The sequence below is a fragment of the Leifsonia sp. 10L418 genome, assembly GCF_056395445.1.
This window is the reverse complement of record NZ_JBFTJN010000003.1, coordinates 1-57,277: the sequence shown is the minus strand read 5'-3', so window position 1 is coordinate 57,277 and position 57,277 is coordinate 1. Positions and strand designations below refer to the sequence as shown.

Sequence of the window (57,277 nt, the reverse complement as noted above, 5' to 3'; positions counted from 1 at the left end):
CGGTGCTCATTTGCTCGTCCTTTCGGGGCGATTGTCGGCAGGGCGCGAACCGGTTGCGCGGGAGGCAATGGATCGCAGTGCGTTGATGTGCTGGCTGCTGTGTCCGAGTGGGTCGACTTCGCTGGAGAATTTCGCGATGGTGACTCCGGTGGTCGGGTCGAGCCAGAGGTACTGGCCGAAGATTCCGACGGCATAGAACGAGCCGTGGCCGTCTCCGGGAACCCACCACTGGTTTCGGTAGGTGCCCGGGCGGGGCTCCTCGTCGCTGAACGTGTCGAAGCCGCCGCCGCGGGAGGTCGTGCGGATCCACTCCTCGGGGATGATCTGACGCCCGTCGATCCGGCCGCCATCGAGGATGAGGCGGCCGAATCGGGCGAGGTCACGCAATCGCATGTTGATGCCCGCACAGGCATAGGGCGTGCCGTGGTTGTCGACGGTGATGAGCGCATCAGCTTCGGCGCCGAGGTGCTGCCAGAGTTTCGTCTCCAGAAGCCGCGCATAGGGGATGCCCGACGCCCGTTCGAGCACCCAGGCCAGCACATCCGTGGTCGCGGAGCAGTACTGGAATGCCGCTCCGTGCTCGCCGGAACCCCGTAGGCCTTCGAGAAACGCCCGCGTTCCGTCGGCGTCATCAGCGCGCCGCGGTCGCCAGCCGGCCGAGCGGTCGCCGGCCTGCACTTCGGTCGAGGGATCGGTGTAACTCATGTCGAAGTCAGGGGCGGCGGTCATGTCCAGAAGCTGGCGCACGGTGGCTCCACCGTAGGAGCCGCCGGCGAGCTCGGGGATGTATCTGATGGTCGGAGCGTCGACGTCGAGAAGGCCCTCGCCAACGAGGATTCCCGCGACCATGGCGCACACCGATTTTGAGATCGACATGACGATGTGGCGCGACTCCGGCGTGTTGTCGTCGAAGTATTTCTCGTAGAGAATCTCGTCGTCGTGGAGAACGATGATGGCATCGGTGTTGGTCAGCGCCAGAAACTCGTGCAGCGGTGCCTCGCGCTCGGTTGAGAGAGTCACGGTGCACGCCTCGGGGTTCTGCGGTGAATCCGAGGCGTGCAGGGGGCGGGGCGCGCGATCGCCTCTGGAGATCACATCCGTGGCTACGAGTTTGTCGACCTGGTGCAGTGAAAGACGATTATGTGGCGGCGTGAGCCACGTGTCGAGTGAGAGTAGGGACACAACGACTCCTTTGTCTGAGTAATGGGCTGTCTGAGTTATGGGCGCTTGAGCGTTTGGTCAATCGTTTCGGAGCGGCATTATTCTGTCCAATACCTATTGCTGGGCAATAGCTATGCCTCCATGGCATAATCCAGCTCATGGAGATCAGGCACCTGCGCTACTTCTTGTCCGTCGTCGAGCACGGCACGGTGACCTCGGCGGCCGAACACCTCCGCGTGGCGCAACCGGCGATTTCGAGGCAGCTCCAAGCCCTCGAGAAGGAGCTGGGCGTTGACCTGTTTGTTCGCACAGGCCCGCGGCTCTCGCTGACGCCGGCAGGGAGAGAGATGACGCACGTCGCATCTGACCTCGTGACGCGTGCAGACCGCGTCGAGATGCTCGCCAGGCAGATGGCTAAGGGAACGCTGTCCCGAATCTCTATTGCGGCCGCCGACACGACAATCACCGAGATCGTGGCGCCATTCGTCGCCTCCCTCGACGCCGGCGACGCATTCGTGACGGTGAGGCCCGTCGACCCCGACCGGGTTCACGACGCGGTCCGTGACACTTGCGATATTGGAATCTCGGCCTCACACCCGCCGAGCAGGGGCCTGGACTCGCTCGCGTTGACACGTGTTCCCTTGCGCGCCTACACGTCCCTGGCGCATCCCTGGGCGACACAGCGGGTCACCACGATCAGCGTGGCAGAGCTGTTGGAGGAAGACCTGGTGCTGCCGGCCCAGAATCATCCAACGCGCACCGTGCTTGACGACGCGGTCAACGCTGAAGGCCTGCGGTATGGCTCGTTTGAGCAGGTGCCGTCACCCCGCCTGGTGCAGGCACTTGCTGCCTCTGGTCGCGGCGTCGGTGTGGCAACCGACTTGCCGCGATTCGGCGCTTACCCGGTCTTCATCGCCAGTTCAGCCGGAGAACCGGTGTGTCTGCCGATCCACGCCTGTTGGGACCCTGAGCACTATGCGGTCGCCTCGATCATTGAGTTCGTTTCGCGACTGGCTGTGTTCGCCGACACGTATGTCAAAGACGCAGCCTGGCGCGCCTGAGTATCGCGCGAGCGGTTTGCCGCAGATGACAGGAAACGTCGGTGCGATTCCCGCGAACTCCGACACGACGCATCCAATCACCGCCGAGCTTGACTTGAAGTGCGCTCGAAGTTTTAGGGTTGCCCTATGCCCACTATTTCGAAGCAATTCTCCATTGCCGAAGTTGCTGAACGCACCGGATTGACCACGCACACCCTGCGCTGCTACGAGAGTGCGGGGCTCATGTTGAACGAGATCGAACGGGCGTCGTCGACGCATCGCCGCTACACCGAGCGCGACGTGGCCTGGGTCGTCTTTCTGACGCGCCTCCGATCGACTTCGATGCCGATCGCACAGATCAAGGAGTACGTCGAGCTTGCTCGCGCGGGCGACGGCACCAGCGCCGATCGGCTCGAACTCCTCTTGCGCCACCGCATCAGTGTCGTCGCGCAACTCGACGAGCTGCAACGCAGTCTCGCCGCGATCGACCACAAGATCTCCCTCTACTCAGAAAAGGTTGCACCCTCATGAAAATTATCGATCTCGGTACCACCGGCCTGCAGGTCTCCCGCCTCGGCCTCGGCTGCATGGGCATGTCGGCGTTCTACTCGGGAGCCGGAGCGGATGACGCAGAATCGGTGCGCACGATCCATCGTGCGATCGATCTCGGGGTCACCCTGTTCGACACCGCAGAGATGTACGGTCCGTACCTCAACGAAGAGCTTCTGGGCCGTGCCCTCGCCGGTCGTCGCCACGCTGCCGTGATTGCCACCAAGTTCGGCATCGTGCGAAAGCCGGATGGAAGCCGCGGCTACGACGGCACGCCGGCGAACGTGCGTTCCTCGGTCGAGGGCTCGCTCCGTCGGCTCGGCACCGATCACATCGATCTCTACTACCAACACCGGATGGATCCGGACGTGCCGATCGAAGAGACGGTCGGCGCGCTCAGTGAGCTCATCGCCGACGGCAAGATCAGCCACTACGGCCTCTCCGAAGCGGCGCCGGCGACGATCAGACGAGCACACGCCGTGCATCCGGTCACCGCGGTGCAGATGGAGTATTCCCTCTGGACACGCGACCCCGAAGCGGCGGTGCTTCCGGTGCTGCGCGAGCTCGGCATCGGCCTGGTGCCCTATTCGCCGTTGGGTCGCGGATTCTTGACCGGCACCATCCGTTCGCTCGACCAGCTCGATGAGAGTGACTTTCGTCGGTCGAATCCACGGTTCGAGGGCGAGAACTTGGCCGCGAACATTCGCATCGTCGAGCAGGTCGATGCGGTGGCGCATGAACTTGACGCGACGTCGGCCCAGGTGGCGCTGGCCTGGCTTCTCGCGCAAGGCGACGACATCGCGCCGATCCCCGGCACGAAACGGGTGTCCAGATTGGAGGAGAACGTGGGGGCGGATGCGCTCAAGTTGAGCGCAGACCAGCTTGCGCGGCTCTCGGCGATCGAGGCACCCGCCGGTGACCGCTATGCCGACATGACTCCGTTGAACCGCTAGTCCGTTGGTCGAGCTTGTCGAGACCCGACAGGGGGCTCGACAAGCTCGACCACCGATAACTAATTGCCGATGCCTCGCACCGGCGGGTTGTGGAACGTGGCACCGAACACGCGTTCGCTCGCGCCGACCCGGTCGAGGTACGGCGTCGCGCCGCCCATCTGGAACGGCCAGCCGGCACCGAGGATCATGCAGAGGTCGATGTCTTCCGCCGCGTGGACCACGTCGTCGTCGAGCATCCGCTTGATCTCGTCGGCGAGGCCGTCTTCGACGCGACGCAGAATCTCGTCGGCGGTCATCGGTGTCGTTCCACCGGCGACGATCTTGATCGCGCCCTTGTCGAAGCCCTTGATCTTGCCCTTCGCGTCGCGGTCCAGGATCTTGCCGTACTCGGCGAGCTTGTGCAGGTTCTCGCTCTCGAAGAACCGGTCGGGGAACGCGGCGTGGTGGGTGTCGAGCACATGAGCGCCGACCTTCAGCCCGACCAGTTCGAGCAGCTCGAACGGAGTCATCGGCAGGCCGAACGAGTCGAGTGCGTGATCGACAACCTCAAACGGTGTTCCCGTGTCGACAGCGTGCATCGCCTCGCCGAGCAGCTTGGCGAGCACGCGGTTGACGACGAAGCCGGGGGAGTCGCTGGTGATGACCGCGTTCTTGCGCAGTTTCGCCGCGATGACCATGGCCGTTGCCAACGTCACCTCGTTGGTCTGCGGGGCGTTCACGACCTCGATCAGCGGCATGACGGCCACCGGGTTGAAGAAGTGGAAGCCGACGAGGCGTTCCGGATGCGCAAGCTTCGCACCGATCTTTTCGACCGACAGCGATGAGGTGTTCGTCGCGAGGATGGCGTCGGGCGCGATGTGCTTCTCGATCTCGGCGAAGACATCCTGTTTCACGCCGAGCTCTTCGAAGACGGCCTCGATGACCCAGTCGCAGTTGGCGAAGTCTGACTTGTCGGTGGTGCCGGTCACGAGCGCCTGCAGGCGATTCGCCTCATCCGTCGAGATGCGTCCCTTGCTCTGGAGCGCGGCGATCTCATCGTGAATGTACGCGACGCCCTTGTCGACGCGTGCCTGATCGAGGTCGGTGATGATCACCGGAACCTGCAGGCGGCGCACGAAGAGCAGCGCGAACTGGCTGGCCATGAGTCCGGCGCCGATGACTCCGACCTGGGTGATCTTCTTCGCCAACGCCTTGTCCGGTGCGCCGGCCGGACGCTTGGCCCGCTTCTGCACGAGGTTGAAGGCGTAGATGCTGGCCTGCAACTGGTCGCCGCTGACGAGGGTGGCGAGGGCGTCGTCTTCGCGTTCGAACCCTTCGGCCTTCGTACCGTTCTTGGCAGCCTTCAGCAAATCAAGCGCCAGGTATGGCGACTTTGCGACCGTCCCGATGCGGCTCTCCAGCATTTTGCGGGCAATGCCGATCGCAGCATCCCACTTGACCAGGCGTTCCACCTTGCCGGGGGCGTTCGGGCGGGCCACCTTAGTGGTGCCGGCGATGACGCCGTCGGCCCAGGCAATCGACTTCTCCAAGAAGGTCGCCGACGGGAACATCATGTCGGCGATTCCGAGCGCCAAGGCGTCTTTGCCCTTGAGCGTGCGGTTGTTCTTCAACGGGTTCTCGATGACGACCTTGAGAGCGTTCTCGATGCCGATCAGGTTCGGCAGCAGGTAGGCGCCGCCCCAGCCGGGAATGAGCCCGAGGAAGACTTCGGGCAACGCGATCGCCGCGACGTTCTGGTCAACCGTGCGGTAGTCGGCGTTCAGGCCGATTTCGAGGCCGCCGCCGAGGGCGAGGCCGTTGATGAACACGAATGACGGAACGCCGAGCTCGGACTGCTTGCCCAGCGCGAAGTGGCCGAGCTGAGCCAGCTGCTTCGCGGTGGCGAAGCTGGGAATCTCGCTGACCTTGCTGAGATCGGCGCCGGCGGCCAGGATGAACGGCTTGCCGGTGACGGCGACACCGTGGATCTCGCCGCGGTCGGCGCGAGCCTTCAGCGCCTCCATCGTCGAGGCGAACTCGAGCAAGGTCAGTGGGCCGAGGGTGTTGGGACGGGTGTGGTCGCGCCCATTGTCGAGCGTGACGAGTGCCAACGTTCGTCCGCCGGAGAGCCCGATGTCGCGCACGAGCGAATGAGTGACGACCTCATCGGCCGACAACTCAACCAGGGGGGTGAAGTCGATGGTGGAGTAGTCGGTCATTCTCAGCGTGCCTTCCGGTTGAAGTGCGGGTTTTCCCAAATGACGGTGCCGCCCTGGCCGAGGCCGACGCACATGGCCGTCAGGCCGTAGCGCACCTCGGGGTGCTCGGCGAACTGCGCGGCGAGCTGGTTCATCAGCCGCACGCCCGACGCAGCCAACGGGTGGCCGATCGCGATGGCGCCGCCATATTCGTTGACACGGGAGTCGTCGTCGTCGATGCCGAAGTGGTCGAGGAAGGAGATGACCTGAACGGCGAATGCTTCGTTCAACTCGAAGAGGCCGATGTCAGTGATCGACAAGCCGGCCTTGCGCAACGCCTTTTCGGTCGAGGGAACGGGACCGAGGCCCATCACCTCCGGCTCGACGCCGGCGAAGGCGAAGCTGACCATCTTCATCTTGACGCTGAGGCCGAGCTCTGCGGCCGTGTCGGCGCTGGCGAGCAGGCACGCGGTGGCGCCGTCGTTCAACCCCGAGGCGTTACCGGCCGTGATCCGACCGTGCGGGCGGAACGGTGTCTTCAACGTGGCGAGGCCATCGAGGGTCGTTTCGGGCCGGGGTGCTTCGTCGCGTGTGGCCAAGCCCCAGCCGGTTTCGCTGCGGATGGCGACGGGCACGAGGTCGGGCTGGATCTTGCCCGCAGCGTAGGCGGCGGCGACCTTCTGCTGGCTGCGCAGCGCGAAGCGGTCGGAACGGTCTTTGGTGTACGCCGGGAACCGGTCGTGAATGCGCTCGGCGGTTGCGCCCATCATCAGTGCGTCTTCGCTGACGAGACGCTCAGAAAGAAAACGCGGGTTCGGGTCGACGCCCGATCCCATCGGGTGCCGGCCCATGTGCTCGACACCTCCGGCGATCGCCAGGTCGTAGGCGCCAAAGCCGATGCCGGAGCCCATCGTTGTGACAGCTGTCATCGCGCCGGCACACATCCGGTCGATGGCGAAGCCGGGAACCGACTTCGGCAATCCGGCGAGCAGAGCGGCGGTGCGGCCCAGGGTGAGTCCCTGATCTCCGGTCTGCGTGGTGGCGGCAATGGCGACCTCGTCGATGCGACCACCGGGAACCTGCGGGTTCCGTTCCATCAGGCCAATGATGGCCTTGACCACCAGATCATCGGCACGAGTGCCCCAGTACATGCCCTTTTCACCGGCGCGTCCGAACGGGGTACGAACCCCATCCACAAAGACGACTTCTGCTCTTTCGGCCACAATGCCTCCACTAATCAGTCAAACCAGGATTGATCCTAGGGACGCACCGGAACCGAACAGAATCCTTTGCTTCTTTCTACGAAGCGGGGGAGTCCGTGTCCGGTGTCGTTTGGCGCGCATCCACAAAGGCATCGGCAATCAGCTGTGCAGTTGCGTCAATCTGCCAGGGGCGGGCGCCGAGTTCAGCGAGTGCCGCGGCGATCGATGCGGCGTTCTCACCCGCCGGCGGAGACCAGCAGACGCGGCGCAGAAAATCGGGGGTCAGGATGTTCTCGGTCGGGATCGAGAGCGCCTCGGAGAGTTCGGTGATCGCCGCGCGTGCCGCCTTGTAGCGCAGGTCGGCCTCGGGATTGCGTTCGGCCCAGGCGCGGGGAGGAGGCAATGTGTCGCCGTTCACCCGTGTGTCGGGCAGGTCTGTGGTGGTCAGCCCGGTCGAAATTGCGGTCCACCAGCGGTCGATTTCGGTGCGGGTCGCGCGCCCGCTGAACTCGCGCAGGTTGGCCAACGCCTGCTTGTTTGAGGGAGCGACTCGCGCCGCGGCGACCAACGATGCGTCGGGAACGAGGCGTCCGGGGGCGACATCGAGGTGCTGTGCCAATGCGTCCCGTGACAGCCAGAGTTCGCGGGCGATGGCCAGATTGCGCTGGCCCCGCAGGGAATGAACCCCGGAAAGTTTGCGCCAGGGATCCACGCGGGCCGGCTTCGGCTCTTTGGCGAGGACAGCCTGGAACTCCTGCTCGGCAATCTCGGTCTTCTCGGACTCCGCGAGCAGCGGGACCATCTTGTCGCGGAGGTCAGGCAGCAGTTCGACATCGAGCGCGGCATAGACGAGCCACGCATCGGGCAACGGACGGGTCGACCAGTTCGCCGCGGAATGCTCCTTGGCCAGGTGGATGCCGAGCAGTTCCTCGACAACGGTGCCGAGGCCGACCCGGGGCAACCCGAGGAGGCGGGCAGCGAGTTCGGTGTCGAAAATCCGGGCCGGGTCGAGCCCGACTTCGCGCAGGCAGGCGAGGTCCTGGCTCGCCGCGTGAAGAATCCACACCGCGTCAGCCAAAGCGTCATTCAGTTCACGGAAATCACCGATTGCCGGCGGGTCGAAAAGAAACGTTCCGGCACCTCTCCGAAACACCTGGATCAGGTAGGCGCGCTGCGAATAGGTGAACCCCGATGCTCGTTCGGCGTCGATGCCGATCGGACCGGTGCCGCGTTCAAGCAGCGCGACCGCGTCGAGATACTCATCGCGGGTGCTGATCACATGGTGTTCTGAGGAGGATTCGGTCATGGTTTTAGCCTCGGGGAGCTCGTCGTACAGAGTGGATGCTGATGGCGTCGCCGGTGGGCGGAAGGCCCGCGAGCATGCAGAGCAGGTCGCCCCAGCCGGCGACATGGGCCGCGAGGTCCGAACTCAGCGGACTCCACGATGCGCGCAGTTCGATCTGGGCGCCGTCGCTCTGCTCGGCAAGTTCGCCGAAACCGGACGAGATGATTTTGGTGGCTGTGCCCGAGGCCGCGGTGTATGTGGCGCCGCGAGTTTCGAGAGCATCGACGAGCCAGGCCCAGGCGACACCCGCGAGAAAGGGGTCGAGTCCGATGTCGGTCTCGAGTGGAGCTTGAGCGAAGCAGACGACGCGGAATGCACCACCCCACTCCTCTGGCTCCTCAGGGTCGTACAGCAGAATGAAGCGACCGGTGCCGAGATCCGAATCGCTGCCGTGGCGTGACGGAGCGACGTCAGCGGCCAGTGCGATCGCGTAGGGAGCGAGATTGCCGGGCGCTGATATTTCGGTCATGACAAGCTCAGGCCGGCTCTGCGCACGGTGAATTGCATCTACCGCTCTGGCGAACTCTGGCGGAAGTGTCGACTTGTCCTCTGTTTGGGGCACGAGTGCAGACTAGAGTTTTTTCCGTGCGCTGTCTCAGAGGCACGCCGACCAGCTGGAGGTGCGTATGGCAGCAAAGCGGAATGGCCCGGGCCCGTTGCGGATTCTGGGTCTGGCCGCAGTTGCGGTCTCGGCACTCTCGGCGACCCTTGTGGTGGGCGGCGGGGTGTTGGCCGCGGTCATGGCTCGGGCTGTCGTGACACCCCCCAAGCGTCAGATTGACGACATCCGCGTACTCGCTTACGACCGGGCTGCCGGTACCGTCACGTTGCAGGCGACACCTGACTCCGTGCTGGTGGGCCTGTACGGTTTCTGGTTCTCCGGCGACGCAGGTCATGCTCGGCTCGGAGAGATTCTGTCGCGTGACGGCCAGACGGTGACGCGCGTGGTCGAAGCGGTCGACTTCGGTGATCTGGACCGTGCGACGGCGGGGCGCTGGAGCGGATGGTTCTATCTCGGGCCGTGGGCTCTCGGTGTCGACTATGAGAACGTTCTGATTCCCGCGGCAGTGGGACTCGCCCCGGCCTGGTTGATACCGGCAGAAGCAGATTCGGCTGGAGACAACTGGGTGATTCAAGTGCACGGTCGCGGCGTTCGCCGGCAGGAAACCCTGCGCGCCGTGCCGGCCTTTCGAGAGGCCGGGTACACCTCGCTTCTGGTCTCGTATCGCAACGACGGCGACGCCCCGGCCAGCGCCGACGGCAAGTACGGCTTGGGTGACACCGAGTGGGAAGACGTCGAGGCAGCACTGGAGTTCGCTCGCAATCGGGGTGCCAAGCGTGTGGTGCTGATGGGCTGGTCAATGGGGGGAGCAATTGCTCTGCAGACCCTCGCGCGAGCACGTCACCGGGAACTCATCGCCGGGATCGTGCTCGATTCGCCGGCCATTGACTGGGCAGATGTCGTCGCCTTCCAGGGGCGGCTGCTGAACCTCCCCGCTGTCGTCGCGCAGGGCGCGATGACCGTGATGGGACACCGGTGGGGGCGCGCGGTCACCGGACAAGCAGTACCGATTGCGTTCGCCCGCCTCGATGTCGTTGCACGGGCCGACGATCTCGACGTGCCGATCTTGCTCATGCACAGTGATGACGACGGCTACGTGCCGTCGACGGGGTCACGGGCACTGGCCGCAGCGCGCCCGGACATCGTCACTTTCGTGCCGTTCACCGAGGCGCGCCACACCAAGCTGTGGAACCACGACCCGACGCCGTGGAATGCAGCAATCACGTCGTGGCTCGCGCGCCTCGCACGCCAGAACTCATGAGCGAAGGCTAGAGGGCCGCGACGCGCTCCCGCAGCTGACGCTTGGCGCGAGCGAGAAGAGCGGTCATGCCACGGATGCGCAGCGGCGAGACCGCCTGCGTGAGACCGATCGTCAGTGGGTAGTCATCCGGAACGCTGAGCACCTCGTCGACGCTCAAGCCGTCGAGACCCTGCGCCAGGATCGACGCGAAGCCACGGGTCGTCGGCGATTCACGCGGGGCGGTGGCGTACAGGTGCACGCCGCCCTGCTCGTCGACCTCGACGAAGATGAAGACGGGAGACTGGCATTCGACGACGCGCTCGAAGAGATCGGGATGATCCTCATAGCGTGCAGGCAACGCCGGCAGCTCATTCGAGAACTCAAGCAGCAACAGCAAGCGGTCTTTTTGCTCGAGTTCGAGAAAGTCGTCTCGAATCTCGGCGAGCTGGGTGGGGAGCGCGGTCTCAGTCATCGTGTCAATTCTTTCATGCCCCCGCTACTGACAGGTCGGGTTAGCGCGGCGCCGGCGCGACGCCGGGCTCAGTACCGGTGACGATCGGTACGCGCACGGCGCTACCCCACTCGGTCCACGAACCGTCGTAGTTGCGCACGTTCTCAAAGCCGAGAAGGTGCGTGAGCACGAACCAGGTGTGGCTTGAGCGTTCGCCGATCCGGCAGTAGGCGATGACGGTGTCGCCGTCGGACAGCCCCGCTTCGTCACGGTAGATGGCGTCGAGTTCGCTGCGCGGCTTGAAAGTGGAATCGGTGTCGGCTGCCCGAGCCCACGGAACCGATGCCGCCGACGGAATATGTCCGCCGCGCAGGGCGCCCTCTTCGGGGTAGGCGGGCATCGTGGTGCGAAGTCCCGAATACTCCTCGGGAGAACGCACATCGATCAGCGGATTGCCGAAGTGGGCGAGCACGTCGTCCTTGTAGGCACGGATGGGCGCATCGTTGCGTTCGACCACCGGGTACTCCACCGGGGTGACCACTGTCGCATCCGTCGTCAGCTCGCGGCCTTCTGCGATCCACTTCTCACGTCCGCCGTCGAGAAGGCGCACGTCTTCGTGGCCGAACAGGGTGAAGATCCAGAGGGCGTATGCCGCCCACCAGTTGCTCTTGTCGCCGTAGATCACGACGGTGGAGTCGCGCGACACACCCTTGGAACCGAGCATCGCGGCGAAGGCCTCGCCGCCGATGAAGTCGCGCTCGACCGGGTCGTTGAGGTCGGTGTGCCAGTCGATCTTCACTGCTCCGGGAATGTGCCCCATCTCATAGAGCAGCACGTCTTCGTCGGATTCCACGACGACGAGGCCCGGCGAATTGAGGTGCGCCTGCAGCCACTCGGTGGAGACGAGACGTTCCGGGTGGGCGTAGGCGGCGAATTTTTCAGCCGGATCGAGTTCTACGGACATGGCGAACCTCCAGAAGCACGCCGTCACGGCGCAAAGTTTGGTGTGGGTGCGGATTAGGCTTGGTAGCCTGCCGACAGATCGAATCTACGCGGTGCGGGGGCCGCCTGCATCCGGTGTCATGCTTCGGCACGGATTCTCGACCAACGAAACACGGGTACGACACATGACCGCAGAGGCGGAACAGCACACTCACCGTCAGCCGAACCGGCTGGCCGACCGCTCTCCGGAGATCTCGGGTGCCGAAATTGTCGCCGAGTTGGTGCCGCCGCCGCAGTTCGAGAACGCGTCGTTCGACTCTTACCGTCCCGACGCGAACTACCCGTCGCAGGCGGGGGCCGTCGAACGCCTCCGTGAGTTCGCCGGAGTCTGGCGTGCCCAGCAGCGCCCCGGCGGATTCTTCTCGCGCAATCGCAAGCCGAAGACCGAGCTTCCCGGCATCTACCTCGACGGTGGGTTCGGCGTCGGCAAGACCCACCTGCTCGCATCACTCTGGCACGCGTCACCGGGACCGAAGTATTTCGGCACGTTCATCGAATACACCGCCCTGGTCGGCGCACTCGGCTACGCCGACACGGTCAAGCAGCTCACCGGAGCCAAGCTCATCTGCATCGACGAGTTCGAACTCGACGATCCGGGAGACACCATGATGATGACCCGGATGCTCGGCGAGCTCGTCGCCACGGGCACCCGCGTCGCAGCGACGTCGAACACCCCGCCGAACTCGCTCGGCGAGGGCCGATTCGCGGCCGTCGACTTTCTGCGTGAGATTCAGGCGATGTCGTCGAACTTCGAAACCCTGCGCATCGACGGACTCGACTATCGCCGCCGGGACACCTCCGGACTGGCCGTGGCGACGGCTCCCGAGCAGGCCGAACACCTGGTGGGCGCGCTGCTCACTCGCGGCTCGCGGGTCAGCGAAGACGACTTCGGCGCCCTGATCAAGCATCTCGGCACCGTGCACCCGTCGAAGTACATCAAGATGATCGCCGGCATCGACGTGATCGTGTTGGAGAACGTGTTTCTGCTCACCGATCAGACGGATGCGTTGCGCCTGGTCGCATTCATCGACCGGGTGTACGACGCGGAGATTCCGATCATCGCCAGCGGCCTGCCGTTGCATGACGTGTTCGACACCGAAATGCTCGGCGGCGGCTACCGCAAGAAGTACCTGCGCTCTCTCTCCCGCATGGTCGCGCTGACCACGGGGGAGCTGCCGCCCCACGCGGGCTAGCGCGATCGCTGTCCAACGCCCGTGCGCTCCAAGAGAGCGCATGGGCGTTGTGCTGTCCGAAACATTCTCTTAACCTGCGCGGCCAGCTCGTAACCCGGACGAAACACAACATGCCGGTGTGCGAAACGTCCACGCCCGAAGCTGTTGCCGTACCCGAGTCCGCCCCCGGCGATCTCCAGGAATCGGTCCTCGCGGTGCACCGAAGCAAATTGAGAGTGTGAGGACAAGCTATGGACACGGGAAGCATTGCATGGGGAGTCACAGCCACCGCACTGGTGCTGTTGATGACCCCGGGCGTCGCATTCTTCTACGGCGGACTGGTCAAGGCCAAGAGCGTCGTCAGCATGATGATGATGAGTTTCGGAGCACTCGGTTTGATCAGTGTGCTCTGGATCCTCTACGGATTCAGCATGAGCACGGTTTCGAGCCCGTTGCAGTTTGCGGGCAACCCGTTCGCTGACTTCGGCCTCGGTGCGCTGGCCACGGGCGAGGACTCGAACACCAACCTGCTCGGCGCCACCTTCGGTGCGACATTCGCCATCATCACCGTGGCACTGATCTCCGGCGCGATCGCCGACCGGGCCAAGTTCGGTTCCTGGATGATCTTCGCCGGCGTCTGGGCAACCCTCGTCTACTTCCCGGTCGCGGCCTGGGTGTGGGGCGGAGGCTGGATCATGAGCCTCGGCGACACGCTGGGGCTGCCGAACGTCATCGACTACGCCGGTGGAACCGCCGTACACATCAACGCCGGTGCGGCCGCGCTCGCGCTCGCATTGGTTCTCGGCAAGCGTGTCGGCTTCCAGAAGGGAATCACCAAGCCGCACAACGTGCCGCTGGTTCTGATGGGCGCCGCGATCCTCTGGTTCGGTTGGTTCGGCTTCAACGCCGGCGCAGAGTGGCTGAACGGTCTCGCCAACGTCGGTCTCATCGTCGTCAACACGCTGGGCGCCACCGCCGCGGCAATCCTCGGCTGGCTGATTGTCGAAAAGGTCAAGGATGGCAAGGCGACGTCGGTCGGCGCGGCATCCGGTGCCGTCGCCGGTCTGGTCGCCATCACCCCGGCATGTGCCAACCTCGAACCCGGCTGGGCCCTGGTGCTCGGCGTCGTTGCCGGTTCAGTCTGCGCGATGGCCGTCGAACTCAAGTTCAAGCTCGGTTTCGATGACTCACTCGACGTCGTCGGCATCCACCTGGTCGGCGGAATCATCGGCACGCTGTACCTCGGCTTCTTTGCCATCGACACCGGTCTCTTCACCGGCGGCGGCCTCGGCCAGCTGACCGTGCAGGCGATCGCCGCCTTCTCGGTGCTGATCTACTCCTTCGTCGTCGCACTACTGCTCGGCTACGCCATTGAGAAGACGATCGGCTTCCGGGTCAAGAACGAAGACGAGATCGCCGGCATCGATACCTTCGTCCACGGCGAAGAGGGCTACGCGCTCGAGCGGGTCTGACTGCGTGACGTGGTCGCGCGGGTGATCGCCGAGCGGATGCGCCGGCGCACGTCGGCAGCCACCGATTGAGGTCGCGGGAGGTGAGGTAGTGTTCGGGTGTGTCAGGCACCCAACGCTTCCTCACCTCCCTTCTCTCGTTGTTCCGCCCGTCGCGCGGGCCGCACACCGAGCCGCCACCCGCACGGCGACCGCCGGCATCCACGCGGGACACGACGCCGTCTGAGGCGACCCCCGGTCGATCCGGCCCCCGAGCCACCATGGAAGTCGACCCGCACCGCATCCGGCCCGTGCGGACGACCTACTCACCGAACCCGGACAGAGATCCCGACCCCGGCGAGATCGTTTGGACCTGGGTGCCCTACGAGGAGAACGACGGGCGTGGCAAAGACCGCCCGGTGATCATCGTCGCCAGAGAGAAGCCTGGCTCGCTGCTGGCGGTGCAGCTGACGAGCAAGGATCACACCGGTGAAGGCGGCTTCGTCGAGCTGGGCAGCGGTCCGTGGGATCGGGAGGGCCGGCCGAGCTGGGCGAACATCGACCGGGTCTTCCGCGTCTGGCCGGACGGCATGCGCCGGGAGGCGGCTGCGCTCGACGCCCCACGTTACGCACGAGTGCAGGCAGCGCTGGCTCGCCGTTACGGCTGGAGCTGATCCATCATGGTCGTCATGGATGTCAACGAATTCGCTGTGCCGGAGGTACGTTGGTCGATCGTCGTATCGAACCCGGTGACGGGTGACCTGGTGTGGTCGCTCGCACCCGATCTGGTGCTGCAGACCGCGAGTGTCGGCAAACTGTTTCTCTTGATCGAAGTGGCGAGGCAGCTCGACGCGGGCACACTTGACCCGGCCGAACTGCTCACTCGCACAGCCGACGACTTCGTCGCCGATTCCGGGGTCTGGCACACGCTCCAGGCCGAGTCGCTCAGCATCGTCGACGCCTGCGCGCTGGTGGGCGCGGTCAGCGACAACCTCGCGACGAACGTTCTGCTGCGCCGGGTCGGACTCGACGCCGTCACGTCCATGACGCGATCACTCGGGTTCAGCCGGTCGGCATTGCTCGACCGGGTGCGGGGCGTTCGCCGGCCCGAGCATCCGCCGACGCTGTCGCGGGGGAGCGCTGTCGAACTCGCGCAGCTCGTGGGGCGACTGCATACCGGCGACGTGGTCTCTCGCCCGGTTTCCGACCAGGTCCTGGCCTGGATGATGCTCAACACGGATCTCTCGATGGTCGCGTCGGCGTTCGGGTTCGATCCACTCGCGCATGCGGGCACCGACCGCGGTTCACGTCTCTGGAACAAGACCGGAACTGACAGCACGGTGCGCGCAGACGTCGGGATCATCGAGGCGGCCGCCGGCACCTATGCCTATGCGGTGCTGGCGAACTGGTCTGAATCCGAGTCAGCCGATGGCGATCCGCGTGATGCGGTTCTGCAGCGGATGCGCCTGGTCGGCCAGCGCCTGCGGTCGCACCTCGAGCGCGCCGAGCTCGTTCAACCCGCCGCGCCACGCTGACCCGCGAGGCGCTGAATCCGCCCGGATGCGGGCTGACTCCGCCAGGATGAGCTGCATGACCACCCCGAAGACCACCCCGCGCACCAACCCGCGCCCCAGGATGGACCGCACTCTTGTGGTGATTCTTTCCGTCATCGCAGCCCTCGTCATTATTGCTCTGGTCGTCGTGTTCTCTCGCGGTACGCCACAGAACCTTGATGCGGCAACCCCGCAGGGCGTCGTGCAGCGTTACGCTGCCGCCGTCATCGCCGGGGATGAATCTGCGGCGCAGCAGTTTCTCACTCCTGCAGTGCGCGCGACGTGTGACCGGTTCGAGAACGTCTACACCGACGACCTCAGAGTGGTCCTGGTCGATACGGCGGAGCGGGCCGACTCTGCCGACGTGAAGGTCTCGCTGGTCACCTCGTACAGCGGTGGTCTGTTCGGGCCGTCCGAGTATGAGTCCGCAGATGAATTCGGCCTGACCAAGATTGGCGACGAATGGTTGATCGAGAAGACACCGTGGGAGCTCACGATCTGCGGGGAATCGGGGCTCTGATGAGCGACGTTCACACCTCGGCCGCTCCGTCGGTCGGTTCAGCCCAACAGACCGTGCGTCGCGTGATCGTGTACGTGCTGCTGTTCGCCCTTGTGACCATCGGCGCCATCGGGCTCAGCGGTCTGCTCGCACGGCTGCTTGAGACGGGCAGCGACCTGGCAGACGGCGGCACCACCGGTCTCGCGCTGTCCCTCGCCTTCACCCTGGTCGGCGGGCCGCTCGCTGCCCTCCTCTGGTGGTCGGTCTGGCGAAAACTGCGGGGTGAGGCAGAGCGGTCGTCTTTGACGCTCGGACTCTACCTGGCCGGTATGTATGTGGTCTCCCTCATCACGTTCTCACTCGCGTTGGTGGCCACGGCATCCGCACTCGTCGACGGGGCCTGGGAACCCAGGGAATTCGCCACCGGCATTGTCTGGGCGGGGGTCTGGCTCTGGCACCGCTGGATGTGGAACCGGCCGGAACTCGGCCAGGTTCGACTACGCACTGTGCCGATCGTCCTGGGTTCGGTGTACGGCCTCGTGCTCGGAGTCGGCGGTGCCGTCAATGCACTCGGATACCTGTTCGACACGGCGATCCGAGGTTCCGCGACCGCGACACTGGCGGGAATCCCCTGGTGGCAGACTCCGCTCCCTGCGCTCCTCTCGGCCATCGCCGGGGGAGCGATCTGGTGGTGGCACTGGACGCACGACGACGCCAAACATCTGAAGACCGGATTCGCCGCCGTGGCCTTGATCGTCGTCGGGGTGCTCGGAGCAAGCATCCTGACTCTGACCGGGATAGCCACGGTGCTGTTCGTGCTGCTCCGGCTCGCGTTCGACCGAAGCGAGCCGGTCAACACGCTCCTTGACCCGCTGGGTGAGGCAATTGCCGCAGCGGCAGTCGGTTCCCTCGTGTGGTTCTATCACTGGGGTGTCGCACGGCTCCGCTCCGACGCCACTCGACGGGCCGGCGCTCTCGTCACGTCGGGTGTCGGCGTGGTGGCGGCAGCTGCGGGGGTCGGGGTGATCCTGAATGCGGTCCTCGCCTCGACGACGACCACCCTGGCCGGCGCAGACGCCCGTTCGCTGCTGTTCGGTGGAATCAGCGCGCTCGTGGTCGGCGGTCCGGTCTGGTGGCGGATGTGGAGGCCGACGTCGCCCGTCAGCGCAGACGAGGCCGGATACTCCGGACGTCGGGTGTATCTGGTCGCGATGTTCGGTCTGAGTGCCGTGGTGGCGCTCATCGCACTGTTGACGGTCGGATACCGTGTTTTCGAGTTCGCGCTCGACAGCGGGGTGGACGGCGGCCTGATCGAACAAGTGCGGGCGCCGTTGGGATGGCTCGTGGCGACAGGGCTGGTCGGTGGCTACCACTTCAGTGTGTGGCGGCACGATCGGGCGGTTCTCGCGGTGGAGCGCCCGACTCGCGAGCGATTGATTGACCGCGTGATCTTGGTCACGGGCGCCGACGCGGATGCTCAGAAGCGCGAAATTGAGAACGTCACCGGGGCATCCGTCACGGTGTGGCGGCGCGCTGCGGCGGTCGTCGGTGCCGGGTCGGAGGCAGCGACCGGACCGGCCGTTGGGTCGGGAGCTGCGCCCGATGCCGGCGAACTCGCCCGGGTCTTGGACGGAGTGGCGGGCAAGCGCGTTCTCGTGCTCACCGGTGAGGGAGGACGTGTCGAGGTGGTTCCGCTGGCGGACTGACCGGGTGCCGGCGTCTGATCGCGCGGGAAACAAAAAACCCCCGGGATAACCGGGGGTTTTGTTGTGGGCGATACCGGACTCGAACCGATGACCTCTTCGGTGTGAACGAAGCGCGCTACCAACTGCGCCAATCGCCCTCATGCGGTGAAAGCTTCTTCAACCGCGATTCACGATACTAGCCCACACCGCACGGTGAACGCACATCGGCGGTTTCGGCGACGCCGTCCGAATGCGGTTGAGCGACTGACAGGCGAATTGGTCGGGAGGGGTTGGCTGAGTGTGACGGCAGAAGCACGAAAGAAATCATGACCTCAGAATGTTGGCCAGCCCAATGAATCACTGGCGACGGAGGCGGGAACGAGCTCGGGAACGGCAATCGCGACACGCCAGGGTTTGCTCAGTTTGAATGTTGGCGGCGGAATCGGTTAGAGTCTTCAACGCACGCAGAAATGCGAGCGAGTTGCGGATGTGGCGCAGTGGTAGCGCATCACCTTGCCAAGGTGAGGGTCGCGAGTTCGAATCTCGTCATCCGCTCGAATGGAATGGAATCGCTTCGAAAGAAGCGGTTCTCTTCATTTGGTGGTGAACCCAACACGGTGGATTGGCCGAGAGGCGAGGCAGCGGCCTGCAAAGCCGTATACACGGGTTCGAATCCCGTATCCACCTCCATTCTTGAGACTAGTTCGCAAGATATGGGCGATTGGCGCAGCGGTAGCGCGCTTCCCTGACACGGAAGAGGTCACTGGTTCGATCCCAGTATCGCCCACAGAGAAAAACCCCCGGTAAAACGGGGGTTTTCTTCGTTCAGCTCAACAAAACACGCCCGGCGTGCACTGCTGAGTTGAACACATGCGGATGTGGCGCAGTGGTAGCGCATAACCTTGCCAAGGTTAGGGTCGCGAGTTCGAATCTCGTCATCCGCTCAGAAAAAAGAAGCCCACCAGGGAGACCTGGTGGGCTTCTTGTGTTTGCGGGACGTCCCGTCGGGGGAGCGGATGCGCAGGCCAGATAGGCTCAACCGAGTGCAACTCACCTCGATGCCCTCAACCATTCGCTCGCTCGCCCAAACCCACGCGGTCAGGGTCGAGTCCCGGGCCATCATCGTGGCGGCCGGCGCCTTTCTGCTTTCCGGCCTGGTCGGACTTCTCGTCATGCACGGCACGTTCCTGCCGATCTGGAAGGAATGGTCGGTCGGCTTGCTGGCCATCATCGTTGGCGTCGTCATCGGTGCGGGCGCCTATAGCCTGAGCGCCGTCGACTCCCGCCGTCGGGCGCGAGAATCTGGCACCGTCCTACGCACGCTCCCGCGCTTTATCTGGGACACCACCGCACTGACCTTCACCCATGTCGCCATTCTGGCGATGCTCGGCCTCGTGCTGTTCTCCACCCTGCAGCAGGCCTTCCAGGGACTCGAGGTCGACACGTTAACCGGCACGATGATGGTTGCGTTGAGCGGCGCAGCCAGCGCCTACTTCCTCTACCTCTCGGCCGCGACGACGACGGCGAACAAGATGTCGACGCTTCTCTCCGTCTTCCTCAGCAGCGGCATTCTGCTCAGCATGACGACGACGACCGATCCGCACTGGTGGCAGGCCAACTTCAGCATTCTCGGCACGACCCGCGACTTCTCAAGCCTCACGTTCAATCTGACGCTGATCATCACAGGTGCGACGATCACGATTCTCGCCGACTACGTGACGAGCGACCTGGCCATCTGGACCGAGAATCTGGTCGGGCGCGCGACCCCGCACATCCGCCTGCTGAAATGGGCGCTGGTCGCTATCGGCGTGCTCCTCGCTTGTGTGGGGCTCGTGCCGGTCAATCAGGCGCTGATCATCCACAACACCGTGGCCACCGGAATGGTGGTCATCTTCGTCGTGCTGATGATCGCGCTGAAGCGACTCCTTCCCGGCTATCCCCAAACGTTCTTCTCCCTCGGCTATGCCTTTCTGATCTGCATCGGCGTTGCCGCGTTCATGTTCTTTCCGGTCGGCTACTACAACCTCACGGCATTCGAGCTGATCGCCTCGGCGCTCATTTTCAGCTGGCTTGTCATTTTTGTACGCAATACCGCTGCCGTCACCGCGGTGTCCAGCTCCCGCTAAAGTTGAGGAGTACATCGAAACAGGGAGTTTTAACGTGGCTGACGGCTTCGCGCTTTTCACCGACCGGTCTGTTGTCGCAATGCGCGTCAACGGTGAGCTGAAAGACCTCGCGACCCAACTCGAGACGACGGATGTCGTCGAGCCCGTCACGATCGACTCGCCTGACGGCCTCAACATTCTTCGCCACTCGGCCGCCCACGTGCTCGCCCAGGCCGTGCAGACCATCAACCCGGAGGCGAAGCTCGGCATTGGCCCGCCCGTCACCGACGGTTTCTACTACGACTTCGACGTGAAGAACCCCTTCACCCCCGAAGACATGAAGGCGATCGAGAAGGCGATGGATCGCATCATCCGCTCCGGCCAGCGTTTCGTGCGCCGGGTTGTGACGGATGACGAGGCTCGCGCCGAACTCGCGAACGAGCCCTTCAAGATTGAACTGATCGGCATCAAGGGTGGCGTCGCCGACCCGGCTGCCGTCGAAGCCGGTGACCTCGGCGGCGACAACGAGTCGGTTGAGGTCGGCGGTGCCGAACTCACCATCTACGACAACGTCGATCCGAAGACCGGGGAGACCATTTGGAAAGACCTCTGCCGCGGCCCGCACTTGCCGAACACCCGCATGATCGGCAACGGCTACTCGCTCACCCGCCTCGCCGCCGCCTACTGGCGCGGTTCCGAGAAGAACCCGCAGCTGCAGCGTGTCTACGGCACCGCATGGCCGACGAAAGACGAACTGCGCGCTTACCAGGCTCGCCAGGAGGAGGCCGCGAAGCGCGACCACCGCAAGCTCGGCGCTGAACTCGACCTGTTCAGCTTCCCCGAAGAGCTCGGCAGCGGACTGCCGGTCTTCCACCCCAAGGGCGGCATCATTCGCCAGGAGATGGAAAACTACTCCCGCAAGCGCCACACCGATGAGGGCTACTCCTTCGTCAACACCCCGCACATCACCAAGGGCAGGCTCTACGAGGTCTCCGGCCACCTCGACTGGTACCGCGACGGCATGTTCCCGCCCATGCACATCGATGCAGAGACGGATGCCGACGGCAACGTCACCCGTGAGGGTGTCGATTACTACCTCAAGCCGATGAACTGCCCGATGCACACGCTCATCTACCGTTCGACGGCGAAGTCGTACCGCGATCTGCCGCTGCGTCTGTTCGAATTCGGCCAGGTCTACCGCTACGAGAAGTCGGGCGTCATCCACGGGCTCACTCGTGTGCGTGGTATGACGCAGGACGACGCGCACATCTACACGACACGCGACCGCATGAAGGAAGAGCTCACCAAGACGCTCAACTTCGTGCTCGGGCTGCTGAAGGACTACGGGCTCGACGACTTCTACCTGGAGCTCTCGACCAAGGACCCCCAGAAGTTCGTCGGCAGCGACGAGATCTGGGAGGAAGCCACTGCCACTCTCGCTGAGGTGGGCGAGGCATCCGGTCTTGAACTCGTCGCCGACCCGGGCGGAGCCGCGTTCTACGGCCCCAAGATCTCGGTGCAGGCGAAAGACGCCCTCGGCCGCACCTGGCAGATGTCGACGATTCAGCTCGACTTCAACACGCCGGAGCGTTTTGAAATCGAGTACACGGCTCCCGACGGTTCACGCCAGCGCCCGGTGATGATTCACCGCGCCCTGTTCGGCTCAATCGAGCGCTTCTTCGGCGTGCTCACCGAGCACTACGCCGGCGCATTCCCGGTCTGGCTCTCACCCGTGCAGGTTGTCGGCATCCCGATCAGCGAGCAGTACGCGCCGTTCCTCGACGACGTCATCGCGCAGCTCAAGGCCGCCGGCGTACGCGCCGAGGTCGACAACTCAGACGACCGCATGCAGAAGAAGATCCGCAACCACACCAAGGCCAAGGTTCCGTTCCAGCTCATCGTCGGTGAAGAAGACCAGGCCAACGGCGCGGTCAGCTTCCGGTTCCGTGACGGCACGCAGGAAAACGGTGTTCCCGTCGCCGACGCCATCCGTCGCATCGTGGCCTCGATTGAGACCCGCGCTCAGGTGACGACGCAGGGGCAGATCTAACGTGACTGGTGGGGGTGGCGACGAAGTAGGGGGAGTGGAGATCGAGAACTCCTCCGACTTCGCCGGCGTGCCCGACGCGTTCCAGCGTCTCTGGACGCCGCATCGCATGGTCTACATCCAAGACGGGCAGCAGCCGCACTCCGACGACTGCCCGTTCTGCCTCGCTCCGGCAATGGACGACGAGAAGGCCTTGATCGTGGCGCGGGGCACTCACGCCTACGTGTTGCTGAACCTGTTCCCGTACAACAGCGGTCACCTGCTCGTCTGCCCGTACCGCCACGTGGCGAGCTACGCCGACGCCACTGCCGAAGAAGTCGCCGAGATCGCCAGCCTCACCCAGACGGCGATGCGCGTACTGACGGAGACGTCGCGCTGCGACGGTTTCAACATCGGCATGAATCAGGGGCGCATGGCCGGAGCCGGCATCGCCGACCACCTGCATCAGCACCTGGTGCCGCGTTGGAACCACGACTCAAACTTCTTCCCGATCATCGCCGGCACCAAGGCGTTGCCACGGCTGCTCGGCGATGTCCGGCGAGAGATCGCCGACGCGTGGCCGGCAGAAGAAGCCTAGTTTTTCCTCCCACCAGCAGCCCTTGGCTGCGCCCATCACCCCATTACGCAAGGAATAGAATCGAACAATGACTAACACCACCGACTCGCAGTTTGGTTCCAGCCGCGTCAAGCGTGGGCTTGCCGAAATGCTGAAGGGCGGCGTCATCATGGACGTCGTCAACGCTGAGCAGGCCCGCATCGCCGAAGATGCCGGCGCTGTCGCCGTTATGGCCCTGGAGCGCGTTCCCGCCGACATCCGTTCACAGGGTGGCGTCGCTCGCATGAGCGACCCCGACCTGATCGACGGCATCCGTGCCGAGGTCTCGATCCCGGTCATGGCGAAGGCCCGCATCGGCCACTTCGTCGAGGCACAGGTCCTCGAGGCACTCAACGTCGACTACATCGACGAGTCAGAGGTTCTGAGCCCGGCCGACTACGTCAACCACATCGACAAGTGGAACTTCAACGTTCCCTTCGTCTGTGGCGCGACCAACCTCGGTGAGGCACTCCGCCGCATCAACGAGGGTGCTGCGATGATCCGTTCGAAGGGTGAAGCCGGCACCGGCGACGTCTCAGAGGCGACCAAGCACATCCGCAAGATCAAGGGCGAGATCGCTGCTCTGTCGTCGATGAGCAAGGACGAACTGTACGTTGCCGCCAAGGAACTGCAGGCCCCGTACGCTCTCGTCGCCGAGATCGCCGAGACCGGCAAGCTCCCCGTCGTCCTGTTCACCGCTGGTGGCGTGGCCACTCCGGCCGACGCCGCGATGATGATGCAGCTCGGTGCTGACGGCGTGTTCGTCGGTTCCGGCATCTTCAAGTCGGGCAACCCGGCTCAGCGCGCCGCAGCCGTCGTCAAGGCTGTCACCTTCTTCGACGACGCCAAGGTCATCGCCGAGGTGTCCCGCGGACTCGGTGAGGCCATGGTCGGCATCAACGTCGCCGACCTCGCTGCACCGCACCGTCTCGCCGAGCGCGGCTGGTAACCACCGATTGATGAGCGTCGGAGTACTTGCCCTTCAGGGCGATTTTCGTGAGCATGCGGATGTCCTGCGTGAGTTGGGCGCCGACGTTACGTTCGTTCGTCGCCCGGAAGAACTGGCCCGCATCAGCGGGTTGGTGATTCCGGGCGGCGAGTCCAGCGTGATGGACAAGCTGGCACGCACGTTCGGCGTGGCCGAACCGTTGCGTGCTGCCGTGCGCGCTGGACTGCCGGTCTACGGCACCTGCGCCGGCTTGATCATGCTCGCCGACACCATTCTCGATGGAATCGTCGGCCAAGAAGGCATCGGTGGGCTGGACATCGCCGTGCGTCGCAATGCCTTTGGCTCGCAGACCGAGTCCTTCGAGATCGACCTGGCTGTTCCGGCACTCGGACGGGCACCGGTTCACGCGGCGTTCATCCGGGCGCCCGTCGTCGAGACCGTCGGTCCGCGTGCGCGCGCATTGGCGACACTGCCCGACGGTCGTTGCGTTGCGGTTGAGCAGGGAAACCTGCTCGGAACCTCGTTCCACCCCGAGATCACGGGGGAGCACCGCTTTCACGAGTACTTCCTGCAGAAGGTTCAGACCGCGGCATTCGCTGCCTGACATCTCGAGAATTCACAGCCCCCGCGCGGTCTCTCCGCGCGGGGGCTGTGCTGTTCTAGAATGGGTGGGCACCCAGTGGGTGCACCGATTTTGCACGTGCAACTCAGGCAACGAGCAAGCGACACAACGGGAGATTCATGTCCGGGCACTCCAAGTGGGCCACCACCAAGCACAAGAAGGCCATCACCGACTCGCGTCGGGCGAAGGCATTCGCGAAGCTCATCAAGAACATCGAAGTTGCCGCCAAGATGGGCGGCGCCGACCTCTCCGGCAACCCGACCCTGGTCGACGCCATCCAGAAGGCGAAGAAGACTTCTGTTCCGAACGACAACATCGACCGCGCCGTCAAGCGCGGCGCCGGGCTCAGCGGTGAGTCGGTCGACTACACGACGATCATGTACGAAGGCTATGCGGGCCACGGCGTCGCCATCATGATCGAATGTCTGACCGACAACAAGAACCGCGCTGCCGCCGAGGTGCGCACCGCCATGAAGAGCCACGGCGGCACCATGGCCGATCCGGGAAGTGTCGCCTACAACTTTCACCGCAAGGGCATCGTCGTTGTTCCGAAGATCGCCGGCCTCACCGAAGACGACGTGCTGATGGCCGTTCTCGACGCCGGTGCCGAGGAGGTCGTCGACGAGGGCGAGACCTTCGAGGTCTTCTCTGAGGCCAGCGACCTCGTTGCCACGCGCACCGCGCTGCAGGACGCCGGAATCGACTACGACTCAGCGGATGCCGCTTTCGTGCCGTCGCTCAAGGTCGAGGTCGACGCCGAGAACGCGCGCAAGGTGTTCCGCCTGATCGACGCCCTCGAAGACCTCGACGATGTGCAGAACATCTACAGCAACTACGACCTCTCGCCCGAGGTTCAGGCGGAGCTCCAAGCCGAGTCCGAGTAGTCCCGTGTCGGTCCGGGTGCTCGGAATCGACCCGGGCCTCACCCGGTGCGGGGTCGGCGTTGTCGACGTTGCCGGCAACCGCTCGGCAACGCTGGTCGACGTCACGGTGCTCCGCAGCACACCGGACATGGCGCTGGAGAAACGACTGCTGCTGATCAGTCGTGGCATTGCCGAACTGCTCGACCGGCACCAGCCGCAATTCGTGGCGATCGAGCGCGTCTTCGCCCAGCAGAACATGAGCACGGTGATGGGCGTTGCCCAGATCAGTGGCGTGGCACTCGTGCTGGCCGCCGAGCGCGGGCTTCCCGTGACATTGCACACCCCGAGTGAAGTGAAGGCAGCGATCACCGGCTTCGGTGGCGCAGAGAAGAAGCAGGTCGGCACGATGGTCGCCCGCATCCTCGGGCTGGCCGAAATCCCGAAACCCGCGGATGCCGCCGACGCGCTGGCTTTGGCAATCTGTCACGCCTGGCGCACCGGCGCCGCAGGCGGAACCCTGCCGACCGTCGGCTCCCTCGCAGCCGGCGCCGGTTCGACCGCCGGGGCCGGCAGCCTCACTCCCGCACAACAGGCATGGCGCGCCGCGGAGCGCAACGCCTCGGTGTCGGCGGTGCCGCGTAGTCTAAAGCGGTGATCTCCTCAGTACGTGGCCCCGTTCTCTCTGCCCTTGGCAGCATTGTCGTCATCGAGGTCGGAGGCATCGGCCTGGCCCTGCAAGTGACGCCCGCCACCGCTTTGTCGGTGAGGATCGGCGACGAAGCCCGGCTGATGACCACCCTCATCGTGCGCGAAGACTCACTCACCCTGTACGGCTTCATCAGCGCAGAAGAACTCGCGGTCTTCGAACTGTTGGTGGGAGTGACCGGCGTCGGCCCCAAGTCGGCGCTGGGTGTGCTCGCGGCGCTGACGCCCAACCAAATCGCTCAGGCGGTGACGACTGAAAACGATGCAGCATTCCGCAAGGTCAGCGGCATCGGACCGAAGACCGCCAAGCTGATCGTCGTGTCACTGGCGGGCAAGGTGCATGTGAGCGCCGCCTCAGCAGGCGACGGCGTCGCAACCCGACCCGGCAACGCCTCATCGGTGTCCGCCACGGTGCAGGCTGCCTTGATCGGACTCGGCTGGTCGGAGCGTGTCGCCGCTGAAGCCGTCGAAGAGACACTGCGCGACGCGCCGGAGGCCGATCAGGCCGTGGTCGCCTCTATTCTTCGCCTGTCGCTGGCCCGTCTGGGCCCGGCGCAGCACTCGGCCGGACGACGCTCATGAGCCCTGACGCAGTCTTCGGGCGAACACCCGGTGAAAACTCGATGTACGAGGCGGAACAAGCCGGTGACGATCTGACGAACCCGATCATCGAGGGTGACGTTGAGTTGGCCTTCGAGGGAGCGTTGCGCCCCCACAGCCTGGCCGAGTTCGTCGGTCAAGAGAAGGTGCGCGGCCAGCTGCAATTGCTGCTCACCGCAGCCACCATGCAGCAGCGCACCCCCGACCACATTCTGCTCGCCGGTCCGCCCGGGCTGGGCAAGACCACCCTCGCCATGATCGTCGCCCATGAGGGCAACCGGCCACTGCGCATGTCGAGTGGCCCGGCAATTCAGCATGCCGGCGACCTGGCCGCTGTGCTGTCGTCGCTGATGCCGGGGGAGGTGCTTTTCATTGATGAAATCCACCGGATGGCACGCTCGGCCGAAGAAATGCTCTACCTGGCGATGGAAGATTTTCGGATCGACATCATGGTCGGCAAGGGCGCAGGAGCGACGTCGGTTCCGCTCGACCTTGCCCCCTTCACCCTGGTGGGGGCGACCACCAGGGCCGGCCTGCTTCCGAACCCGCTGCGCGACCGGTTCGGCTTCACCGCGCACCTCGAGTTCTATGCGGAGAGCGAGCTCGAGCAGGTGCTCACCCGGGCCGCGCCACTGCTCGGACTGACCATCGACAAGCGCGCCCTGGCCGAGATCGCCGGTCGCTCACGCGGCACGCCGCGTATCGCCAACCGGCTTCTGCGCCGGGTGCGAGACTATGCCCTCGTTTATGGCGGGGGAGAGAAGGGCGGGGAGGCGAATCTCGACGCCGTTCACGCCGCGCTCGAACTCTACGATGTCGACCCGATCGGTCTGGATCGAYTCGACCGCGAGGTCATGAAGATCATTCTGACCCGTTTTGGGGGTGGGCCGGTTGGCCTGAATACGCTGGCCGTTTCGGTCGGAGAAGAGGCCGAAACTGTCGAAGCGGTCGTTGAGCCCTTCTTAGTGCGGATAGGATTCCTCACACGCACGCCGCGAGGCCGTGTCGCAACGCCCTCGGCATGGAGTCATTTTGGATTGAGTCATCCTCAGGCTGGTCTCACACTTGATGATCTATAATTCAGGTTGGTTCGCATTCCCGCTCAGTATTCAACTGCTGCGGTTGACTAGCCGCAATCGAAAGGTTTTCTGAGTTTCATGGATCTAATGACTCTTGTCATGCTCGCCGTACTGGCCGTGCTGGTTTTCTTCATGTTCCGCAATGGGCGCAAGCGCAAGGCTGACCAGGAGAAGCTGCAGTCCACGATGGTTCCGGGCGCCGACGTGATGACCAACTTCGGTCTCTACGGCACCATTGTGTCGATTGACGAAGAACAGAACAAGGTTGCGCTCGAGATTGCTCCGGGCACGATCGTCAACATTCACCGTCAGACCATCGCACGCGTCGTCGAGCCCATCGAGGCCGTCGTCGCCGATGAGACCGACGGTGTAGAGCTCAACCAGGACCACGCCACTCTCCTGGGTGAGCCGGAATTCGGTCAGCGCGTCGACACCGATGGTGACAGCGAGCCCAAAAAGGGCAACGCGTAACAATCCCTCTCCCGTGCCCGCGCTCTTCAGCGCGGGCACGAGCATAGAAAGCTGAGTTCATAGGTGGCAAAGTCGTCCCCGGTTAAGAAGGCCTGGCGTTCTCTCTCCTGGCTAGGCGTGATTATTATCGGCCTCTTCGCGATTAACGCCATTGGCGTTTTTACCGGGGGAGGATCGTGGACACCCAAGCTCGCTCTTGACCTTGAGGGCGGAACTCAGATCATCCTCGCGCCGAAAGTGGCGTCGGGCGAGACTGTCTCAGAAGAGCAGCTCAACCAAGCAGTGTCGATCATCCGTCAGCGCATCGACTCCTCTGGAGTCTCCGAGGCGGAGATCAACACCAGCGGTCAGAACATCGTCGTCTCCATTCCGGGCACCCCGGACAAAGAGACGATCAACCGCATCGAATCGTCGGCCAAGCTTGAGTTCCGGCCCGTCCTGGCCGCCGGCCAGCCGTCCGCATCGAGTGTCGGCGGCGATGGCACAGCCTCGCCCACCCCGGCCCCGATCGACCCGAACCTGTCGACCACGCCGACCGCGAAGCCGACGGATGCCAGTGACCTCGCCTACATCACCCCCGCCTTGCAGGCCGAGTACGACGCCTTCGACTGCGGCACGATCAACACGACGAACGTCGCTCCGGCTGACGAACCGCTGATCACGTGTGAGACCGACGGCTCCGTGAAGTACATCCTCGGCCCGGTCGAGGTCAGCGGTGAGAGCATCACCGACGCAACGAGTGGTCAGCGCACCACCCAGAGCGGAGCGACCACCGGCGAGTGGGTCGTCAACATGACCTTCGATTCAAAGGGGACCAAGGCATTCGCCGACGTCACCCAGCGTCTGAGCGGCCTCCAGGGCGTGCAGAACCAGTTCGCCATCGTGCTGGACGGCAAGGTCATTTCGGCCCCGCGCACCCTCGCCGTGATCACCAACGGCAAGCCGGAGATCAGCGGTAACTTCACCCAGGAGTCGGCCAAGGCCCTCGCCGATTCGCTCAAGTTCGGCGCCCTGCCGATCAGCTTCGTCGTGCAGAGCAACGAGACGATTTCAGCGACTCTCGGCACCACCCAGCTGGTCAGCGGCCTCATCGCCGGTCTGATCGGTTTGATCCTGGTGGTGATCTATTCGCTGATTCAATACCGGATGCTCGGCTTCGTCACCGTGGCCTCGTTGGCCGTCGCATTCCTCATCACCTATTTGGTCATCACGATCCTGTCGTGGCGGGAAGGCTATCGACTCTCGCTGGCCGGTGTGGCCGGTCTGATCGTCGCCATCGGTATTACGGCTGACTCGTTCATCGTCTACTTCGAACGCGTTCGAGACGAACTCCGGGATGGCCGAGGTCTGGAATCGTCGATCGAGGCCGGCTGGAAGCGGGCGATCCGCACGATTCTTGCCTCGGACACCGTGAACTTCCTCGCCGCCGCCGTGCTCTTCATCGTCGCGGTCGGCAGCGTCAAGGGCTTCGCACTCACCCTGGGTCTCACCACGATCGTCGACGTCATCGTCGTCATCCTCTTCACCCACCCGGTGCTGCAGCTGTTGGGTCAGACCCGGTTCTTCGGCGAGGGCCACAAGTTCAGCGGCCTCGATCCGAGAGCATTGGGCGCCGCCTATCGGGGCCGGGCCCAGTTCCGGCCGTCGGCGGCCGTCGCATCCACCAAGGTCGCTTCTTCCAGTAAAGAAGCAGCCAAACGTCAGACCATCGCCGAGCGGAAGGCCGCCGAACTGGCTGCCGCGAATTCCGATCAGTCGACCGAGGGGAAGAACTCCTAATGGCTAGTTTCGCCCAGTTCGGAAACGACCTGCACACCGGTAAGCGTTCGTTCAACATCATCGGTCGCCGCAAGCTCTGGTACTCGATCGCCGTGGTGATGATGTTGATCGCCCTCGTCGGCCCCTTCCTGCGCGGCGGATTCGTCTTCGGGATCGAGTTCACCGGCGGGTCCGAGTTCATCATCTCGGATGTCCCCACTCAGAACCAGACGCCGGCCAACGAGGCCGTCGCTTCGGTCGTGCCCGAGGCTGTACCGAAGGTCACCACCGTCGGCACCAACACCATCCGTGTGCAGACCGACCAGCTGACCAGCGATCAGAGCCGTGAGCTGAGCGACGCCCTCGCCACGGCGTACGACGTGCCGGGCACCCAGGTGACCTCCTCGTTCATCGGCCCGTCTTGGGGCGCCGACATCACCGGACAGGCCCTGCGCGGCCTGGCCATCTTCTTGGTGCTGGCCGCCGTTGTGATGGCCCTGTACTTCCGCACCTGGAAGATGTCGCTTGCGGCGATGATCGCCCTGATTCACGACTTGATCATCACCGCCGGCGTCTATGGCATCACCGGTTTTGAGATCACCCCGGCCGCGGTGATCGGATTCCTCACGATCCTAGGTTATTCGCTCTATGACACGGTCGTGGTCTTCGACAAGGTTCGAGAGAACACCGCAGAAGAGTCGAACCGCACCTTTGCGGGCTCGGTGAACCTCGCGGTGAACCAGACCCTGGTGCGCTCGATCAACACTTCAGTGGTGGCGCTTTTGCCGGTCGCGTCGATTCTGTTCATCGGAGCGTTCCTGCTCGGTGCCGGTACCTTGCGCGACATCTCGCTGGCTCTGCTCATCGGTATGCTCGTCGGCACCTACTCGACGATCTTCATCGCCGCTCCGCTTTACTCGCAGCTGCGTGAGAACGAGCCGGCCATTCGCAAGGCCGACAAGAAGGCGCTCGCGCTCCGGGCCAAGGCCGACCAGCAGGCCGGATCCGAAGTCACGGTCTGATCTGCTCAGTGATCGACGAGACGGGGGCGTCTGCTGCGTGAGCGGCGGGTGTACCCCGTTTCGTCGTTTCCAAGGGTTCTGTGTCGGCATCCTGGTCACGCGCCCTCACTGCAGCAGCGATAATTAAGAACTGAGCACTTGGTGGCTCGTAGAGGTGAGGTCACGTGATGAGCGACACAACGACTCCGTCGGCCGCGTCACTGCGCCGTCTAGTTCCCCGCATCTTCTCCCGAGCGCAACCGGTCGGCGCCGTTGACACGCTGATCAAGACGGTTCGGATGCATCATCCGAAGGCCGATCTGGCGATCATCGAGCGTGCCTACACCGCAGCAGAACGTGCCCACTCCGGCCAGAAACGCCGGAGCGGCGAGCCGTACATCACCCACCCGGTCGCCGTCGCGCAGATTCTTGCCGATCTGGGCATCGGCCCGAAGACCGTCGCGGCGGCACTGCTGCACGACACCGTCGAAGACACCGAGTACACCCTCGACCAGTTGCGCGCCGACTTCGGTGACGAGATCGCCATGCTGGTCGACGGCGTCACCAAACTCGACAAGGTCAAGTACGGCGACAGCACTCAGGCTGAGACCGTCCGCAAGATGATTGTGGCGATGTCGAAAGACATCCGAGTTCTGATCATCAAGCTGGCCGACCGGCTGCACAACGCGCGCACCTGGGGCTTTGTGCCGGCGGAGTCGGCGGCTCGCAAGGCGACCGAAACGCTTGAAATCTATGCCCCGCTCGCGCACCGCCTCGGTATCCAGGCGATCAAATGGGAGCTGGAAGACCTCTCCTTCGCGGTGCTCTACCCCAAGCTCTACGCCGAGATCGAGAGCCTCGTCAAACAGCGCACTCCGCAGCGCGAAGAGTTTGTGCAGCAGGTCATCGACAACATCAATGAAGATCTGAAGGCCGCACGCATTCGGGGCAAGGTTGCCGGGCGACCGAAGCAGTATTACTCGATCTATCAGAAGATGGTCGTGCGCGGTCGCGAGTTCGACGAGATCTACGACCTGGTCGGCATCCGTGTTCTCGTCAACTCGGTGCGTGACTGTTACGCGGTGCTCGGTGCGATCCATGCCCGCTGGACGCCGCTGCCCGGTCGGTTCAAGGACTACATCGCCACCCCCAAGTTCAACCTCTATCAGTCGCTTCACACGACCGTGCTCGGCCCGAGCGGTCGCCCGGTCGAGATTCAGATCCGCACCCAGGAAATGCACCAGCGCGCCGAGTTCGGTGTGGCCGCCCACTGGAAGTACAAGGAGCAGGTCAACGGCAAGTCGGCCGGCGGCTCCTCGCCGAACGACACCGACATGGCCTGGCTCGCGCACATTTCAGACTGGCAAGCCGAGACCGCCGACCCCGGCGAGTTCCTCGACTCCCTGCGCTACGAGATCGGTGCCAAAGAGGTCTACGTCTTCACGCCGAAGGGCCGGGTGATCGGATTGCCCGCCGGCGCGACCCCGGTTGACTTCGCCTACGCCGTGCACACCGAGGTCGGGCATCGCACGATGGGCTCCAAGGTCAACGGCCGTCTCGTGCCGCTGGAGAGCACGCTCAACACCGGCGACGTCGTCGAGGTCTTCACCTCGAAGAACCCCGACTCGGGTCCAAGTCAGGACTGGCTGAACTTCGTCAAGAGTCCCCGCGCACGCAACAAGATTCGCCAGTGGTTCACAAAAGAACGCCGCGACGAGGCGATCGAGCAGGGCCGCGACGCCATTGCCCGTGCGATGCGCAAGCAGAACCTGCCGTTGCAGAAGCTGATGAACCAGGACTCCTTCGCGGAAGTCGCGGCTCAGCTGAAGTATGAAGACGTCTCGGCGCTGTACGCTGCCGTCGGCGAGGGTCACGTGTCGACCCAGTCGGTGCTCGAGAAGGTCGTCGCGTCACTGCAGACCGTCGAAGAGATCTACAGCACCGATCTTCCCGTAGCACCGCGGGGCCGCACGCAGACCCTGCGCAGCAGCGACTCGGGCATCCTCGTGCGCGGTGCCCCCGACATCCTGGTCAAGCTCGCACGGTGCTGCACTCCGGTTCCCGGCGACGAGATCGTCGGGTTCATCACCCGCGGTTCCGGCGTCTCGGTGCACCAGAAGTCCTGTCACAACGTGCAATCGCTGCTCAAGGAACCCGAGCGGATGATCGACGTCGAGTGGGCGCCCACCTCGAAGAGTCTCTTCATGGTGCAGATTCAGATCGAGGCTCTCGACCGTTCCGGACTGCTCTCCGACGTCACTCGCGTGCTGTCTGAGCATCACGTCAACATTCTGTCTGCGACGGTCAACACGTCGAGCGCCAGGCTCGCGCTCAGTCGGTTCGTGTTCGAGATGGGCGACACCACCCACCTGGACCGGGTGCTGAACGCGGTGCGGCGCATTGACGCCGTCTACGACGTGTACCGGGTCAGCGACGGCTAGATCGTCACCGCGCGGGGCATCATCATTCACGGCCCAGCAACGCATCCTCGCCATCGCCGTCGAGGATGCGCTGCGTCGCCGTCAACCGCCCGAGTGCTCGCAGCGCCTCCGCCTTGGAATGCGCGATGAGGCCGTCGGCGACGGGATCGACCGTGCTGTGACCGCTGTACCGAAGCAGGCGCACCACGATGCAGGGAAGAGCCGGCGCGCTCGATGACTCCCACCGGGTCAGATCGATGGCCGTGCGGAGCGGCGTCGTGACCGAAATCCCGCCGATCAGCTGGGTGTCTTCACTCACCTGCCGCAGCTCGCGCACCTGAAACCGAGGTGACGACGGTATGACCGCTCGCGCCCGGGTGTCAACGCAGACTCGGTGCTGAGCCGGCTCAGGCGCGACCCCGTAAATCCAGGCGGCGCTCGACAGCTCGACGATCGCGCGGCGGGGGAGGAGACGTGCGATGGCCAGGGCCCGAGTGGCAGGTTCAACGCGCACATCGATCGGACACCATAACTCGCCGAGACCGAAGAGTTCGCCATCGAGGCGGGCGCTCGACAGCTCCGCGATCGGAAGTTCGGCAGCGCTGAGCACGGAAGCGAGTCGGTAATTCATTCGCCCAGACTCGTGGTCGAGGGTCGCGCCCACAGAAAAAGGCCAGGATCTGTGGACAGATCCTGGCCTCGTGACGCTGTGGAGCGTTACTTCTCGATTGCGTTCAGCCAGGCCTTGCGGGCGGCGAGAGCCTCGGTGGCCTCGGCGATAGCCGCGGCATCCTTGCTCGCCTCAGCCTCGGCCAGTTCGGCCTCGAGCTTGGCGATCGCATCGTGCAGCTGGCCGGCGAGCCCGGCGGTGCGCGCCTGGGTCTCGGGGTTGTTGCGCTTCCAGTGGTCGTCATCGAGCTTGCGCACGGCAGCTTCGACCTTGCGCATGCGATCCTCGACGACCTTGACCTGGTCGCGCGGAACCTTGCCGATCTCATCCCAGCGTCGCTGGATGCCCGACAGCGTGGTGCGCGCCTTGGTGCGGTCGGTCTCGGTGAGCAGCGCTTCGGCCTCCGTCAGAAGCTCAAGCTTCTGCTCGAGGTTGCCGGCGAATTCCTCGTTCTCGAGAGCGTCGACTTCGGACTTCGCGCCGTAGAGCACATCTCCGGCAGCCTTGAACTTCGCCCACATGGCGTCGTCCTGCTTCTTGCCGCTGCGGCCGGCGAGCTTCCACTCGTCGAGCAGGGTGCGGTAGCTGTTGATTCCGTCGGCACCCTGCGGGGCGAGGGCTTCAGCCTGCGCGATCAGCTGCTGCTTGCGGTTGCGAACATCTTTGTGTGCGCTGTCGAGCTCAGCGAAGAATGCCTTGCGGTTCTGCTCGATGGTGGTGCGCGCGGCACGGAATCGCTTCCAGAGCTCGTTCGCCTCACCCTTCGGGATGCGCGGCGCGTCGTGCTGGTGCGCCTGCCACTTCACGAAGAGAGCGTCGAGGGCTGCGCTGGTCTGCTTCCACTGCGTCTTCGCGGGGTCTTCAGCGGCGAGCCGCTCGGCCTCTTCGACGATGGCTGCACGCTCGGCGAGGGCGGCGGCAGACTGAGCCTTGGCCTCTGCGCCCTGCTGCTCTGTCAGCTCGCTGACGGTGCCGCCGAGGGCTCCGAGACGCTCGGTGAGCGCGGCGAGGTTGCCGACTGCATTGGCGTTCACCAGTGCGGCCTGCAGGTTGGCGACGGCCTTCGCGATGTCGGCAGCGGGAGCGCCGCCCTTGGCACGCTGCTCGAGAAGCGTCACCTGACCGTTCAATTCGACGTATTTACGCTCGAAGTAAGCGAGCGCCTCCGCCGGAGTGGCGTCGGGGTACTGCCCAACGGCACGTTCGCCTGACGCCTCGCGCACGTAAACCGTGCCGGTTTCGTCTACGCGACCCCATGGTTGCTGATCTGTCGTAGTCAAGAGCCTCACCTTAAATTAATTGTCCGCCCGTCAACGGGCCGATACAACGGGCCAATACGGGCACAAGCCTATTGCAAGCCGACCGGCACCCGGAAGTTACTACTGAACTGTTACTGATGTGATTGTCGTCGGGACCACTGGGGCGCCATCCGTTTTGCCGTCGACGACGCCGGCATCCGTGATTTTCGCCTTGAGCTCATCGAGCCCGCTCGTGATCTTTCCGAGGACCGTGTAGCCGCCGGCGGCATCCGCGGGAATCGTGGTGTCGTCGTAGACGATGAAGAACTGGCTGCCCATGCTGGACGCATTGCCACCGGCGCGAGCCATGGCCAGGGTGCCGGCCGGGTAGACATCGTCGGTCGGCGCATTCTCGATGGGTCCGTAGCTGTAGCCCGGACCGCCGGTGCCGTCGCCGCTCGGATCGCCGCACTGCAGCACGAAGAATCCGCCGTTGGTAAGGCGGTGGCAGGAGACCCCGTTGTAGAAGCCCTTCTGAATCAGGCTGATGGTCGACGACACGCCCTGCGGGGCCGCGGCGCCGTCAAGCTCGAAGCCGAGCGGCACGTCGTTGAGGGTCAGTGTGCCCGTCCAGGTGCGGTCTTCAGCGAGCGTGCTCGGCGGGACATCGCCGGTGTTTGCAGCGGGAGCTCCCGGCGTCGGAGACGGCGAGGCGGAGGGCGTTGCCGACGGAGTCGCTTCGGGGGTTCCCGGGCCGCCGTTGAAATAGAGCAGCTGGGCGCCGAGGGCAAGCGTGAGCACAATGAGAAGGACGCTGCCGGCGACGATGTTGTCCCGCTTGCGACGCTTCTGCTGGGCTTCGTTCACGGTGCGGCGCGCCTGGTAGCTGCGCACGCGAGCACGTGCTTCGCGATCCTGCTTGGGGTTCTGTGCCACTCGAGTCCTCCTGATTGGCCGGGGGGCCGGCGGTTCTGGTGGCGCCCGTGCGGTCGCCAGACAGTAGAAGGCCGGGACATCACAGCCCCGGACCTCGTTGAACTCTACGCAACCTGGCGAAACTGAACAAATGCCTGAACGGCCAGGCGTTCGCCGTCGGCGGCACAAACTACGCTTGAGGCATGTCGGATGCTCAACCAGGCCTGCAGCCCGGACTGCAGCGAGGCGCCACGCCTCTTGCGGTGCGCATGCGCCCAAAAAGTCTCGACGAGGTGGCAGGTCAACGTCATTTGCTGACGCCGGGCTCGCCTCTCGTCAGCCTGGCGAGCGACAAGACCGGGCAGCAGGGTTCGGTCTCGGTCATTCTCTGGGGCCCTCCCGGCACGGGCAAGACGACATTGGCCCAGGCGATCGCGCACAGCTCAGGCCGTCGGTTCGTCGAACTCTCGGCGGTGACCGCCGGGGTGCGTGACGTGCGTCAGGTGATGGAGGAGGCGCGCACGAGCCGCGACCTCTACGGCCTCTCGACGGTGCTCTTCCTCGATGAGATCCACCGGTTCAGCAAAGCGCAGCAAGACGCCTTGCTGCCGGGCGTCGAGAACGGCGTCATTATTCTCGTCGCCGCCACCACCGAGAACCCGTCGTTCTCGGTCATCTCGCCGCTGCTGTCGCGTTCCCTGTTGCTCACCCTCGAGGTACTGAGCGACGAAGACCTCGGCGTCGTCGTCGATCGCGCTGTGGTCGACGACCGGGGCCTGGCCGACGGGTTCGTGCTCGAAACCGACGCGCGCGCCGCAATCATCCGGTTGGCATCCGGCGACGCACGCCGGGCCCTGACCGCGTTGGAGGCGGCGTCGGTGTCTGCCGCGTCCTCGGCTCTCGTCGCACCCAGCACCACGGCCAAAGCACGCAAGTCAAGCACGGCGACACGCAAGCCCGTGATCACGACCGAGGTCGTCGCCCTGGCCGTCGACCGCGCGCTGCTGCGCTACGACCGCAACGGCGACGAGCACTACGACGTGATCAGCGCGTTCATCAAGTCGGTACGCGGCTCGGATGTCGACGCGTCGCTGCACTACCTCGCCCGCATGATCGAGGCCGGCGAAGACGCCCGCTTCATCGCGCGCCGCATTATCGTGCTCGCCTCGGAAGACATCGGGATGGCCGACCCGCAGGCGCTTGTGATCGCTGTCGCCGCGGCCGACGCGGTTCAGCTGATCGGCATGCCGGAGGGGCGGATCCCGCTCGCGCAGGCGGTTGTGCATCTGGCCACCGCGCCGAAGTCCAACGCCGCGTACATGGCCATCGATGCCGCCATCGGTGATGTGCGAGCCGGCAAGGCCGGTCGCGTGCCCAAGCATCTGCGCGATGCGCACTACGCCGGCGCCAAGAGACTCGGTCACGGCAAGGGGTACAAGTACCCCCACGACGACGCCCTGGGCGTGCTTGCTCAGCAGTATCCGCCCGACGAATTGAAGCGCGTGCGCTACTACGAACCGACGGAGCACGGCAACGAGCGCGAAATCTCAGCCCGACTGATCAAGATCCGCAGGATCGTACGGGGAGAGTGACATGCGGCGGTGCCGCGCTCACTCGTGAGCGCGGCACTCTGTGTTAGTCTGGTCGCTGCCTACTACTGATCTCGGCGTGCGGCTGCGACTGAGATCAGAGAGTTGGGATTCGCTCTGTAGCCGAGCGGCCCGTGGCAACACCCCTCTGACTTTCCCCGGGCATCCGGCCCTGTCTTCGTGACAGCCTGTCTGTGCCTGGGATTCCCTGTTTGAGATTTATTGAAAGGACACCGTGTCTACCAAGTCACGTACCCGTAGCAAGACCCGCCTGTCGCGCGCGCTGGGCATCGCCCTCACGCCGAAGGCAGCCAAGTACCTCGAGAAGCGTCCGTACGCTCCGGGCGAGCACGGCCGCACCAAGCGCAAGGCTGACTCCGACTACGCAGTTCGTCTGCGCGAGAAGCAGCGTCTGCGTGCCCAGTACGGCATCCGCGAAGCTCAGCTGAAGATTGCTTTCCAGGAAGCACGTCGCACCCAGGGCCTGACCGGTGAAAACCTGGTCGAGATCCTCGAGACCCGTCTCGACGCTCTGCTCGTTCGCTCGGCTATCGCTCGCACCACCGCGCAGGCTCGTCAGATGGTTGTGCACCGTCACATCCTCGTTGACGGCCAGCTCGTTGACCGCCCGTCGTTCCGCGTGAAGCCGGGTCAGCTCATCCACGTCAAGCCGAAGAGCGAAGGCATGGACATCTTCCAGGTTGCAGCAGCCGGCGGTCACGTCGATGTTCTGCCGAAGCTGCCCGTATACCTCGAGGTTGAACTCGACAAGCTGCAGGCCCGCCTCGTGCGTCGCCCGAAGCGTGCAGAGGTCCCCGTGACCTGTGAAGTTCAGCTCGTCGTCGAGTACTACGCAGCACGCTAAGCAGCACACTGCTTCGCAACTGAACTACGCTGGAGGGCGGATCATCCATTGGATGGTCCGCCCTTTGCGTATCCACGCCCGATTCGCGTGGATGTATGCCATTTCTGGAATGAAAGGTTTTTCACATGACTGGTGGAGACATCGTCGGATTGATCGCCGCACTTGTTTTCGCAGTTCTGGTGGGATTCCTCGCCATTCCGCTCATCAAACTCGGTCGTGTCTTCGACGAGACGACCCACGCCATCCGCGAAGTGAGCGACAACGTCACGCCGCTTCTGCAGGAGAGCGCCGAGACGATCAAAGAGACGAACAAGCAGTTGGCGCGAGTCGACACGATCACCACGAACGTGGCGGATGTGACCGGCAACGTGTCGGCGCTCATCGCCTTGTTCGCCGCCACCGTCGGTGGCCCCTTGATCAAAATCGCCGGATTCTCGGCCGGCGTGCGCGCGGCGTTGGCAACAGGCCGTCGCTCGGGCTCCAGCCGCCGCAAAGGCTGAGCCACTACTCTTGAACGAAGACCGGGCGCGCACGTCGCGCCGGTCACCAGACATCAGGGAGCATTGCAATGAAGAACTTCATCTGGTTGGTTGTCGGAGTCGCGGCAGGTTTCGTCGTCGCGCACGAGGTCAACAAGACCCAGCAGGGCAAACAATTCTTCAGTGATCTCGATGCCAAAGCCCGCGAATTCGGCGAGGCCATGTCCGACGGCTACCGTCAGCGCGAAGCCGAATTGCGTGCCGCCCTCGGTGACGTCGATGCGCCGAGCGCTCCGTCGGCCATGCCGTACACGGCGCCCTCCGCACAGACGACTGCCCCGGTCGCCGAGTCGTCGGTCGACATCGAAGCCGACGATGCCGCATACGATGCCGCAGCGTCGGACAAGGCAGCGGCGTCGGACGACGCCAAGTAACGCACACTTTCAGTTTTTCCTCCCATTCGACATCTCTGAACTACGGAACACATGCAGACTGCAGACATTCGCGGGCGCTGGCTCGACTTTTTCGCCGATCGTGGACACACGGTCGTACCCTCGGCCTCCCTGGTGAGCGACGACCCGACACTGCTCTTCACCGTCGCCGGGATGGTTCCCTTCGTGCCGTACCTGACCGGTCTTGTTCCCGCGCCGTTCCCGCGGGCCACAAGCGTTCAGAAGTGCATTCGCACCAACGACATCGAAGAGGTCGGCAAGACCCCTCGACACGGCACGTTCTTTCAGATGAACGGCAACTTCTCGTTCGGTGACTACTTCAAGGAACAGGCGATCAACTATGCCTGGGAGCTGCTCACGACCCCGGAGAACGCCGGCGGCTACGGCTTCTTGGAGAAGGACCTCTGGGTCACCGTCTATAAAGACGACGACGAGGCGATTCGCTACTGGCGCGCACTCGGCCTGCCGGAGGAGCGCATCCAGCGCCTCGGCATGGACACCAACTACTGGTCGACCGGTCAGCCCGGCCCGGCCGGCCCCTGCTCCGAGATCTTCTTCGACCGCGGCCCGGCCTACGGTGCCGACGGCGGCCCGGCCACCGACGACGACCGCTACGTCGAAATCTGGAACCTCGTCTTCATGCAGTACCTGCGTGGCGAGGGCACCAGCAAGAATGACTTCGAGATTCTCGGCGAACTGCCGAAGAAGAATATCGACACCGGCATGGGCCTCGAGCGCGTCGCTTTCTTGAAGCAGGGCGTCGAGAACATGTACGAGATCGACCAGGTGCGTCCGGTGCTCGACCGCGCCGCCGCGCTGTCCGGCCGCCGTTACGGAGCCGACCACGGTGACGACGTGCGGATGCGCATCGTCGCCGACCACGTGCGTTCCTCGTTGATGCTGATGAGCGACGGCGTGATGCCGTCGAACGAGGGCCGCGGCTACATCCTGCGCCGCCTGATGCGCCGGAGCGTGCGCGCCATGCGCCTGCTCGGTGTCGAAGACGCCACTTTCCCCGAACTGTTCCCGGCCTCGCGCGATGCGATGAGCTCGTCGTACCCCGAGGTCAAGGCCGACTACAGCCGCATCAGCCAGGCTGCATACGCCGAAGAAGAAACGTTCCTGCGCACCCTCGCGAGTGGCAGCAGCGTTCTCGACCTGGCCGTGGCCAAGACGAAGAACCAGAACAAAACTGAGCTCGCCGGCGACACCGCGTTCCTGCTTCACGACACCTACGGGTTCCCGATCGAGATCACCCTCGAAATGGCTGAGGAAGCCGGACTCTCGGTCAACCGCGAGGCGTTCGACACCCTGATGTCGAAGCAGCGCGCCATGGCCAAGGCTGACGCCAAGGCGAAGAAGACCCACCTGGCCGACCTCTCGGTCTACAGCACCTTCCGGGCGCTCGGCGAGACGGTCTTCACCGGCTACGACAACCTGCAGACCGAGTCGTCCGTTCTCGGAATCATCGTTGACGGCGTCTCGGTGACGAGCGCGGTCGCCGGCGAAACCGCCGAAGTGATCTTGCAGGAAACCGCGCTCTACGCCGAGTCGGGCGGGCAGGAGGCCGACGCCGGCCTCATCGTCGGTGCCGGTTTCGAGCTCGAGGTTCTCGACGTGCAGAAGCCCGTCAAGGGCCTGATCAGCCACAAGGTCACCGTGCGCTCCGGCGAGGTCGGTGTCGGTGAGCAGGCAACGAGCATCGTTGACGCCGATTGGCGTCGAGGCGCCCGCCAGGCACACTCCGGAACGCACGTGCTGCACGCGGCTCTCCGTCAGGTGCTCGGCCCGAACGCCCACCAGTCGGGGTCGTACAACAAGGCCGGCTTCTTCCGACTCGACTTTTCGTGGAACCAGGCTTTGTCGCCCGCGACCCGCACCGAGATCGAAGAGATCTCGAACAACGCCATCCGCGACAACCTCGAGGTCGTCACCCGCGAACTGCCGCTGGCTGAGGCCAAGGCGCTCGGCGCTATGGCGCTCTTCGGCGAGAAGTACGGCGACCGGGTGCGCGTCGTCGACATAGGCGGCCCCTGGTCGCGTGAGCTCTGTGCCGGCACCCACGTGGCGACGAGCGCCGAGATCGGCATGATCAACCTGGTCAGTGAGGTCTCGGTCGGTTCGACCAACCGTCGTGTCGAGTCGCTCGTCGGCCTCGACGCCTTCCGTGACCTGGCCGCCGAGCGAGCAATCGTCTCCACGCTCACCCAGAACCTGAAGACCCCGCGCGAACAACTGCCCGAGCGCATCAACGACCTGGTGCAGAGCCTCAAGGCCGCGGAGAAGAAGATTGCCGCGTTCGAAGCACGGTCGCTCTCCGACCGTGTTCCGGCCCTGCTCGAAAAGGCCAGTCGTGCCGGAGACGTCATGCTGGTCGCCGAGGATCTCGGCACCCTGAACTCCGCAGACGACGTTCGGATGCTGGTCACCACGACCCGCGAACGGCTCGGCAGCGAGCCAGCAGTGGTCGCTCTCTCGGCATCCGTCGGCGAGAAGGCGGTCGTCATTGTGGCCACCAACCAGGCAGCACGCGACGCCGGCCACAAGGCCGGCGCGCTGGCCAAGGCCGTGGCGGGAATTCTCGGCGGTGGCGGAGGCGGCAAGGACGACATGGCGCAGGGTGGCGGACCGAACCTGGCTGCGGTTCCCGCAGCGCTGGACGCCGTGCGTGACGCTGTGGGCCGCTAAGGCATGCGTCACGGCGTTCGGTTGGGCGTAGACGTCGGAAAAGCACGGATCGGGGTGGCGCGAAGCGATGCTCACGGCATGCTCGCCACTCCGGTCGAGACGGTCAGCCGTGACCTGGGCGGCCACGCCGACCTCGAGCGGATCCGCGTGATCGTCGCCGAGCTGGACGCGGTTGAGATCATCGTCGGCCTGCCGTTGTCGATGTCGGGCGGGTCGACAGCATCGACCGAGGATGCCCGCGACTTCGCCGGGGCCCTGGCCGTTGCGCTCGAATTGCCGGTTCGGCTTGTCGACGAACGTCTGTCGACCGTATCGGCGCAGTCGGCCCTTCGGGCGTCGGGACGCAAGGCGAAAACGCAGCGTCCAGTCATCGATCAGGTCGCCGCAACTATCATTTTGCAACACGCTCTTGACACCGAGCGTTCCTCCGGGCAGCCGGCTGGCTCACCCGTTGACCTGACCGAAAGGCCGTGACAGTGTCGGACTCCCTCCCCGAAAAGCCTGCCGACGATGTTGATCCGTCGTCCGAAGGCGATGCGGCTGGCGCTGCCTCTGAGGCACACCGCGAGCTGAGCTGGGATGAGTTCATCGGAGGTGCTGCCGCAGTCACCGACGACTCGCAGGGAACGCTGCCACCGCCGGTCTCGGGTGCCGCCCGGCCATCCGCTCACCACCATGAGGTGGCGCACGGCGCGCACGAGTCTGCCCTCGGGCACGAGTCGGCGCACGCCACTCACGAGTCTGCGCCCGGGTCGCGACGCGCTGCCCGCGAGTCAGAACAGGCACCGCACAGTCACGACCGCACCCAGCGCCGTGCTCAGCTCTCGGCTGAGGCGCCCCGGGAGAAGAAGAGCCGTAAGGGGGCGTGGGGATGTCTGATTGTTCTCCTCGTTCTCATCGCGCTGATGGCTGCGGGAGCATTCGCTTTCCAGGGTCCGATCAACGCGCTGATCTCGAAGACCCAGGGGCCCGCCGACTTCGAAGGCGTTGGAACGGGAACGGTCAACGTGATGATTCACGAGGGCGAGACCGGCGAAGACATCGCGCACACGCTGGCCGACCAGAAGGTCGTCGCGAGCTTTGACGCCTTCTATTCCTTGCTGCTCAAGCAGTCCCCGTCGCCGATTTTTCAACCGGGCGTCTACAAGCTGGCCAAGGAGATGAGTGCTCGGTCGGCGCTGACCGCGCTGATGGACCCGGCGAACAAGCTCGACCAGACCGTCATCATCCCGGAAGGGACCGCTGAGGCCGACGTGCTTCAGCTGGTCTCGGAGGGGCTGGATATGCCGCTCGCCGATCTGCAGGCTGCCGCCGCCGATGTCTCCTCGTACGGGCTGCCGCCCGAAGCGACGAAACTCGAGGGATTCCTGTTTCCGGCCACCTACACGTTCAATCCGGGCACGAACGCTCACGACGTCATCAAAACCTTGGTGAATCGTCAGTTCGAGGCGCTCGACGCGGCCGGGGTTGCTCCGGCCGACCGGTGGAGGACGATCGTTTTGGCCTCGCTGATCCAACGTGAGGCAGGTCTGAAAGACGACTACTACAAGGTGTCGCGTGTCTTCTTGAACCGCCTCGATCCCCCCCAGTGGTCGAGCGGGCTGCTGCAATCCGATGCGACGGTCGCCTACGGTACCGGCAACACCCACCGGGTCAGCACGACCGATGCAGAGCGCGAAGACGCGAACAACCCGTACAACACGTACATTCATCCGGGATTGCCGGTCGGGCCGATCTCCAACCCCGGCGACTTGGCCATCGATGCGGCGCTGCACCCGGCCGACGGAACCTGGCTCTACTTCGTGACCTGGAACCTGGACACCGGGGAGACGATCTTCTCGACCACCATCGAGGAACACGACGCGGCAGTGGCAAAGTGGCTAGCGTGGATGGATGAGCACCCCGAATATGGCTAAGGGTTAGACAAGCTGAGGGCTAGACAATGACGCAGGCACCGATCACGCAGGCACCACGTGGAACTTCTGGAGCACGCCTGGCCGTGCTCGGTTCGCCCATCTCGCATTCCCAGTCGCCGGCCCTGCACCGGGCCGCCTACGGGGCACTTGGCCTGGACTGGACCTATGACGCCATCGAGGTGTCCGAGGGATCACTGACCCAATTCGTCGACGGGCTCGGCGCTGAATGGCGCGGACTGTCGTTGACGATGCCGCTGAAGACGGAGGCGGCGGCGCTGATCGAGGATCTCGATCCGCTCGCCCAGCACACCGGGGCGGTCAATACCGTGCTCCTGCAGAAAGGCTCAGAGGGCCGCACACTGTCGGGGTTCAACACGGATGTCACCGGGCTGGTTCGCGCCCTCGCGGAGGGCGGAGTGACGGTGGCACGCCGTGTCGTCATCCTCGGCGCCGGTGCCACGGCATCCTCTGCGCTGATCGCAGCCGCCGAAATCGGGGCCGAGTCAGTCGACATCCTGGTGCGCACTCCCCGAAAGGCCGCGCCCCTGGTCGAACTCGGGCGTTCGCGCGGACTCGTGGTGACGGTGTCGGAGCTGCCCGTCGCCACCGGACCGAACGGCACCGCACAGGTCTCCGCTCTGGCGGACCCGGCCGACGTGATGATCAGCACTCTGCCCGGAGGAACCCAACTGGGCGACGTGTTTCCGGCCAGTTTCCGCCGCGACACCGTTCTCTTTGACGTCAGCTATTCGCCTTGGCCGAGCGCACTCGCGACGGCCTGGCAGCAGGTCGACGGCACAGTGCTCAACGGATTGTCGATGCTGCTGCACCAGGCGCTCATCCAGGTGCGCATCTTCGTCAACGGCGATCCGTTCGAACCGGTGGAGCGTGAGCACGATGTGCTGGCGGCGATGCGGGGAGTGCTGCCAACTCTCAACTGACGCAGTGGAGCGCGGTGATCGCAGTTGCTGTGGCTATGGAAAGATAGACCCATGCTTCGTTGGCTCACTGCCGGAGAATCCCACGGTCCCGAACTCATCGCCATTGTCGAGGGTTTGCCCGCCGGAGTCCCGGTCACTTTGGAATCCATCCGTCTCGATCTCGCGCGCCGCAAACTCGGCTATGGCCGAGGCGCTCGCATGAAGTTTGAGGAAGATGTGCTCGACATCTCCGGTGGCGTTCGCCACGGCCTCACACTCGGCGGCCCGGTCGCCCTGCGCATCGGCAACAGCGAATGGCCCAAGTGGGTCGAGGTAATGAGCGCGGAGCCGGTCGACCCGGCGAAGCTCGCCCGCGGACGCGGCGCCGCCCTCACCCGGCCGCGACCCGGCCACGCCGATCTGGTCGGCATGCAGAAGTACGGTTTTCAGGATGCCCGCCCGGTACTCGAGCGCGCGAGCGCGCGGGAGACGGCGGCACGCGTCGCCCTCGGTGCAGTGGCACGCGGGTTCCTCGAAGAGCTCGGCATCACACTTGTCAGCCACACGCTGTCGATCGGTCCGGTTCGGGTGCCTGACGATGCGCCGTTGCCGGCTCCGTCGGATGTCGACGTGCTCGACGCCGATCCGTTGCGCTGCTTCGACCCCGCGACCTCTGCACTGATGGTCGCCGAAGTCGACGCCGCGCACAAAGACGGTGACACCCTCGGCGGTGTCGTCGAGGTGCTCGCCTACAACCTTCCTCCCGGTCTTGGCTCGTTCGTGCACTGGGACCGTCGACTCGACTCCCAACTCGCGGCTGCCCTGATGGGCATCCAGGCGATCAAGGGCGTCGAGGTCGGCGATGGCTTTGCCACGACGACGCGTCGCGGTTCCGTCGCCCACGACGAGCTCGTGCACGCCGATGGTGCGATTCAGCGCGTCGGTGACCGTGCGGGGGGTACTGAGGGTGGGATGAGCACTGGCACCGTGCTGCGCGTGCGCGCCGGCATGAAGCCGATCGCCACGATCCCGCACGCCCTCCGCACCGTCGACATCGCAACCGGGGAGGCGGCGGCCGCTCACCACCAGCGTTCCGATGTGTGCGCTGTTCCGGCTGCCGGTGTTGTCGCTGAGGCAATGGTCGCCCTGGTGCTGGCCAACTCGGTGCTCGAGAAGTTCGGTGGCGACTCGGTCGCCGAAACCCGTCGCAACCTCGAGTCGTACCTCGCCAACATCCCGGAGAACGTCAAGACGGGCGCGTCAAGCGACGCCTCGCTGTAATGAGCGCCGACCGCACGCCGTTCCCGATGGTGTTCATCGGGCCGATGGCTGCCGGCAAGTCCCGCATCGGCAAACGCGTCGCTGCGGCCCTCGGCGTGCAGTTCGTCGACACCGACAAGCGAGTCGTCGCCACTCACGGCCCGATCAAGGACATCTTCGCGGTGCACGGCGAAGAACGGTTTCGCGAACTTGAGCGCGCCGCCGTGGTCGACGCGCTCGGTACGGCAGGGGTCGTCTCGCTCGGCGGCGGCGCCGTGCTCGATCCGGCCACACAGGCCGACCTCCTCGCCTGCACCGTCGTGTTCTTGAGCGCGACCCCCGAGGCGGTGAAGAGCCGGATCACCGGTTCCAAGCGCCCGCTGTTGAAGAACGGCATCGCCGACTGGCAACGTATTTTCGATGAACGGCGCCCCATCTACGAGGCGCTGGCAAGCATCCACATTGACACCTCGAATCGGCCGATCGATCAGATCGCCGACGAGATCGTGACGTGGGCAAAAGAGAGATCATGACTGAACCGACTGAACTGAACGCCGACGCCAACACCTCGGGAGCAACGGAGGTCACGACGATCACCGTCAGCGGTGTCGACAGTTATCCCGTCATCGTCGGGCGCGGCCTGGGCGATGAGATCGTGGCACAGCTCGGCGGGACAGTGCGCAAGGTGCTCATCGTGCACACGTCGACCGTCGGTGCGCGTGCGGTTGCTCTGCGCGAGAGCCTGCTTCCGAACTATGAGGTTCTGCTCGCCGAAGTTCCCGACGCCGAGGCCGCTAAGCGCGTCGAGGTAGCCGCGTTCTGCTGGGGTGTGATGGGTCAGTCCGACTTCAGCCGCACCGACGCGGTGATCGGTTTCGGTGGCGGCGCCGTCACCGACCTCGCCGGTTTTGTCGCAGCGACCTGGCTGCGCGGCGTGAAGCTCATTCAAGTTCCGACGAGCGTGCTCGGCATGGTCGACGCGTCGGTCGGCGGCAAGAACGGTGTCAACACCGCAGAGGGCAAGAACCTCGTCGGCACCTTCTACGCACCGGCCGCGGTGATCTGCGACCTCGACACACTGGACGACCTGCCCCGCAACGAGATCCTGGCCGGTTTTGCCGAGATCGTGAAGGCCGGTTTCATTCAGGTTCCCGAGATTCTCGACATCATCGAAGCGGATGTGGCGGTGGCGACGGATCCGACGACGCCCGAATTCCGCCGCGTGATCGAACTCTCGATCGCCATGAAGGCGCGCGTTGTCGGGGAGGACTTCAAGGAGACCGGCCTCCGGGAGATCCTGAACTACGGTCACACCCTCGGGCACGCCGTCGAGCACGCGGAACGCTACGGCTGGCGTCACGGTGCCGCCGTTGCCGTTGGCATGATGTTCGCGGCGGAACTCGCCAGTCTGAGCGGTCGTCTCCCGGTCGAGGTCGTCGACCGGCACCGTCGCATCCTCGAATCGTTGACGCTGCCGACAACCTACCCGGTCGGCCGGTGGAAGACCCTCCTGGCCACCATGCAGCGCGACAAGAAGACCCGCAGTGGAATGCTGCGCTTCATCGTGCTCGACGACATCGGCAAGCCGACGGTTCTCGAAGGACCCGACACCTCGCTGCTGTTCGCTGCGTACCAGGCCATCGGCTCCTAAACTCGCTTCTTCAGCCGCCGAACCGTGGCGAATGACCATTTTTCACACGTGAGACTGGTCATTCGCCATGGTTCGCGGCTCTGACGGGGCCTCGCTCAGGCCGAACCTGCCATGGATGCGCTGCATCCAACGGGGCGCCCACCAGATCACCTTCTCGAGTGCCGTCATCACCGCCGGCACCAGCACAGAACGCACGAGCGTCGCATCCAGCAACACCGCCACAGCCAGGGCGACACCGATCTGTTTCATCTGCATCAGCTCGCCGGTGGCGAACCCGGCAAACACCAGCACGATGATGAGGGCGGCCGAGGTGATGATCCGGCCGGAGCTCTGCAATCCGGTCTCTATTGCCAGCCGTGTGCTCTCACCGCGGTCATGATGCTCTTTGATGCGCGCCAGCAGGAACATCTCGTAGTCCATGGCAAGCCCGAAGCCGAAGACGAGCACGAGCGTGAGCACGAGGGCGTCAACCCCGGAGACGGATGCGGCGTCGAAGTTCAGCAGGCCAGCCAGATTCCCCTCTTGAAAACCCCAGACGAGCACCCCGACCGACGCTCCGAGCGAGAGCACACTGATAATCAGAGCCGTCAGTGGAATGATCGCCGACCCGGTCATCAGGAACAGCAGCAAATAGGTGGCGACCGCGATGATCAGGATTGCCCAGGGTGTGCTGGCCAGCAGCGAGTTGATGTAGTCGACCGACGCCGCATCCACCCCGCCGACCCAATTCGGAAAGTCGGGCCGGTCGGCGCGAATCTCCTCGACGACCGACGTTCCTTCATGCGGTGCCACGCTCACCCGCGACACCCAGTATCCGTTGACCGCGACCGGGGGAGTCGCGCCCGTGACATACGGCAACGCGGCAACCTGTTCGGCCCAGGCGGCGGCCGACCCCTGGTCCGTTTTCGAAACAAGCTCGACCTTCGCCGGAGTGGCCTGAGGGAAATGCTCGCCCAGCGCAGTCAGAAAGCCGGACTGGGTCGATGACGCCGGGATTGCCTCGTCGGAGCTGTTCGAGACGACGAGCGAAAGCGCCGGGCTGGCGAGCAAGAGCAGCACGAGGGTGCTGCCGAGCGCGACCAGAATCGGCCGGCGTTGGATGCGGCGCGTGAGTTTCGAGAAGAATCCTTCGGGCGGGGCGACATCGCCGAACCGGGTGAGAATGCCGCCGAGACCCGGGATCCTGGTCAGCAGTCCAGGCTTCAGCAGCCGTTCTCCGAAGTAGCCGAGTAGCGCCGGAACAAGCACCAGAGCGGTGAGGATGGCGATCACCACGACACAGACGGCGCCGATCGCGATGGCCTTGATGATGGCCGGTTCGAAAACGAGCAGGCCCAGCGTGGCGATCGCGAACGTCAACCCGGAGAAGAGCACCGTGCGCCCCGCGGTATCGACGGTGGCGCCGACGGCCTGCAGCATCACCTCGTGGCGCTCGGTCCGGCTCTGCCGCACGTCGGGGCCGAGCGCCGCGACTCGACCTCGAAACTCCTCGCGGAACCGGCTGACGATGAGCAGGCCGTAGTCGATCGAGAGACCCAGACCAATCACCGTGATCACATTCATCACGGTGATGTTGATGTCCATCACGAACGTGAACGCGAACAGCGTGCCCAGGGCGCCGACGATGGAGGCGAGCGCGCCGATCAGAGGCATCGCGGCGGCCAGAAACCCGCCGAAGATCACGAGCATCACGAGCAGCGCAATCGGCAACGAAATGAGTTCGCCCGTCTTCAGATCGTTCTGCGCCACTTCGACCAGAGACTTCACGACCAGGGGGCTGCCGCCGACCTCGACCGTCGCGTCGGGGTACGCGAGGCGGATCTCGTCGGCTGTCGCATTCAGCTGAGCCTCCACCTCGGTGAGCAGGCTGTCACTGAGCGTGCCATCGGTGGTCTCCATCGAGACGTTGAGCAGCACGCCCTTTCCGTCGGGGGAGAGCAAGGCGCCGGCGATCGGCGAGGGCTGCCCGTTCGGCAGCGGCGGGACGACCAGGGGATTGATGACCTCGGTCACCCCGTCGATCGTCTCCAGTTCGGTCGTGGCGTCGGACAGAATCGCGTTCAGTTGCGGCGACGCAGGGTCGACGTTGTAGACGAGCAGAGAGAGCGATTCGGTCGTCGCATTCGTGTCGGCGCTGATGAGGGCGGCGCCTTCGTTTGCTTCGCCGGATACCGTCGGCCCAGCGCTGGAGAGCCGTTGAAAGAGACTCTCCCCAGTCACGCCGAACAGCGCGGTCGCCAGACAGACGGTGAGGAACACGACCCAGCTGAGCAGCACCACCAGGCGGTGGCGGGCCATTGCAACACCGACGCTGCGCAACATCATGCGCTTCTTTCTCCGGTTGTCGACCGTGACGGTTCAGGACCGGAAACCTGGCGCGTCTCTTGAACCCCCACTGTGCGAACCGGCCGACGGTGCAGTTCGCGGATGCCGACACACTACTCTCAGCAGTTTGACATTTCACGCGTCGCATCCGGTGTTGTGATCCTCGGATCAGGAGTCGCCCGGGCCGCGCGTCCAGGCGCCGCTCAGGCGTTCAGCACCACTTTCAGAGCCTTCGTCTCGGCCGCTTTGCCGAACACGTCATATGCCTCGAGGATGTCGGCGAGTGCGAAGGTGTGGGTGATGAATTTCTCCGCCGGGATCTTGCCTTGGGCCACCATCTTGAGCAGCGTGCCGAGCGTATTGGTGTTCACGAGTCCCATCGTGATGGTGACGTTGGAGATCCATAGATCTTGCAGGGGCAGTTCGACCGGGTTGCCGTGAACGCCCACATTGGCGACGTGACCGGCGGGCCGCACGATGTCGAGACACATCTGGAAAGTGGCTGGCACCCCCACCGCTTCGGTGGCCACGTCGACGCCGAGGCCGTCGGTCAGCGCCATCACCTGCTCCTTCCAGTCCGCATCGGTCGAGACGACGGCATCCGTTGCGCCGAACGATCGGGCAGCCTCGGTGCGGTTGGCGTCAATGTCGATCGCGATGATGCGGGAGGGACCGTAGAGCCCGGCGGTGGCGATGGCGGCCAAGCCGACGGGCCCGGTGCCGACGACGGCGACGATGTCGCCGGGCTTCACGGCGCCGTATTGCACTCCGATCTCATGCCCGGTCGGCAGGATGTCCGAGAGCATCGTGCCGAGCTGCGGGCTGACCCCGATCGGGAGCCGGTAGACGGATGTCTCGGCGTAGGGAACGCGCACGAACTCGGCCTGGGTGCCGTCGATGAGGTGGCCGAAGATCCAGCCGATGCCGGGGGAGCCTTCATCGCCCAGACAGTGCGAGAACACGCCCTGCTTGCAGTAGTCGCATTTGCCGCAGGCCGAGATGCACGCCAGGATCACCTGGTCGCCGACGGCGAGCGTCGTGACGGCATCCCCGATCTCGGTGATCGTTCCGACGCCCTCGTGGCCGAGGATGCGGCCGGGGGTGACTGCGGGAACGTCACCTTTCAGAATGTGCAGGTCGGTGCCGCAGATCGTCGTCGTGTCGATCTTCACAATGATGTCGGTCGGATGCTGGATCGTCGGCGTCGGGACCTCTTCCCACGATTTCTGTCCGGGTCCTTTGTAGACGAGTGCCTTCATGGTGATGTCCGATCTGTTTGTTCGTCGCGGCGATCACCCGGCGCCACTGTGCCTGCACGCGATGACCGAATGTGCCCGAGCGTAGCCTGCTCGAGCACCGTTGGTAAGAGTGCATGTGGTCGGGAGGAGGGCGCCCGGGACCGCTCGGTGCAGCTCAGCCCCCTCGGATCGGCGTATCGTCGAGGGGGGAAGGAATCGGTGGGGAATCAGATCAGGAGTAACACATGGCCAGCGTGACGCGTGATGCACAGATGGCGTGGGTCGCATTTGCGGTCGCCATTCTGGGACTGATTGCGAGCGTGATGCTCCTGGTCATGTTTGCCACGGAGGTGCCGTACGACGGGCCGTATGTCTTCGGTGCCGGCTACGAGGTGCTGACGGYGGTCACCAATGCGCTGACGGCTGCTCTGATCATGCACCTGAGTCACTTCGCGGGGCCGTCAGCGGGCGAAAAGGTGCTCACGCCGGTACTCGCCGTTCTGCTGATTGTCGGCGCCGGCTCGGGGATTCTGCTGGTCGCACATGTCGTGTCATACACAATCTCCGTCGCAGTTTCGATTATGGTGCTGTTCCTGCAGGGCGTGTGGCTGTTCTGGTTCAATCGCCAGATGCACCGCCGGCAGCTGCTGCCTCGCGGAGTGAGCACGTTCGGCTGGCTGATCGGCCTGGCCGTGATGGTCGGACTCGTGTTCGGCACCCTCGGATTGCTGCTTCCCCCGCTCCACATCGCCCAATTGCTTATTCTCGGATTCGGAGTCTTCGCCGCTGGAGGCGGATGGCTGATCGTTCCGGTCTGGTGGGTGATGGTCGGGGTGTGGCTGCTGCGTGGTGGGCGCCCGGCCCGCGGCGCGGAGCGACCGGGCCTCGATGGGGCGACGGATGGCGAGAACGGGCCGAACGAGCCAACCGCGACAGTGAAGCAGCGGGGGAGACGGAAGGCGTAGGCGCCCGGCTAAGCGCCGCCCCAGCCCTCGCGCAACCAGGCGAACGATGCTTGGATGTGTCGCGGCGGCAACCGGTGGAGGAGACGACGATGACGACAGTGACCTGCGATATCGGGATCTCGCTCGACGGATTCGTGGCGGGGCCGAATCAGAGCCTCGAGGATCCGCTCGGTAAAGGCGGTGAACTCCTGCACCGGTGGATGTTCGAGGAGCCAGACGAGAATGCCGACGCGATCGCCGCCATCGTCGACGCCGGTGCCTTCGTGATGGGGCGCAATATGTTCGGCCCGATCCGGGGCGAGTGGGTTGATGAGTGGACCGGGTGGTGGGGAGCAGACCCGCCCTATCACGCCCCCGTTTTCGTGCTCACGAATCATCCGCGCCCTCCGGTGGAGATGCAGGGCGGCACCACGTTCTACTTCGTCACCGACGGCATCGATTCAGCGTTGGAGCAGGCGCGCGTCGCGGCCGGACCGCGCAACGTGGCTGTCGCCGGTGGCGCCGACACGGTGCGCCAGTATCTCAAGGCCGGCCAGATCGACGTGCTTCGCCTGCACCTGGCACCGATTCTGCTCGGCGCCGGCGAGCGACTGTTCGACGGCGTCGGCGATCTCGCCTTAGAACAGGTGGCGGTGAGCAGCTCGGAGCTCGTCACCCATCTGACCTACCGCATCGTGCACTGAACGACTCCGCGGGTCGACCGGCGGCACACCCAACAGTGCGACTCTCCGGCTCCGTCGGCGGGCATCCGCACTGCTCTAGGCTGAGAGAATGCGCACAATTCTCGTTCTCAACGGACCGAACCTCGGCCGCCTCGGCAGTCGTGAGCCTGATGTCTACGGCTCGGCCAACCTTGACGATTTGCGCACGATGTTGCAAGCAGAGACCGGCCCGACCGACACCATTGACCTGCGCCAGAGTGATGACGAAGCCGAGCTCATCCACTGGCTCTACGAGGCGGTCGACACGGGCAGCCCTGTCATCCTGAACCCGGCGGCGTTCACCCATTACAGCTACGCGCTGCGGGATGCCGTTGCGCTGGTCACGAAGGCCGGGGTGCCGCTGATCGAGGTGCACATCTCCAACCCGCACGCCCGCGACACCTTCCGCCACACGAGTGTGGTCAGTGCCGTCGCGACCGGTGTGATCGCCGGTTTCGGCTTCGATTCGTACCGTCTCGCGCTCAACTTTTTGACGCACCGCGCCTAACCGCTCTCTTTGGCTCAGGCGGCTGCGGCAACTACACTCGTTTGAGGCCCTCTCCGGCCACCACTTTCCCAATCGAAGGATCATCCCTCCATGGCATCTACCGCCGATATCAAAAATGGCGTTGTACTGAAGATCGACGGCCAGCTTTGGACCGTCATCGAGTTCCAGCACGTCAAGCCGGGCAAGGGTGGCGCTTTCGTGCGCACCAAGCTGAAGAACGTCGTCAGCGGCAAGACCGTCGACCGCACCTACAACGCCGGTGCGAAGATCGAGACCGAGAACGTCGACCGTCGTGACTTCCAGTACCTCTACGCAGATGGCGACTCGTACGTGTTCATGGATGTCTCTGACTACGACCAGCTTCACGTTCCGGCCGTCGTCGTGGGCGACTCCGCGAACTTCATGCTCGAGAACCAGGCCGTCACCATCGCGCTGCACGACGGAAACCCGCTCTACGTCGAATTGCCGGCATCCGTCGTTCTGGAGATCACCTACACCGAGCCCGGCCTGCAGGGCGACCGCTCGACCGGTGGCACCAAGCCGGCGACCGTCGAGACCGGCTACCAGATTCAGGTTCCGCTGTTCCTCGACATCGGCACCAAGGTCAAGGTGGACACCCGTACCGGTGACTACCTGAGCCGCGTCAACTAGTGAGCGCTCGTACCAAGGCGCGCAAGCGCGCCATCGACATTCTCTATTCTGCTGACGTTCGTCAGACCACGATTGAGGATGCTCTCGCCGCTGAGGCGGTGCGTGCAGCGAGCGAGCCCGATCGTCTGGCCTCGTGGCTGTATGCGCGCGAGATCGTCGATGGCGTTGTCGACCACCGCGAAGAAATCGATGAACTCATCGAGACGTACTCGCAGGGCTGGACGCTGTCACGCATGCCCATGATCGACCGGGCGATTCTGCGCATCGGCATCTGGGAGATTCTCTTCAACGATGCCGTTCCGCACGCCGTGGCCATCGATGAGGCCGTCGAAGCAGCCAAGGTGCTGTCGACGAACGACTCGGCCGGTTTCGTGAATGGCCTGCTCGGGCGCATCGCTCAGACGGCACCCTCCGCCTAACCCGTTCGAAACAATCGGCTGATCCAGCCGGTTCACCTCAACACGAAAGCATCACGATGGCTCGCAGCACCCTGACCTCCCGCCGTTTCAGCACCCTGGTGACCGCAATGGCGATCACCGCATTCGTCACCCTCGGGGTTGCCGGATGCGCGCCGGAGCCGAGTGCGGGCGGGGGCTCAGGCGGGTCATCAACGGCGACACCGCCGCCCATCCCCACCGGAGTCGAGGGTGCTGCGTTCTTCGATGAGGGCTACCTCAAGGTCGGCACCGGGGCGACCGTCGTCGACCTGTACTTTGACCCGATGTGCCCGATTTGCGGTGTGTTCGACAAGACAAACGGTGCGTTCTTGACCGACCAGGTCGACACCGGAGCGATCACGTTGCGGTTGCACCCGATGAACTTCTTGAACCGGTTCTCGCAGGGAACCGACTACTCCTCTCGCGCCGGCTCGGCGTTGACGTGCGTTGCGGCTCAGGACGAGTCAAAGACTCTGGCCTATTTCACCGCGCTCTTCGCTGAGCAGCCGAAGGAGAACTCGGAGGGGCTGACCAATGAGCAGCTGGGTGAGATCGCTGTCAGCGTGGGGGCGATGAGCGTCGCCGATTGCGTGGCGAACGGTACCTACACGTCCTGGATTCAGAGCGTGAACGACGCGGCACTGGCCGGTCCTATTCCTGGCTCGGACGTGAAGGCCATTGAGGGCACACCGACCACGTTGGTCAACGGCAAGCCCTTCACCGGCTCGTTGACTGACGCTGCGGCATTCGAGAAGTTCGTCGCCGACAACAGCTGATCACGGGTGATGATCAGCTGAGCTGATCGGGGCGAATCCCTCTCACCGGAACATTCCGAAAGCCGGGCGCTGATTCAGCGCCCGGCTTTCTTCGTCTGCGAAGCACCGCATGTCGAGTCTCAGCTCCGCCCTGCGGAGAACAAAGGGCCGTAGCCTGATGTCATGCAGAAGCTGGAAGGGTTCACTCCCGTGCGGGTCGCCACGGATCGCGATCTCGAGGCACTCGTGTCGACGGTGTCGACGGCATTCCTGGCCGACCCGCTCTGGGCGCCGATGTTTCCGGATGAGGCACGACGCGAGACGCAGATGCGGCAGTTCTGGCGCTACCTGGCCGGTTCAGCGTTGCGATACCCCTGGACCTTGGTCACTGACCAGGTGGAGTCGGCGGCGGTGTGGTTGCCGCCGGGGAGCACCGAGCTGACTGACGAGGAATCGGCTGGCTTCGAAGAGTTTCTGAAGCACTTGGTCGGGGAGCCGGCTGCCGCCGGGATCGAGCGTCTCGTCGAGCAATTCGAGGATGTCCGTCCCGATGATTCCCACTACTACCTGAGTCTGCTGGCGACGCATAGTGCTCATCGCGGACAAGGGCTCGGAATGAATTTGCTCCGCGAAAACCTGGCGCGGATCGACGTGCTCGGAGCGTCGGCTTATCTGGAGTCATCGAATCCGGCGAACGACGCCAGATACGCCAGCGTGGGATTCGAGCGCCGCGGCGAGTTCATCGCGTCGACGGGTGCGGTCGTGACGACCATGTGGCGATCGCCTCGGTATTGCGGATGTGCTGAGCTCCTGAAGCTGAGCTGCTGAAGTGCGTCGGGGTCAGAACGGCGGCGGTTCAATCTCGAGGTGCGGCGCGGTCTGTGATTCACGGAGCGGTTGCGCGTCCATGAGATCGTGGGTCGATGGGACTGTGTCGGTAGACCCGACCCCGGGCGGGCTGGTGCTGGGCATCCTTGGGTCGGGCAGGCTGGTGCCGGGCAGATCGAGCGCGGGCCGGGTGGTGTAGACGCGGCCGGCGGGTGAGGTCCAGGCAATGACGCCGTCGCCTTGCTGAACCGGATGCCAGGTGCTGGCGTGCTTGAGCCGGTGGCAGGGTGTGCAGAGGTGGGCGAGATTGATGGCGTCTGTCGGTCCGCCGAACGCGCGGGCGATGGTGTGGTCGATCTCGCTGGTCGCGGCGGGTTGGCCGCAGTTCACGCCCCGGCAGGTGCCGTCGCGGGTGTGCAACCAGATTTTCAAATCTTCGGGCACCCGGTAGTGCTCAGTTCCAAGAGAGAGCGGCACGCCGGTCTCGGGGTGCACCAGCAACCGCAGGAACGATGGCGCCTTCGCGCAGAGTTCACGCGCGGTATCGGCGTCGATCGGGCCGTAGCCGTCGAGGGTGGCCGGTTCGTCACTGAGACCCATCAGGGTGAACACCGGCACGGTCACGATCACGGTCGGCCGGATGCCGCGGCCCGGCCTCCGGCGCCGTTTCCGACCGCGGGGCGTCGTGCCGTCGGCACTGCGGCCAGTGCCGCCGCTGCCGGTTCCGTTCCCGGGGCTGGCGCGGTCGGCGCGGGCGTCCTCGAGGAGGCCCTCGAGTTCGGCGGTCAGCTCTCCCGGTTCGAACAGTTCCCCGTCGTGCAGGAGTTCGACCGCGACATCGGCGCGCAGCTGGGCCAGCGTGCGCGGGTCGGTCGGGTGCTGCCGGCGCCGGGCGATCTCGTCGACCCGGGTGAACGCGGCCAGCACGTCGGCGGCCGGCCCGAACAGGTTCAACCAGGCCATCCCGTCGGG

The 57,277-nt window shown here is 64.6% G+C and carries 55 protein-coding genes and 5 tRNA genes (1 of these 60 cut by a window edge); 45 read left to right on the top strand and 15 right to left on the bottom strand.

Features of this window, described 5'->3' with window-relative positions:
• Both AC1DCF_RS08200 and AC1DCF_RS08195 read right to left on the bottom strand, forming a co-directional pair.
• Positions 1-10 carry the 5' end (the start) of a purine-cytosine permease family protein gene (locus tag AC1DCF_RS08200; RefSeq protein WP_477210587.1) on the bottom strand. Its footprint begins 1,391 nt before the window's first position, so the window shows 10 of its 1,401 coding nt (coding positions 1-10); its start codon is at positions 8-10; its stop codon lies off the left edge, out of view.
• Complete coding sequence (locus tag AC1DCF_RS08195) at positions 7-1,020, bottom strand: serine hydrolase domain-containing protein (protein WP_477210586.1); 1,014 nt, start codon at positions 1,018-1,020, stop codon at positions 7-9. The genes AC1DCF_RS08200 and AC1DCF_RS08195 overlap by 4 nt, the downstream gene beginning before the upstream one ends.
• Positions 1,021-1,319: 299 nt before the next feature.
• On the opposite strand from AC1DCF_RS08195, the gene AC1DCF_RS08190 reads away from it, so the two are divergent.
• From AC1DCF_RS08190 to AC1DCF_RS08180, 3 genes are all read left to right on the top strand, one after another.
• Entirely contained in the window at positions 1,320-2,222 is a 903-nt protein-coding gene (locus AC1DCF_RS08190) for a LysR family transcriptional regulator (protein ID WP_477210585.1), read from the top strand.
• A gap of 126 nt (positions 2,223-2,348) precedes the next feature.
• Positions 2,349-2,732, top strand: coding sequence for a MerR family transcriptional regulator (locus AC1DCF_RS08185; protein WP_477210584.1), 384 nt, complete (start codon positions 2,349-2,351; stop codon positions 2,730-2,732).
• Positions 2,729-3,703, top strand: coding sequence for an aldo/keto reductase (locus tag AC1DCF_RS08180; RefSeq protein ID WP_477210583.1), 975 nt, complete (start codon positions 2,729-2,731; stop codon positions 3,701-3,703). The genes AC1DCF_RS08185 and AC1DCF_RS08180 overlap by 4 nt, the downstream gene beginning before the upstream one ends.
• Positions 3,704-3,762: 59 nt before the next feature.
• Here the strand turns inward: AC1DCF_RS08180 and AC1DCF_RS08175 are convergent, their stop codons facing one another.
• From AC1DCF_RS08175 to AC1DCF_RS08160, 4 genes are all read right to left on the bottom strand, one after another.
• Complete coding sequence (locus AC1DCF_RS08175) at positions 3,763-5,901, bottom strand: 3-hydroxyacyl-CoA dehydrogenase NAD-binding domain-containing protein (RefSeq protein WP_477210582.1); 2,139 nt, start codon at positions 5,899-5,901, stop codon at positions 3,763-3,765.
• A gap of 2 nt (positions 5,902-5,903) precedes the next feature.
• On the bottom strand, positions 5,904-7,103 hold the full coding sequence (locus AC1DCF_RS08170; protein WP_477210581.1) for a thiolase family protein: 1,200 nt from the start codon (positions 7,101-7,103) through the stop codon (positions 5,904-5,906).
• A 76-nt stretch (positions 7,104-7,179) separates the two neighbouring features.
• Positions 7,180-8,388 carry an HRDC domain-containing protein gene (locus AC1DCF_RS08165; RefSeq protein WP_477210580.1) on the bottom strand — a complete coding sequence of 403 codons (1,209 nt, stop codon included), beginning with the start codon at positions 8,386-8,388 and terminating at the stop codon, positions 7,180-7,182.
• Between the two features lie 4 nt (positions 8,389-8,392).
• On the bottom strand, positions 8,393-8,989 hold the full coding sequence (locus tag AC1DCF_RS08160; protein WP_441792330.1) for a DUF3000 domain-containing protein: 597 nt from the start codon (positions 8,987-8,989) through the stop codon (positions 8,393-8,395).
• A gap of 64 nt (positions 8,990-9,053) precedes the next feature.
• Between AC1DCF_RS08160 and AC1DCF_RS08155 the strand changes: the two genes are divergently transcribed.
• Positions 9,054-10,250, top strand: a complete 1,197-nt coding sequence (locus AC1DCF_RS08155) for an alpha/beta hydrolase family protein (protein WP_477210579.1) — start codon at positions 9,054-9,056, stop codon at positions 10,248-10,250.
• A 7-nt stretch (positions 10,251-10,257) separates the two neighbouring features.
• Here the strand turns inward: AC1DCF_RS08155 and AC1DCF_RS08150 are convergent, their stop codons facing one another.
• Positions 10,258-10,701: a SufE family protein gene (locus tag AC1DCF_RS08150; RefSeq protein WP_441792332.1), complete on the bottom strand. Its 444-nt coding sequence runs from the start codon at positions 10,699-10,701 to the stop codon at positions 10,258-10,260.
• Positions 10,702-10,741: 40 nt separating this feature from the next.
• Positions 10,742-11,644 (bottom strand): sulfurtransferase, encoded by a 903-nt coding sequence (locus AC1DCF_RS08145; RefSeq protein WP_477210578.1) that lies wholly within the window; start codon positions 11,642-11,644, stop codon positions 10,742-10,744.
• Between the two features lie 163 nt (positions 11,645-11,807).
• On the opposite strand from AC1DCF_RS08145, the gene zapE reads away from it, so the two are divergent.
• From zapE to AC1DCF_RS08115, 6 genes are all read left to right on the top strand, one after another.
• Positions 11,808-12,875, top strand: a complete 1,068-nt coding sequence (gene zapE, locus AC1DCF_RS08140; protein ID WP_441792334.1) for a cell division protein ZapE — start codon at positions 11,808-11,810, stop codon at positions 12,873-12,875.
• A 230-nt stretch (positions 12,876-13,105) separates the two neighbouring features.
• The gene (locus tag AC1DCF_RS08135) at positions 13,106-14,326 is read left to right on the top strand and encodes an ammonium transporter (RefSeq protein ID WP_441792335.1); all 1,221 of its coding nucleotides are present in this window, start codon (positions 13,106-13,108) and stop codon (positions 14,324-14,326) included.
• 98 nt (positions 14,327-14,424) lie between these two features.
• A complete protein-coding gene (locus AC1DCF_RS08130; RefSeq protein WP_477210577.1) occupies positions 14,425-14,976 on the top strand; it encodes a type II toxin-antitoxin system PemK/MazF family toxin in 552 nt (183 codons plus the stop codon).
• A gap of 15 nt (positions 14,977-14,991) precedes the next feature.
• Positions 14,992-15,837: a serine hydrolase gene (locus AC1DCF_RS08125; protein WP_477210576.1), complete on the top strand. Its 846-nt coding sequence runs from the start codon at positions 14,992-14,994 to the stop codon at positions 15,835-15,837.
• Positions 15,838-15,892: 55 nt separating this feature from the next.
• The gene (locus AC1DCF_RS08120) at positions 15,893-16,375 is read left to right on the top strand and encodes an LpqB family beta-propeller domain-containing protein (protein ID WP_477210575.1); all 483 of its coding nucleotides are present in this window, start codon (positions 15,893-15,895) and stop codon (positions 16,373-16,375) included.
• Positions 16,318-18,060: a DUF5671 domain-containing protein gene (locus tag AC1DCF_RS08115; RefSeq protein WP_477210574.1), complete on the top strand. Its 1,743-nt coding sequence runs from the start codon at positions 16,318-16,320 to the stop codon at positions 18,058-18,060. Before AC1DCF_RS08120 ends, AC1DCF_RS08115 begins: the two co-directional genes overlap by 58 nt.
• Positions 18,061-18,124: 64 nt before the next feature.
• Here the strand turns inward: AC1DCF_RS08115 and AC1DCF_RS08110 are convergent.
• Positions 18,125-18,197 (bottom strand) — tRNA-Val (locus AC1DCF_RS08110).
• A 325-nt stretch (positions 18,198-18,522) separates the two neighbouring features.
• Between AC1DCF_RS08110 and AC1DCF_RS08105 the strand changes: the two genes are divergently transcribed.
• The 17 genes from AC1DCF_RS08105 to AC1DCF_RS08025 all read left to right on the top strand — a co-directional run bounded on the left by AC1DCF_RS08105 (position 18,523) and on the right by AC1DCF_RS08025 (position 33,275).
• A tRNA-Gly gene (locus AC1DCF_RS08105) sits at positions 18,523-18,594 on the top strand.
• Between the two features lie 61 nt (positions 18,595-18,655).
• Positions 18,656-18,729 (top strand) — tRNA-Cys (locus tag AC1DCF_RS08100).
• Positions 18,730-18,754: 25 nt separating this feature from the next.
• A tRNA-Val gene (locus tag AC1DCF_RS08095) sits at positions 18,755-18,826 on the top strand.
• 85 nt (positions 18,827-18,911) lie between these two features.
• Positions 18,912-18,983: transfer RNA gene (locus AC1DCF_RS08090), tRNA-Gly, on the top strand.
• A 114-nt stretch (positions 18,984-19,097) separates the two neighbouring features.
• Positions 19,098-20,165 carry a hypothetical protein gene (locus AC1DCF_RS08085; protein ID WP_477210573.1) on the top strand — a complete coding sequence of 356 codons (1,068 nt, stop codon included), beginning with the start codon at positions 19,098-19,100 and terminating at the stop codon, positions 20,163-20,165.
• Positions 20,166-20,244: 79 nt separating this feature from the next.
• Positions 20,245-22,194 (top strand): threonine--tRNA ligase, encoded by a 1,950-nt coding sequence (thrS, locus tag AC1DCF_RS08080; protein ID WP_477210912.1) that lies wholly within the window; start codon positions 20,245-20,247, stop codon positions 22,192-22,194.
• A gap of 34 nt (positions 22,195-22,228) precedes the next feature.
• Positions 22,229-22,768: an HIT family protein gene (locus tag AC1DCF_RS08075; RefSeq protein ID WP_441792341.1), complete on the top strand. Its 540-nt coding sequence runs from the start codon at positions 22,229-22,231 to the stop codon at positions 22,766-22,768.
• A 67-nt stretch (positions 22,769-22,835) separates the two neighbouring features.
• Entirely contained in the window at positions 22,836-23,735 is a 900-nt protein-coding gene (gene pdxS, locus AC1DCF_RS08070) for a pyridoxal 5'-phosphate synthase lyase subunit PdxS (protein ID WP_441792342.1), read from the top strand.
• Between the two features lie 10 nt (positions 23,736-23,745).
• Positions 23,746-24,339, top strand: coding sequence for a pyridoxal 5'-phosphate synthase glutaminase subunit PdxT (pdxT, locus tag AC1DCF_RS08065; RefSeq protein WP_441792343.1), 594 nt, complete (start codon positions 23,746-23,748; stop codon positions 24,337-24,339).
• 137 nt (positions 24,340-24,476) lie between these two features.
• Complete coding sequence (locus AC1DCF_RS08060; protein WP_441792344.1) at positions 24,477-25,241, top strand: YebC/PmpR family DNA-binding transcriptional regulator; 765 nt, start codon at positions 24,477-24,479, stop codon at positions 25,239-25,241.
• Between the two features lie 4 nt (positions 25,242-25,245).
• Positions 25,246-25,875 (top strand): crossover junction endodeoxyribonuclease RuvC, encoded by a 630-nt coding sequence (gene ruvC, locus AC1DCF_RS08055; protein WP_477210572.1) that lies wholly within the window; start codon positions 25,246-25,248, stop codon positions 25,873-25,875.
• On the top strand, positions 25,872-26,507 hold the full coding sequence (gene ruvA / locus AC1DCF_RS08050; protein ID WP_477210571.1) for a Holliday junction branch migration protein RuvA: 636 nt from the start codon (positions 25,872-25,874) through the stop codon (positions 26,505-26,507). The genes ruvC and ruvA overlap by 4 nt, the downstream gene beginning before the upstream one ends.
• 41 nt (positions 26,508-26,548) lie before the next feature.
• A complete protein-coding gene (ruvB, locus tag AC1DCF_RS08045; RefSeq protein ID WP_477210911.1) occupies positions 26,549-27,604 on the top strand; it encodes a Holliday junction branch migration DNA helicase RuvB in 1,056 nt (351 codons plus the stop codon).
• Between the two features lie 78 nt (positions 27,605-27,682).
• Positions 27,683-28,075, top strand: coding sequence for a preprotein translocase subunit YajC (gene yajC, locus AC1DCF_RS08040; RefSeq protein ID WP_441792347.1), 393 nt, complete (start codon positions 27,683-27,685; stop codon positions 28,073-28,075).
• A gap of 63 nt (positions 28,076-28,138) precedes the next feature.
• On the top strand, positions 28,139-29,854 hold the full coding sequence (secD, locus tag AC1DCF_RS08035; protein ID WP_441792348.1) for a protein translocase subunit SecD: 1,716 nt from the start codon (positions 28,139-28,141) through the stop codon (positions 29,852-29,854).
• Positions 29,854-30,855, top strand: coding sequence for a protein translocase subunit SecF (secF, locus tag AC1DCF_RS08030; RefSeq protein WP_441792349.1), 1,002 nt, complete (start codon positions 29,854-29,856; stop codon positions 30,853-30,855). The genes secD and secF overlap by 1 nt, the downstream gene beginning before the upstream one ends.
• A 167-nt stretch (positions 30,856-31,022) precedes the next feature.
• The gene (locus AC1DCF_RS08025; protein ID WP_441792350.1) at positions 31,023-33,275 is read left to right on the top strand and encodes a RelA/SpoT family protein; all 2,253 of its coding nucleotides are present in this window, start codon (positions 31,023-31,025) and stop codon (positions 33,273-33,275) included.
• Positions 33,276-33,297: 22 nt separating this feature from the next.
• On the opposite strand, the gene AC1DCF_RS08020 is transcribed toward AC1DCF_RS08025, so the two are convergent.
• The 3 genes from AC1DCF_RS08020 to AC1DCF_RS08010 all read right to left on the bottom strand — a co-directional run bounded on the left by AC1DCF_RS08020 (position 33,298) and on the right by AC1DCF_RS08010 (position 36,098).
• Entirely contained in the window at positions 33,298-33,885 is a 588-nt protein-coding gene (locus AC1DCF_RS08020; RefSeq protein WP_477210570.1) for a type IV toxin-antitoxin system AbiEi family antitoxin, read from the bottom strand.
• Positions 33,886-33,971: 86 nt separating this feature from the next.
• Positions 33,972-35,204, bottom strand: coding sequence for a DUF349 domain-containing protein (locus tag AC1DCF_RS08015; protein WP_441792352.1), 1,233 nt, complete (start codon positions 35,202-35,204; stop codon positions 33,972-33,974).
• Between the two features lie 99 nt (positions 35,205-35,303).
• Positions 35,304-36,098, bottom strand: a complete 795-nt coding sequence (locus AC1DCF_RS08010) for a peptidylprolyl isomerase (RefSeq protein WP_441792353.1) — start codon at positions 36,096-36,098, stop codon at positions 35,304-35,306.
• A 182-nt stretch (positions 36,099-36,280) separates the two neighbouring features.
• Between AC1DCF_RS08010 and AC1DCF_RS08005 the strand changes: the two genes are divergently transcribed.
• The 11 genes from AC1DCF_RS08005 (at position 36,281) to aroB (ending at position 47,897) form a co-directional block, all read left to right on the top strand.
• Positions 36,281-37,669 carry a replication-associated recombination protein A gene (locus AC1DCF_RS08005; RefSeq protein WP_441792354.1) on the top strand — a complete coding sequence of 463 codons (1,389 nt, stop codon included), beginning with the start codon at positions 36,281-36,283 and terminating at the stop codon, positions 37,667-37,669.
• 232 nt (positions 37,670-37,901) lie between these two features.
• A complete protein-coding gene (rpsD, locus tag AC1DCF_RS08000; RefSeq protein ID WP_441792355.1) occupies positions 37,902-38,531 on the top strand; it encodes a 30S ribosomal protein S4 in 630 nt (209 codons plus the stop codon).
• 125 nt (positions 38,532-38,656) lie between these two features.
• A complete protein-coding gene (locus tag AC1DCF_RS07995; RefSeq protein ID WP_441792356.1) occupies positions 38,657-39,031 on the top strand; it encodes a DUF948 domain-containing protein in 375 nt (124 codons plus the stop codon).
• A 68-nt stretch (positions 39,032-39,099) separates the two neighbouring features.
• Positions 39,100-39,444, top strand: coding sequence for a hypothetical protein (locus AC1DCF_RS07990; RefSeq protein ID WP_441792357.1), 345 nt, complete (start codon positions 39,100-39,102; stop codon positions 39,442-39,444).
• A gap of 51 nt (positions 39,445-39,495) precedes the next feature.
• Positions 39,496-42,150 carry an alanine--tRNA ligase gene (gene alaS, locus AC1DCF_RS07985; RefSeq protein WP_477210569.1) on the top strand — a complete coding sequence of 885 codons (2,655 nt, stop codon included), beginning with the start codon at positions 39,496-39,498 and terminating at the stop codon, positions 42,148-42,150.
• A 3-nt stretch (positions 42,151-42,153) separates the two neighbouring features.
• Entirely contained in the window at positions 42,154-42,624 is a 471-nt protein-coding gene (gene ruvX / locus AC1DCF_RS07980) for a Holliday junction resolvase RuvX (RefSeq protein ID WP_441792359.1), read from the top strand.
• A gap of 2 nt (positions 42,625-42,626) precedes the next feature.
• Positions 42,627-44,066: an endolytic transglycosylase MltG gene (gene mltG / locus AC1DCF_RS07975; RefSeq protein ID WP_477210568.1), complete on the top strand. Its 1,440-nt coding sequence runs from the start codon at positions 42,627-42,629 to the stop codon at positions 44,064-44,066.
• 26 nt (positions 44,067-44,092) lie between these two features.
• Positions 44,093-45,007: a shikimate dehydrogenase family protein gene (locus tag AC1DCF_RS07970; protein ID WP_477210567.1), complete on the top strand. Its 915-nt coding sequence runs from the start codon at positions 44,093-44,095 to the stop codon at positions 45,005-45,007.
• A 51-nt stretch (positions 45,008-45,058) separates the two neighbouring features.
• Positions 45,059-46,267, top strand: a complete 1,209-nt coding sequence (gene aroC, locus AC1DCF_RS07965; RefSeq protein ID WP_477210566.1) for a chorismate synthase — start codon at positions 45,059-45,061, stop codon at positions 46,265-46,267.
• Entirely contained in the window at positions 46,267-46,779 is a 513-nt protein-coding gene (locus AC1DCF_RS07960) for a shikimate kinase (RefSeq protein WP_441792363.1), read from the top strand. The genes aroC and AC1DCF_RS07960 overlap by 1 nt, the downstream gene beginning before the upstream one ends.
• Entirely contained in the window at positions 46,776-47,897 is a 1,122-nt protein-coding gene (aroB, locus tag AC1DCF_RS07955; RefSeq protein ID WP_441792364.1) for a 3-dehydroquinate synthase, read from the top strand. The genes AC1DCF_RS07960 and aroB overlap by 4 nt, the downstream gene beginning before the upstream one ends.
• A gap of 42 nt (positions 47,898-47,939) precedes the next feature.
• On the opposite strand, the gene AC1DCF_RS07950 is transcribed toward aroB, so the two are convergent.
• Both AC1DCF_RS07950 and AC1DCF_RS07945 read right to left on the bottom strand, forming a co-directional pair.
• Positions 47,940-50,222: an MMPL family transporter gene (locus AC1DCF_RS07950; RefSeq protein ID WP_477210565.1), complete on the bottom strand. Its 2,283-nt coding sequence runs from the start codon at positions 50,220-50,222 to the stop codon at positions 47,940-47,942.
• Positions 50,223-50,425: 203 nt separating this feature from the next.
• The gene (locus tag AC1DCF_RS07945; protein ID WP_477210564.1) at positions 50,426-51,481 is read right to left on the bottom strand and encodes a zinc-dependent alcohol dehydrogenase family protein; all 1,056 of its coding nucleotides are present in this window, start codon (positions 51,479-51,481) and stop codon (positions 50,426-50,428) included.
• Between the two features lie 224 nt (positions 51,482-51,705).
• On the opposite strand from AC1DCF_RS07945, the gene AC1DCF_RS07940 reads away from it, so the two are divergent.
• The 7 genes from AC1DCF_RS07940 (at position 51,706) to AC1DCF_RS07910 (ending at position 56,305) form a co-directional block, all read left to right on the top strand.
• Entirely contained in the window at positions 51,706-52,425 is a 720-nt protein-coding gene (locus AC1DCF_RS07940) for a hypothetical protein (RefSeq protein ID WP_477210563.1), read from the top strand.
• A gap of 89 nt (positions 52,426-52,514) precedes the next feature.
• Positions 52,515-53,108, top strand: a complete 594-nt coding sequence (locus AC1DCF_RS07935) for a dihydrofolate reductase family protein (protein ID WP_477210562.1) — start codon at positions 52,515-52,517, stop codon at positions 53,106-53,108.
• 88 nt (positions 53,109-53,196) lie between these two features.
• Positions 53,197-53,634 carry a type II 3-dehydroquinate dehydratase gene (locus AC1DCF_RS07930; RefSeq protein ID WP_441792390.1) on the top strand — a complete coding sequence of 146 codons (438 nt, stop codon included), beginning with the start codon at positions 53,197-53,199 and terminating at the stop codon, positions 53,632-53,634.
• A 90-nt stretch (positions 53,635-53,724) separates the two neighbouring features.
• Positions 53,725-54,285, top strand: coding sequence for an elongation factor P (efp, locus tag AC1DCF_RS07925; RefSeq protein WP_345062454.1), 561 nt, complete (start codon positions 53,725-53,727; stop codon positions 54,283-54,285).
• On the top strand, positions 54,285-54,704 hold the full coding sequence (gene nusB / locus AC1DCF_RS07920; RefSeq protein WP_441792391.1) for a transcription antitermination factor NusB: 420 nt from the start codon (positions 54,285-54,287) through the stop codon (positions 54,702-54,704). Before efp ends, nusB begins: the two co-directional genes overlap by 1 nt.
• A 56-nt stretch (positions 54,705-54,760) precedes the next feature.
• Positions 54,761-55,498, top strand: a complete 738-nt coding sequence (locus AC1DCF_RS07915) for a DsbA family protein (protein ID WP_441792392.1) — start codon at positions 54,761-54,763, stop codon at positions 55,496-55,498.
• Positions 55,499-55,660: 162 nt separating this feature from the next.
• The gene (locus tag AC1DCF_RS07910; RefSeq protein WP_477210561.1) at positions 55,661-56,305 is read left to right on the top strand and encodes a GNAT family N-acetyltransferase; all 645 of its coding nucleotides are present in this window, start codon (positions 55,661-55,663) and stop codon (positions 56,303-56,305) included.
• Positions 56,306-56,317: 12 nt separating this feature from the next.
• Here the strand turns inward: AC1DCF_RS07910 and AC1DCF_RS07905 are convergent.
• Positions 56,318-57,277 (bottom strand): HNH endonuclease signature motif containing protein (locus AC1DCF_RS07905; RefSeq protein ID WP_477210560.1); only part of this gene is annotated, 960 nt, incomplete at its 5' end.

Coding starts and splice junctions, on each gene's coding strand:
- AC1DCF_RS08190 (WP_477210585.1), top strand. CDS start 1,320: ATGGAGATCAGGCACCTGCGCTACTTCTTGTCCGTCGTCGAGCACGGC.
- AC1DCF_RS08185 (WP_477210584.1), top strand. CDS start 2,349: ATGCCCACTATTTCGAAGCAATTCTCCATTGCCGAAGTTGCTGAACGC.
- AC1DCF_RS08180 (WP_477210583.1), top strand. CDS start 2,729: ATGAAAATTATCGATCTCGGTACCACCGGCCTGCAGGTCTCCCGCCTC.
- AC1DCF_RS08175 (WP_477210582.1), bottom strand. CDS start 5,901: ATGACCGACTACTCCACCATCGACTTCACCCCCCTGGTTGAGTTGTCG.
- AC1DCF_RS08165 (WP_477210580.1), bottom strand. CDS start 8,388: ATGACCGAATCCTCCTCAGAACACCATGTGATCAGCACCCGCGATGAG.
- AC1DCF_RS08155 (WP_477210579.1), top strand. CDS start 9,054: ATGGCAGCAAAGCGGAATGGCCCGGGCCCGTTGCGGATTCTGGGTCTG.
- AC1DCF_RS08150 (WP_441792332.1), bottom strand. CDS start 10,701: ATGACTGAGACCGCGCTCCCCACCCAGCTCGCCGAGATTCGAGACGAC.
- AC1DCF_RS08145 (WP_477210578.1), bottom strand. CDS start 11,644: ATGTCCGTAGAACTCGATCCGGCTGAAAAATTCGCCGCCTACGCCCAC.
- zapE (WP_441792334.1), top strand. CDS start 11,808: ATGACCGCAGAGGCGGAACAGCACACTCACCGTCAGCCGAACCGGCTG.
- AC1DCF_RS08135 (WP_441792335.1), top strand. CDS start 13,106: ATGGACACGGGAAGCATTGCATGGGGAGTCACAGCCACCGCACTGGTG.
- AC1DCF_RS08125 (WP_477210576.1), top strand. CDS start 14,992: ATGGATGTCAACGAATTCGCTGTGCCGGAGGTACGTTGGTCGATCGTC.
- AC1DCF_RS08120 (WP_477210575.1), top strand. CDS start 15,893: ATGACCACCCCGAAGACCACCCCGCGCACCAACCCGCGCCCCAGGATG.
- AC1DCF_RS08115 (WP_477210574.1), top strand. CDS start 16,318: ATGGTTGATCGAGAAGACACCGTGGGAGCTCACGATCTGCGGGGAATC.
- AC1DCF_RS08085 (WP_477210573.1), top strand. CDS start 19,098: ATGCCCTCAACCATTCGCTCGCTCGCCCAAACCCACGCGGTCAGGGTC.
- thrS (WP_477210912.1), top strand. CDS start 20,245: ATGCGCGTCAACGGTGAGCTGAAAGACCTCGCGACCCAACTCGAGACG.
- pdxS (WP_441792342.1), top strand. CDS start 22,836: ATGACTAACACCACCGACTCGCAGTTTGGTTCCAGCCGCGTCAAGCGT.
- pdxT (WP_441792343.1), top strand. CDS start 23,746: ATGAGCGTCGGAGTACTTGCCCTTCAGGGCGATTTTCGTGAGCATGCG.
- AC1DCF_RS08060 (WP_441792344.1), top strand. CDS start 24,477: ATGTCCGGGCACTCCAAGTGGGCCACCACCAAGCACAAGAAGGCCATC.
- yajC (WP_441792347.1), top strand. CDS start 27,683: ATGGATCTAATGACTCTTGTCATGCTCGCCGTACTGGCCGTGCTGGTT.
- secF (WP_441792349.1), top strand. CDS start 29,854: ATGGCTAGTTTCGCCCAGTTCGGAAACGACCTGCACACCGGTAAGCGT.
- AC1DCF_RS08025 (WP_441792350.1), top strand. CDS start 31,023: ATGAGCGACACAACGACTCCGTCGGCCGCGTCACTGCGCCGTCTAGTT.
- AC1DCF_RS08020 (WP_477210570.1), bottom strand. CDS start 33,885: ATGAATTACCGACTCGCTTCCGTGCTCAGCGCTGCCGAACTTCCGATC.
- AC1DCF_RS08005 (WP_441792354.1), top strand. CDS start 36,281: ATGTCGGATGCTCAACCAGGCCTGCAGCCCGGACTGCAGCGAGGCGCC.
- AC1DCF_RS07995 (WP_441792356.1), top strand. CDS start 38,657: ATGACTGGTGGAGACATCGTCGGATTGATCGCCGCACTTGTTTTCGCA.
- AC1DCF_RS07990 (WP_441792357.1), top strand. CDS start 39,100: ATGAAGAACTTCATCTGGTTGGTTGTCGGAGTCGCGGCAGGTTTCGTC.
- alaS (WP_477210569.1), top strand. CDS start 39,496: ATGCAGACTGCAGACATTCGCGGGCGCTGGCTCGACTTTTTCGCCGAT.
- ruvX (WP_441792359.1), top strand. CDS start 42,154: ATGCGTCACGGCGTTCGGTTGGGCGTAGACGTCGGAAAAGCACGGATC.
- AC1DCF_RS07970 (WP_477210567.1), top strand. CDS start 44,093: ATGACGCAGGCACCGATCACGCAGGCACCACGTGGAACTTCTGGAGCA.
- aroC (WP_477210566.1), top strand. CDS start 45,059: ATGCTTCGTTGGCTCACTGCCGGAGAATCCCACGGTCCCGAACTCATC.
- AC1DCF_RS07960 (WP_441792363.1), top strand. CDS start 46,267: ATGAGCGCCGACCGCACGCCGTTCCCGATGGTGTTCATCGGGCCGATG.
- aroB (WP_441792364.1), top strand. CDS start 46,776: ATGACTGAACCGACTGAACTGAACGCCGACGCCAACACCTCGGGAGCA.
- AC1DCF_RS07950 (WP_477210565.1), bottom strand. CDS start 50,222: ATGATGTTGCGCAGCGTCGGTGTTGCAATGGCCCGCCACCGCCTGGTG.
- AC1DCF_RS07945 (WP_477210564.1), bottom strand. CDS start 51,481: ATGAAGGCACTCGTCTACAAAGGACCCGGACAGAAATCGTGGGAAGAG.
- AC1DCF_RS07935 (WP_477210562.1), top strand. CDS start 52,515: ATGACGACAGTGACCTGCGATATCGGGATCTCGCTCGACGGATTCGTG.
- AC1DCF_RS07930 (WP_441792390.1), top strand. CDS start 53,197: ATGCGCACAATTCTCGTTCTCAACGGACCGAACCTCGGCCGCCTCGGC.
- efp (WP_345062454.1), top strand. CDS start 53,725: ATGGCATCTACCGCCGATATCAAAAATGGCGTTGTACTGAAGATCGAC.
- AC1DCF_RS07915 (WP_441792392.1), top strand. CDS start 54,761: ATGGCTCGCAGCACCCTGACCTCCCGCCGTTTCAGCACCCTGGTGACC.
- AC1DCF_RS07910 (WP_477210561.1), top strand. CDS start 55,661: ATGCAGAAGCTGGAAGGGTTCACTCCCGTGCGGGTCGCCACGGATCGC.